The sequence below is a fragment of the Pedobacter suwonensis genome, from assembly GCF_044762335.1.
Classification (GTDB): domain Bacteria; phylum Bacteroidota; class Bacteroidia; order Sphingobacteriales; family Sphingobacteriaceae; genus Pedobacter.
This window is the reverse complement of the sequence record NZ_JBIWEB010000001.1, coordinates 688,932-746,602: the sequence shown is the minus strand read 5'-3', so window position 1 is coordinate 746,602 and position 57,671 is coordinate 688,932. Positions and strand designations below refer to the sequence as shown.

The 57,671-nt window shown below is 37.9% G+C and carries 52 protein-coding genes and 5 tRNA genes (2 of these 57 cut by a window edge); 39 read left to right on the top strand and 18 right to left on the bottom strand.

The genetic code is table 11. The annotated features are described in order from the left end of the window. The 8 genes from purH to purN all read right to left on the bottom strand — a co-directional run. A protein-coding gene (purH, locus tag ACIQXP_RS03185; RefSeq protein ID WP_387504068.1) for a bifunctional phosphoribosylaminoimidazolecarboxamide formyltransferase/IMP cyclohydrolase crosses the window boundary here: on the bottom strand, positions 1 to 722 show its 5' end (the start). Its footprint begins 805 nt before the window's first position; 722 of the gene's 1,527 nt are visible here — the first part of the coding sequence; it begins with the start codon at positions 720 to 722; the stop codon falls past the left edge of the window. 257 nt (positions 723 to 979) lie between these two features. Then, positions 980 to 2,284 carry an HlyD family secretion protein gene (locus tag ACIQXP_RS03180; RefSeq protein ID WP_293741761.1) on the bottom strand — a complete coding sequence of 435 codons (1,305 nt, stop codon included), beginning with the start codon at positions 2,282 to 2,284 and terminating at the stop codon, positions 980 to 982. After that, on the bottom strand, positions 2,274 to 4,469 hold the full coding sequence (locus ACIQXP_RS03175) for a peptidase domain-containing ABC transporter (RefSeq protein WP_387504069.1): 2,196 nt from the start codon (positions 4,467 to 4,469) through the stop codon (positions 2,274 to 2,276). Before ACIQXP_RS03175 ends, ACIQXP_RS03180 begins: the two co-directional genes overlap by 11 nt. Then, a complete protein-coding gene (gwsS, locus tag ACIQXP_RS03170; protein ID WP_387504070.1) occupies positions 4,462 to 5,550 on the bottom strand; it encodes a grasp-with-spasm system SPASM domain peptide maturase in 1,089 nt (362 codons plus the stop codon). The genes ACIQXP_RS03175 and gwsS overlap by 8 nt, the downstream gene beginning before the upstream one ends. A gap of 172 nt (positions 5,551 to 5,722) precedes the next feature. Continuing rightward, entirely contained in the window at positions 5,723 to 6,625 is a 903-nt protein-coding gene (gwsG, locus tag ACIQXP_RS03165; RefSeq protein WP_387504071.1) for a grasp-with-spasm system ATP-grasp peptide maturase, read from the bottom strand. Between the two features lie 130 nt (positions 6,626 to 6,755). Next, positions 6,756 to 6,995: a TIGR04139 family peptide modification target gene (locus ACIQXP_RS03160; protein WP_145856209.1), complete on the bottom strand. Its 240-nt coding sequence runs from the start codon at positions 6,993 to 6,995 to the stop codon at positions 6,756 to 6,758. Positions 6,996 to 7,112: 117 nt separating this feature from the next. Continuing rightward, on the bottom strand, positions 7,113 to 7,343 hold the full coding sequence (locus tag ACIQXP_RS03155) for a hypothetical protein (RefSeq protein ID WP_387504072.1): 231 nt from the start codon (positions 7,341 to 7,343) through the stop codon (positions 7,113 to 7,115). 721 nt (positions 7,344 to 8,064) lie between these two features. Continuing rightward, the gene (gene purN / locus ACIQXP_RS03150; protein WP_387504073.1) at positions 8,065 to 8,643 is read right to left on the bottom strand and encodes a phosphoribosylglycinamide formyltransferase; all 579 of its coding nucleotides are present in this window, start codon (positions 8,641 to 8,643) and stop codon (positions 8,065 to 8,067) included. Positions 8,644 to 8,884: 241 nt separating this feature from the next. Between purN and rpsT the strand changes: the two genes are divergently transcribed. The 13 genes from rpsT (at position 8,885) to ACIQXP_RS03085 (ending at position 23,570) form a co-directional block, all read left to right on the top strand. Beyond that, positions 8,885 to 9,139 (top strand): 30S ribosomal protein S20, encoded by a 255-nt coding sequence (rpsT, locus tag ACIQXP_RS03145; protein WP_029277289.1) that lies wholly within the window; start codon positions 8,885 to 8,887, stop codon positions 9,137 to 9,139. A 68-nt stretch (positions 9,140 to 9,207) separates the two neighbouring features. Beyond that, complete coding sequence (gene radC / locus ACIQXP_RS03140) at positions 9,208 to 9,906, top strand: RadC family protein (protein ID WP_090982731.1); 699 nt, start codon at positions 9,208 to 9,210, stop codon at positions 9,904 to 9,906. 106 nt (positions 9,907 to 10,012) lie between these two features. After that, positions 10,013 to 10,849, top strand: coding sequence for an endonuclease/exonuclease/phosphatase family protein (locus tag ACIQXP_RS03135; protein WP_387504074.1), 837 nt, complete (start codon positions 10,013 to 10,015; stop codon positions 10,847 to 10,849). A gap of 3 nt (positions 10,850 to 10,852) precedes the next feature. Beyond that, positions 10,853 to 11,617 (top strand): prolipoprotein diacylglyceryl transferase, encoded by a 765-nt coding sequence (locus ACIQXP_RS03130; RefSeq protein ID WP_387504075.1) that lies wholly within the window; start codon positions 10,853 to 10,855, stop codon positions 11,615 to 11,617. Position 11,618: 1 nt separating this feature from the next. Further along, on the top strand, positions 11,619 to 13,016 hold the full coding sequence (locus tag ACIQXP_RS03125) for a radical SAM protein (protein ID WP_387504076.1): 1,398 nt from the start codon (positions 11,619 to 11,621) through the stop codon (positions 13,014 to 13,016). A gap of 1 nt (position 13,017) precedes the next feature. Further along, positions 13,018 to 13,212 (top strand): hypothetical protein, encoded by a 195-nt coding sequence (locus ACIQXP_RS03120; RefSeq protein WP_293741753.1) that lies wholly within the window; start codon positions 13,018 to 13,020, stop codon positions 13,210 to 13,212. A gap of 387 nt (positions 13,213 to 13,599) precedes the next feature. Continuing rightward, a complete protein-coding gene (pheT, locus tag ACIQXP_RS03115) occupies positions 13,600 to 15,999 on the top strand; it encodes a phenylalanine--tRNA ligase subunit beta (protein ID WP_387504077.1) in 2,400 nt (799 codons plus the stop codon). Positions 16,000 to 16,030: 31 nt separating this feature from the next. After that, positions 16,031 to 16,321 carry a hypothetical protein gene (locus ACIQXP_RS03110; protein ID WP_090982743.1) on the top strand — a complete coding sequence of 97 codons (291 nt, stop codon included), beginning with the start codon at positions 16,031 to 16,033 and terminating at the stop codon, positions 16,319 to 16,321. Positions 16,322 to 16,353: 32 nt separating this feature from the next. Continuing rightward, positions 16,354 to 16,644, top strand: a complete 291-nt coding sequence (locus tag ACIQXP_RS03105) for a cell division protein ZapA (protein WP_090982746.1) — start codon at positions 16,354 to 16,356, stop codon at positions 16,642 to 16,644. A gap of 263 nt (positions 16,645 to 16,907) precedes the next feature. Beyond that, positions 16,908 to 18,479, top strand: coding sequence for a ribonuclease Y (gene rny / locus ACIQXP_RS03100; protein ID WP_090982748.1), 1,572 nt, complete (start codon positions 16,908 to 16,910; stop codon positions 18,477 to 18,479). A gap of 100 nt (positions 18,480 to 18,579) precedes the next feature. Further along, the gene (locus tag ACIQXP_RS03095; protein WP_387504080.1) at positions 18,580 to 19,095 is read left to right on the top strand and encodes an Mpo1 family 2-hydroxy fatty acid dioxygenase; all 516 of its coding nucleotides are present in this window, start codon (positions 18,580 to 18,582) and stop codon (positions 19,093 to 19,095) included. A gap of 112 nt (positions 19,096 to 19,207) precedes the next feature. Further along, on the top strand, positions 19,208 to 22,012 hold the full coding sequence (locus tag ACIQXP_RS03090) for a TonB-dependent receptor (protein ID WP_387504081.1): 2,805 nt from the start codon (positions 19,208 to 19,210) through the stop codon (positions 22,010 to 22,012). A gap of 34 nt (positions 22,013 to 22,046) precedes the next feature. Next, the gene (locus ACIQXP_RS03085) at positions 22,047 to 23,570 is read left to right on the top strand and encodes a hypothetical protein (protein WP_391527731.1); all 1,524 of its coding nucleotides are present in this window, start codon (positions 22,047 to 22,049) and stop codon (positions 23,568 to 23,570) included. 62 nt (positions 23,571 to 23,632) lie between these two features. Here the strand turns inward: ACIQXP_RS03085 and ACIQXP_RS03080 are convergent, their stop codons facing one another. Next, a complete protein-coding gene (locus ACIQXP_RS03080; RefSeq protein ID WP_387504083.1) occupies positions 23,633 to 23,959 on the bottom strand; it encodes a hypothetical protein in 327 nt (108 codons plus the stop codon). A 145-nt stretch (positions 23,960 to 24,104) separates the two neighbouring features. On the opposite strand from ACIQXP_RS03080, the gene ACIQXP_RS03075 reads away from it, so the two are divergent. Further along, the gene (locus ACIQXP_RS03075) at positions 24,105 to 24,257 is read left to right on the top strand and encodes a hypothetical protein (protein ID WP_387504084.1); all 153 of its coding nucleotides are present in this window, start codon (positions 24,105 to 24,107) and stop codon (positions 24,255 to 24,257) included. Here ACIQXP_RS03075 and ACIQXP_RS03070 read toward each other — a convergent pair. The 3 genes from ACIQXP_RS03070 to ACIQXP_RS03060 all read right to left on the bottom strand — a co-directional run bounded on the left by ACIQXP_RS03070 (position 24,254) and on the right by ACIQXP_RS03060 (position 27,928). Beyond that, the gene (locus tag ACIQXP_RS03070; RefSeq protein ID WP_387504085.1) at positions 24,254 to 24,529 is read right to left on the bottom strand and encodes a hypothetical protein; all 276 of its coding nucleotides are present in this window, start codon (positions 24,527 to 24,529) and stop codon (positions 24,254 to 24,256) included. The genes ACIQXP_RS03075 and ACIQXP_RS03070 overlap by 4 nt on opposite strands. A gap of 116 nt (positions 24,530 to 24,645) precedes the next feature. Continuing rightward, positions 24,646 to 25,854, bottom strand: coding sequence for a hypothetical protein (locus ACIQXP_RS03065; RefSeq protein WP_367117462.1), 1,209 nt, complete (start codon positions 25,852 to 25,854; stop codon positions 24,646 to 24,648). A 322-nt stretch (positions 25,855 to 26,176) separates the two neighbouring features. Then, complete coding sequence (locus tag ACIQXP_RS03060) at positions 26,177 to 27,928, bottom strand: lysophospholipid acyltransferase family protein (protein ID WP_387504086.1); 1,752 nt, start codon at positions 27,926 to 27,928, stop codon at positions 26,177 to 26,179. Positions 27,929 to 28,021: 93 nt separating this feature from the next. On the opposite strand from ACIQXP_RS03060, the gene ACIQXP_RS03055 reads away from it, so the two are divergent. The 3 genes from ACIQXP_RS03055 to ACIQXP_RS03045 all read left to right on the top strand — a co-directional run bounded on the left by ACIQXP_RS03055 (position 28,022) and on the right by ACIQXP_RS03045 (position 31,363). Then, the gene (locus ACIQXP_RS03055; RefSeq protein ID WP_293741742.1) at positions 28,022 to 28,930 is read left to right on the top strand and encodes a ComEA family DNA-binding protein; all 909 of its coding nucleotides are present in this window, start codon (positions 28,022 to 28,024) and stop codon (positions 28,928 to 28,930) included. Between the two features lie 857 nt (positions 28,931 to 29,787). Next, on the top strand, positions 29,788 to 30,942 hold the full coding sequence (locus ACIQXP_RS03050) for an acyl-CoA dehydrogenase family protein (RefSeq protein WP_387504088.1): 1,155 nt from the start codon (positions 29,788 to 29,790) through the stop codon (positions 30,940 to 30,942). 247 nt (positions 30,943 to 31,189) lie between these two features. Then, positions 31,190 to 31,363 carry a DUF6496 domain-containing protein gene (locus ACIQXP_RS03045; protein WP_293741739.1) on the top strand — a complete coding sequence of 58 codons (174 nt, stop codon included), beginning with the start codon at positions 31,190 to 31,192 and terminating at the stop codon, positions 31,361 to 31,363. Positions 31,364 to 31,491: 128 nt separating this feature from the next. Here ACIQXP_RS03045 and ACIQXP_RS03040 read toward each other — a convergent pair whose 3' ends face one another. Continuing rightward, on the bottom strand, positions 31,492 to 31,878 hold the full coding sequence (locus ACIQXP_RS03040) for a hypothetical protein (protein WP_293741738.1): 387 nt from the start codon (positions 31,876 to 31,878) through the stop codon (positions 31,492 to 31,494). A gap of 169 nt (positions 31,879 to 32,047) precedes the next feature. On the opposite strand from ACIQXP_RS03040, the gene rpsU reads away from it, so the two are divergent. From rpsU to ACIQXP_RS02940, 20 genes are all read left to right on the top strand, one after another. Continuing rightward, positions 32,048 to 32,242 carry a 30S ribosomal protein S21 gene (gene rpsU, locus ACIQXP_RS03035; RefSeq protein ID WP_086549247.1) on the top strand — a complete coding sequence of 65 codons (195 nt, stop codon included), beginning with the start codon at positions 32,048 to 32,050 and terminating at the stop codon, positions 32,240 to 32,242. Between the two features lie 158 nt (positions 32,243 to 32,400). Next, positions 32,401 to 33,282 carry a tyrosine-type recombinase/integrase gene (locus tag ACIQXP_RS03030; protein ID WP_387504089.1) on the top strand — a complete coding sequence of 294 codons (882 nt, stop codon included), beginning with the start codon at positions 32,401 to 32,403 and terminating at the stop codon, positions 33,280 to 33,282. Between the two features lie 14 nt (positions 33,283 to 33,296). Next, positions 33,297 to 33,644 (top strand): ribosome hibernation-promoting factor, HPF/YfiA family, encoded by a 348-nt coding sequence (gene hpf, locus ACIQXP_RS03025; RefSeq protein ID WP_090982779.1) that lies wholly within the window; start codon positions 33,297 to 33,299, stop codon positions 33,642 to 33,644. Positions 33,645 to 34,451: 807 nt separating this feature from the next. After that, a tRNA-Thr gene (locus ACIQXP_RS03020) sits at positions 34,452 to 34,524 on the top strand. A gap of 39 nt (positions 34,525 to 34,563) precedes the next feature. Then, positions 34,564 to 34,646, top strand: a tRNA-Tyr gene (locus ACIQXP_RS03015). An 80-nt stretch (positions 34,647 to 34,726) separates the two neighbouring features. Next, positions 34,727 to 34,799, top strand: a tRNA-Gly gene (locus ACIQXP_RS03010). A gap of 79 nt (positions 34,800 to 34,878) precedes the next feature. Further along, a tRNA-Thr gene (locus ACIQXP_RS03005) sits at positions 34,879 to 34,950 on the top strand. Positions 34,951 to 35,076: 126 nt separating this feature from the next. Further along, positions 35,077 to 36,264 carry an elongation factor Tu gene (gene tuf, locus ACIQXP_RS03000; RefSeq protein ID WP_010601091.1) on the top strand — a complete coding sequence of 396 codons (1,188 nt, stop codon included), beginning with the start codon at positions 35,077 to 35,079 and terminating at the stop codon, positions 36,262 to 36,264. A gap of 57 nt (positions 36,265 to 36,321) precedes the next feature. Next, positions 36,322 to 36,392 (top strand) — tRNA-Trp (locus ACIQXP_RS02995). Positions 36,393 to 36,497: 105 nt separating this feature from the next. Next, positions 36,498 to 36,695 (top strand): preprotein translocase subunit SecE, encoded by a 198-nt coding sequence (secE, locus tag ACIQXP_RS02990; RefSeq protein WP_029279332.1) that lies wholly within the window; start codon positions 36,498 to 36,500, stop codon positions 36,693 to 36,695. Between the two features lie 9 nt (positions 36,696 to 36,704). Further along, positions 36,705 to 37,244, top strand: coding sequence for a transcription termination/antitermination protein NusG (gene nusG, locus ACIQXP_RS02985; protein ID WP_025143263.1), 540 nt, complete (start codon positions 36,705 to 36,707; stop codon positions 37,242 to 37,244). Between the two features lie 306 nt (positions 37,245 to 37,550). Continuing rightward, entirely contained in the window at positions 37,551 to 37,994 is a 444-nt protein-coding gene (gene rplK, locus ACIQXP_RS02980; protein WP_010601094.1) for a 50S ribosomal protein L11, read from the top strand. A gap of 20 nt (positions 37,995 to 38,014) precedes the next feature. Continuing rightward, the gene (gene rplA / locus ACIQXP_RS02975; RefSeq protein ID WP_025143259.1) at positions 38,015 to 38,713 is read left to right on the top strand and encodes a 50S ribosomal protein L1; all 699 of its coding nucleotides are present in this window, start codon (positions 38,015 to 38,017) and stop codon (positions 38,711 to 38,713) included. 2 nt (positions 38,714 to 38,715) lie between these two features. After that, on the top strand, positions 38,716 to 39,237 hold the full coding sequence (rplJ, locus tag ACIQXP_RS02970) for a 50S ribosomal protein L10 (RefSeq protein WP_090502367.1): 522 nt from the start codon (positions 38,716 to 38,718) through the stop codon (positions 39,235 to 39,237). 66 nt (positions 39,238 to 39,303) lie between these two features. Next, positions 39,304 to 39,681, top strand: coding sequence for a 50S ribosomal protein L7/L12 (gene rplL / locus ACIQXP_RS02965; RefSeq protein WP_010601097.1), 378 nt, complete (start codon positions 39,304 to 39,306; stop codon positions 39,679 to 39,681). A 157-nt stretch (positions 39,682 to 39,838) separates the two neighbouring features. Beyond that, complete coding sequence (gene rpoB, locus ACIQXP_RS02960; RefSeq protein ID WP_090982781.1) at positions 39,839 to 43,642, top strand: DNA-directed RNA polymerase subunit beta; 3,804 nt, start codon at positions 39,839 to 39,841, stop codon at positions 43,640 to 43,642. Between the two features lie 88 nt (positions 43,643 to 43,730). Next, a complete protein-coding gene (gene rpoC, locus ACIQXP_RS02955; protein ID WP_293741733.1) occupies positions 43,731 to 48,017 on the top strand; it encodes a DNA-directed RNA polymerase subunit beta' in 4,287 nt (1,428 codons plus the stop codon). 437 nt (positions 48,018 to 48,454) lie between these two features. Further along, entirely contained in the window at positions 48,455 to 48,766 is a 312-nt protein-coding gene (locus tag ACIQXP_RS02950) for a DUF3467 domain-containing protein (protein WP_029279713.1), read from the top strand. Between the two features lie 76 nt (positions 48,767 to 48,842). Beyond that, a complete protein-coding gene (locus ACIQXP_RS02945) occupies positions 48,843 to 50,066 on the top strand; it encodes an OmpP1/FadL family transporter (RefSeq protein ID WP_387504092.1) in 1,224 nt (407 codons plus the stop codon). An 11-nt stretch (positions 50,067 to 50,077) separates the two neighbouring features. Beyond that, positions 50,078 to 51,373, top strand: coding sequence for an SGNH/GDSL hydrolase family protein (locus tag ACIQXP_RS02940; RefSeq protein WP_293741731.1), 1,296 nt, complete (start codon positions 50,078 to 50,080; stop codon positions 51,371 to 51,373). A 49-nt stretch (positions 51,374 to 51,422) separates the two neighbouring features. Here the strand turns inward: ACIQXP_RS02940 and miaA are convergent, their stop codons facing one another. The 4 genes from miaA to ACIQXP_RS02920 form a co-directional block, all read right to left on the bottom strand. Beyond that, positions 51,423 to 52,346, bottom strand: coding sequence for a tRNA (adenosine(37)-N6)-dimethylallyltransferase MiaA (miaA, locus tag ACIQXP_RS02935; protein WP_293741730.1), 924 nt, complete (start codon positions 52,344 to 52,346; stop codon positions 51,423 to 51,425). A gap of 74 nt (positions 52,347 to 52,420) precedes the next feature. Next, positions 52,421 to 53,068, bottom strand: a complete 648-nt coding sequence (locus ACIQXP_RS02930) for an IS1096 element passenger TnpR family protein (protein WP_090982789.1) — start codon at positions 53,066 to 53,068, stop codon at positions 52,421 to 52,423. A 99-nt stretch (positions 53,069 to 53,167) separates the two neighbouring features. Next, the gene (locus ACIQXP_RS02925; protein WP_387504093.1) at positions 53,168 to 54,574 is read right to left on the bottom strand and encodes a CCA tRNA nucleotidyltransferase; all 1,407 of its coding nucleotides are present in this window, start codon (positions 54,572 to 54,574) and stop codon (positions 53,168 to 53,170) included. A gap of 119 nt (positions 54,575 to 54,693) precedes the next feature. After that, complete coding sequence (locus ACIQXP_RS02920; RefSeq protein ID WP_293741728.1) at positions 54,694 to 55,260, bottom strand: L-threonylcarbamoyladenylate synthase; 567 nt, start codon at positions 55,258 to 55,260, stop codon at positions 54,694 to 54,696. Positions 55,261 to 55,594: 334 nt separating this feature from the next. Between ACIQXP_RS02920 and ACIQXP_RS02915 the strand changes: the two genes are divergently transcribed. Further along, the gene (locus ACIQXP_RS02915; protein WP_387504094.1) at positions 55,595 to 56,146 is read left to right on the top strand and encodes a DUF4136 domain-containing protein; all 552 of its coding nucleotides are present in this window, start codon (positions 55,595 to 55,597) and stop codon (positions 56,144 to 56,146) included. A gap of 178 nt (positions 56,147 to 56,324) precedes the next feature. Next, entirely contained in the window at positions 56,325 to 56,879 is a 555-nt protein-coding gene (locus ACIQXP_RS02910; RefSeq protein ID WP_293741726.1) for a DUF4136 domain-containing protein, read from the top strand. Positions 56,880 to 57,152: 273 nt separating this feature from the next. Here ACIQXP_RS02910 and ACIQXP_RS02905 read toward each other — a convergent pair whose 3' ends face one another. Next, positions 57,153 to 57,671, bottom strand: the 3' end of a protein-coding gene (locus ACIQXP_RS02905; protein ID WP_387504095.1) for a glycosyltransferase family 4 protein. Its footprint extends 591 nt past the window's final position; 519 of the gene's 1,110 nt are visible here — the last part of the coding sequence; its start codon lies off the right edge, out of view; its stop codon occupies positions 57,153 to 57,155.

Below are 57,671 nucleotides of genomic sequence, written 5' to 3'. Positions count from 1 at the left end.
TCTTTACCATTAAGCTTGGTGAACATGGCATTTAAATCGCCATAGAATACACCACCTTGATGAGGGTTTTCGCCATAACGTAAAGTTTTGGCTTCCGTAACACTCTGTTTAAAAACATCAAGTGGCTCTTCGGTATTAAAATAATTGAAAATGGCAGTATCGTAATGAGAAGAAGTATGGAATGCTTTTTTAGCATATGCCTTACGCTGTGCTAAAGTGGTTTCTCCATTCTGTTCTGCCAATTGAGCTTCTAAAGTAGGATAGTCATTTTTTGATGCGATAATCACCACATCATTGAAATTTTTTGCTGCGGCACGGATCAGTGAAATGCCACCTATGTCTATTTTCTCGATAATTTCTTCAGGTGTTCCACCTGCTTTTACAGTTTCTTCAAATGGATATAAGTCAACAATAACCAGGTCAATTTCAGGAATTTCATATTCGGCAATCTGCTCCTGGTCGCCAGTTAACGCCCTACGGTTTAAGATTCCGCCAAATACTTTTGGGTGTAAGGTTTTAACACGTCCGCCTAAAATAGATGGATAACCGGTTAAATCTTCAACCGCCGTAACAGGAAGGTTTAAATCTTTGATGAATTGTTCTGTTCCGCCCGTAGAAAATAATTGTACCCCTTGTGCGGCCAACAATTTTACCAATGGCTCTAAACCATCTTTATAATATACTGAGATTAAAGCGTTTTTGATTTTAATGGATTGACTCATTCTACTGAAAATTTTGAGCCGCAAAGGTAGTAAAATCGGATGGTTTTTTTATTATGTTGGATAGGCAAAAAAACAATAAGATTTGCGTTGGCTGTCTCGCTTTTGTTTAAAGTTATTTAAGCTCTTCAGACAGTATTTAAAATTGAGTTCTTTGAACCATTTTAGCGAAGATATTTATTAAATGAATACCCTATTCACTGGTAAAGTTAAACTCCAATTGGCCGGATAATGTTTTTTATCTCATCACAACTTTGCAGCTAACTCTGGTATCCCAATAACTTTCTGATTTGATATAAAAACCGTTCTATTAACCTTAAATCCTGGGTTACAATTTCTGCATTGCCCTTTAATTCTTTGTCAAAAGTAAGGGTTTTATGATACGAGGTGGTTAAACCTTTTGGTAAGTTCACGTCTACATAATAGTTTCCCTTTTCATCTGGGGTGAAAGAAATGTTCTGCACACTACCTTCTAAAATCCCATATTCCTGAAAACGGTAATTATCCAGTTTGATCAGCACTTTTTCGCCCCGTGCTATTTTACCTGAGTTGGTGGCTGGTACAAGTAGCCTGCCAATGAGCGCCTTTTTATTATCGGGAAGAATGGTTAATATGGCATCGCCCCGTTTTAAAAACTGATTTTCGCCCCAGAACTGTTGGAAACTTGCGATACCATCTGTTGATGACGTGATTAAATAATTTTGCTGCCATTGCCTCAACGATTTTTTTAACTGTTCAAATAACTGCAAGGTTTGTAAAGCAAAATTACTTTTGTCCTTCTCATGATTGATGTTTATTCCACTTCTGGTTTTATTAAGGTTTGCAATGGCCTCTTGTGTTTGCGACAGGGAAATTTCTATATTTTGTATGCTTTGCTCGGCCTGTATAAATTTAATTTTTTCATTTTCGAATTCGGCGGTAGAGATTACTTTTTGATTAACAAGCTGTAACGTTCGCTGATAATTTTTTTTAATCAGTTCAAATTTGGCCAGCTCCAGTTTTTTTTGATTTTTTAGCGCAAGTTCCCTGCTTCTGTTGGCTGTAATATTTTGCTCGGTTGCTTTGTTTTCTGGTTCGTAGGGTTTAAGTGATGCAAATAACTTCTCGTCCTGGAATGCCTTTTCGAAACTGTTATAATCGCTCTGGAGCTCGCCCAATTTAAATTTTGATACCTTATTTACCGGAAAAGAAGCCATCCGGGCTGGAGTTGTCGAATCAATGATGTTGATGAGTTGTAAAATGTCTTCATAGTTTGCTGTGGACTGTAGCACCATCAAGATCTGATTTTTATGAACCCGTTCGTGATCTTTTATCAAGATTTTTTCCAGCTTAGAGTCTATTCTGGCTTCAAGCTTTTCTGGCGGATTTTGTGAGGTTATTACAATGGTAGCAGGTACAAATTCCGGGTATTTGATGAAATAACTCATCAGCAAAATCATAAACAGAATACCCAGTATGACCGCATTGCCCCAGCGGAACATCCAATGTGGAGGGTCTGATAACACATCCTGAACAGCTTCAGAACGTAGCTGTATCTCATCTAGTTTATCTTTTTTAGTTTCCAAGTTCGAGCTGATTTTTGATTAATCGATAATATTCACCTTTTTTTGCCACCAGTTGATGATGGTTGCCTTCCTCTACCACAATTCCCTTGTCCAGTACTATAATCTTATCGGCATGTTTCACCGTTGATAGCCGGTGTGCAATAACAACCGCAGTTTTTCCCTTAAAGAACTGCGCTAAATTTTCGATAATGATTTTTTCGTTGTTGGCATCTAATGCACTCGTCGCTTCATCAAAAAAGATATAATCGGGGCTTTTGTAAACTGCCCGGGCAATAAATAATCTTTGTTTTTGGCCACCGCTCATGCCAATACCTTCGTTGCCTATTTTAGTGTTGTAGCTTAAGGGTAAATCTTCAATAAACTCCTTGATATGGGCTATCTCGACCGCTTTTCTCAGTTTTTGCTTATCGATCATATCTTCGCCAATGGCTATATTATTGGCAATGGTATCATTGAATATATAACTTTCCTGCATCACTACGCCGCAGTGCTTTCGCCAATGGCTGGGCGATATACTTTTGAGGTCTGCTCCGCCAATCTGAACATCACCTTTTTCCGGATCGTAAAATTTGGTAAGCAGTTTTAATAGCGTGGTTTTGCCGCTGCCGCTGGTACCAACAATTGCAGTGGTTTTTTGATAGGGGATAACCAGGTTTAAATCCTGGAAAATGAATGCATCTGAGCCAACATATCTAAAGGATATCTTATTTAGTGTAATGTCTTTTTGTGGGATTTCTGTAATATATTGTTCATCAGTACTTTCTTCATCTTTTTTATCATGAATTTCACCAAGTCTTTCCAAAGATATTTTGGCATCCTGAGTCTGTTTGATAAAATCGATCAATTGTAACAAGGGGCTATTCAACTGACCGATAATGTATTGCACAGAAAGCATCATACCTAGTGTGAGATTTCCATCCAGTACCAGTTTTGCTGAAAGAAAACTTACTAAAATATCTTTAATCTGGTTGATAAAACCACCGCCAACAGATTGCCACTGCTCTAAGGAAAGAGCCTTTATTCTGATTTTAAATAACTTTACCTGTAAAAATTCCCATCCCCATCTTTTTTGCTTCTCTGCATTATGCATTTTTATTTCCTGCATGCCGTTAATAAGCTCGATTACAGTGCTTTGCTCCTGCGAAACCTGTGAGAACATTTTGTAGTCCAGTTCTTTCCTTTTTTTGAGGAAGAAGGTAATCCATGCCACATATAGGATAGCGCCGATTAAATAAACTGCAAAGAGGCGGTAATCATACATGAGCAATACAATGCTGAAAATGATCAGGTTAACCATGGAGAACAGTGTATTTAACGAAGAGCTTGTAAGCAATTGTTCTATTCTATGGTGATCGTTAATGCGCTGCATAATGTCTCCCGTCATTCTGGTATCAAAGAAACTGATTGGAAGTTTCATTAATTTGATAAAAAAATCGGAAACGATAGAGATGTTTATCCTGGTAGAGAGATGCAGCAAGATCCAGCTACGAATAATATCAATGCCCATTTTACCTATAAAGAGCATTACCTGTGCCAGCAAAACCAGGTAAATAAAATTGATATCCTGATTTTGTATCCCCACATCTACCACACTTTGGGTAAGAAAAGGAAAAATCAGCGATAGCAAACTTCCGGCAAGTAAGCCAAAGGCAAGCTGTATGACGAGCGATTTATACTTTAATAGATATCTGGATAGAAAAGCGAAACTTGTCTTCTTTTCTTCATCTTCAAAGTCATCCTGATAGAATGAGGGGCTGGTTTCCAGAACAAGTGCAATGCCTTCCTCGGTCTCGTCCTTTGCATTTTCACCAATCCAATGTTTAATAAATTCCTCTTTTTTATAAGTAATTAATCCATAGCTAGGGTCTGAAATATAAACTTTTTCGGCTTTGTCAATTTTATAAACCACTACATAATGATTTTTATTCCAGTGCACAATGCAAGGTAGAGGCGCATCTGCAACCAGGGTTTTAAAATCTATCTTAACTCCTAAAGTTCTAAAACCTAAATTTTCTGCTGCATTGCTAAGCCCCTGAAGGCCGCTACCTTCTCTGGTTGTTTCGGTAAGTGTTCTCAGATGCTGAAGCGGAATACTTTTATTATAGTGTTTAGCTATAATACGTAAACAAGTAGGGCCACAGTCTTTTGCATCCGGTTGTTTATAAAAAGGGAATTTTTTAGGCATCGTAATTTAATTGCTGCATGCTGTAACTTTGTATTGCTTTTTGCTTAAGCGGATTTAGGCTCCATTCTTCCCACTGGCTGGTATAGGGGTTGTAACCACATTTTAAGGGTTTTGATATGTCTAAGCCATCATTATTTTTATGCGTTTGCTCTGTAAAAGCTCTGCAATCTGTACAGATGTTTCGAAACTCGCAGTCTTTGCAAATCTGAATTCCGGACTTGGTTAGGTCCCAGTATTTTTTAAAATCTTCATGGAGGATTGCGTCTTCTAACGTGGTCGTGTTGATGTTTCCGAAGCTATTGCACATTGCAGGACAGTTTTTAATATTGCCATTTATATCAATACCTATTTTTTTATGAAGGCAAGGATTATGGTTAACGGCTTCTAAAACCTTCAGCATGTTTGTTTCAAAGTATTTTAGATCTACTTTTCCGCAGGAATTTATTTTTAAATATTGATCGGTAAAAACCAGGTTGAATTTAAAAGTATCTGTAACCTCGAAAGCAGCATTATCACATTTATGGAATATCAAGCTGTAGATTCTTAAACATTTTTCATCCAGTTTTTTTACGAAATCATCATTTATATCCTCATGGTACAATGAAAAAATTTCTATGCTTTCTAAGCACGAGTCGTTAAATGTGTCTTCTAAGGTCAAAAAATCCATCAATGAAAGTTTGCTTTCACAATAGATTACCAAATGTCTTATTCCTAAATTTTCAATAGATTGCACCAACTGTGGCGAAAACATTAAATCAGCAGTTTCGATAAATATATTAGAGATGGTGCTGCTATCGCTAAAGTCCGTTTGTAATGGTGGAAAGTTTTCGTCCCAACTATTTTCAGTAATAAAACCGTACTCTTTTTCTACTAAAAAGTTTAGGTATTCCTGTAGTATTTCTTTTGATTCCTGATCATAAAACGCAAATACTTCTTCAATGGAATTCGATTTTAACTCTTCAATTATATTATTCAATTCTAAAGACTGCAACTCAGAATAGTTACGTTGTAAATCAGAAATTAAGATTCTGTTAACGCCTTTTGTGATCAGGATATCGCTAAATAAGTTGAAGTACCTCATAATAATCTGCTAATGGGCTTATATGGTTTTACCAGCATAAGGAAGTTGGTTTGATATCGCTTGCACGGAGCATAAAGCACATCATTACCTTTTTGACTATTTTTTTTACCCCTATATTCATCTACAAATTTGAATGTTAGCGGCAGCTTATTTTTATCTTCGATTTTATATCTCATAAATATTCGGCTATAGCTTTCTCTGCACCATAATTACACATGGAGCTGACTCCTAAAAATTGACCAACGGTGTTGACCTCCAAAAAATAAAATTTCTCTTCACTTTTTATGAAATCTATTGAGCCACAGTTTATATCCAGTAACTCCATTAATTGACGGGTTTTCCTTTCAATTTCTATAGGAAGATTGTATCTCACATTTCGATTGGGTTTTTCAAGATTGTACTTTCTGAAATCGGTTTTGGTTCGCTCATCATTTTGGGAGATTATTGCCGTGGAAAAAAACCTTCCGTTCAGGTAAAAGCTTCTGATTTCGAAATCCTTTTCAATTTTTTCCTGAAAAAAGGTAATAAAGAAGCTATCTTCTTCCTGGCGATCGATAACATGCGTATACATAATGCTTTCCCCATAATTCTGGTAAGCGTCAATCGTTATATTTCCGGTCAATGGCTTTATTATTGTTTTATCCAAAACCACATCACACGTATTCTCCGCAAGGTAATATTCGGGAACATCCAGCCCTGTTTTTTTTGCCTGCTCTAATACAAACAGCTTGTTTACAGCGCTATTGCTTTGCTTGTTAATGTGCTTTTTGGATTCAAGTGTTTTGATTACATAATCATGCAGCCAATGTTGGTGCTCCTGCATGTGAATGTTTACCGAATGATTGCCGTAGTGGAAATTTTTAAATTTTAAACCTCCTCTTCTGTACCATACACTATTGATTTCATCGAGGTAAAAACAATTTCTATCGCTTTCGATATAAATCCTTTTCTCTTTGGTTTTGATCTCAAAAATTTCGTCTTCCTGTACCCGGATAAATTTTTTACCCATTGCCAAAAGCCATTTGATTACTTCATTGGTGGTGGTCTCCTGTTTCTTGGATATAATTAAAATCATCTTTATTTAATTGGCCAGTGAATGATTTTGATAGGGCGCCCCTGTTCAGAAGGCAGCCCGTATCTTTTCATAGGATTTGATTAAGTGTAATTTCTGCAGAAGTGATGGCAGAAATTACATTTAAACAATTTTAGTAGTTGTGAACAGGTTCACCGGGTGCAAGACGACGGATTTCCCTGTAAATATATCCACCTGTACCATTTGGTCCCTCATAGTGATCATACTCTATACATCCTTCACCCACAAATACATTGGATTGAATGGAGGTGTAGCCTCCCATTGCTCTTCCGCCGTTGGTTGAAGATAAATCAGTAAGTTTTTTGTTTTCAAGTGAAGAAAAATCTTTCTTCATTCCTTTTAAGTTTTTCATTTTACTAGTTTTTATTGTGAGCAGAATCCAAAATCCTGTTCTGCAGATTTTGTACATTTTCCTGTTAAACCCTAGTCGTTTAAAAATGACACGAGTTAAGGCTCAACTTAAATTTGCCTAGTTAGCGCCGTTCCAGTTTCCTACGTCAGAACTTGGGGCTGAAACAGCAGATTGACATGTTCTTCCGATATACTTGCCGCCATTGCTTTCGTAAGCGTCATATTCCACAGTTTCACTTGGGTATTGGCCCGGACAGGCAACGTTTGATCTGATAAGGTACAAACCACCTTGTACTGTGCTTAAATCTTGGAGTCTTTTGTTTTCCAAAGAAGAAAGGCTCTTCTGCATTCCTTTTAAGTTTTTCATTTTATACAGTTTTATTGATTAGGTAAACCCGCCAACTCACCCTGGCGTTTGGGCTTTTGCTTATAGGCTTTATTACTATGATTTGTACGTCTACAAAAAATATATACCATAGCCTATTTCATTTTGTGATTTGGAAGCAAGCACGCGTTATTGCTTAACCACATTTAAACTTCCCTAAAAAGGAACACCGATACAAGGGGGAATTGATATATGGTAGAGTTGAACTTACATTCGTTAATGTTTTAAATAAAAGCGCTAAACATTAAAGAGGTGGTGTTTCCAATTTTTAATTGGATTAGTTGATCGGGGTAATTGAATCCATTATCAAAACCCCGCTTTGAAATTTTTCAGCTCTCAGCGGGATTTTTTGATTGTTTAAATAGCAGATTGCATCGTTCATGCTTATCTACTCTTTTATAGAAGGTGCGGTAGGATTTGCCGGAAAGAAAGACTTGGTTAGTTTTAAATGCGATTGGTCATTAATCGTCTTTTAAGACGACAAACAAAAAAGCAATTTTTGCCGGTTGCCGGCACTTACAAATTATAAATTTGAGTATAATTCGGTAAAAAGCGGATGATCAATATGGCTGGGTAGCTGCACGAAGGTAAGAAGCATGTTGCGGCCAATTAATGATGTATCACATTAAAAACAGTGTTAATTCGGATCTTTTACGAGTACTGTGTTAATGCTTTAACATCTTAACTATTTGCTGATTTTTTTGACAATGCTTTCCACCACGCGCGGATAATGCAGGTGCTCCAGTTGCTGTCCCTTAAATTTTATCATTTCCAGACTGTCGTTTTTGTCTATCCGGTAGCGGGCCTGGTGAATGTACTCGCCTTCATCGTAATTTTCGTTAACATAATGAATGGTTATACCGCCTTCAGTTTCGCCAGCAGCCATTACCGCCTGGTGAACATAGTCGCCGTACATGCCCTTTCCCCCAAACTTAGGAAGGATTGCAGGGTGAATATTCACAATTCTGCCTGGATAAGCATGGATCAGGTTTTTAGGAATCAGCCAAAGGAAACCTGCCAGCACGATAAAATCAATTTCAAGATTTTTCAGCAGGTCTACTACCTCATCGGTTTGGTAGAACTCATTTCGATCGAAGATATGGGTGGGAATTTCAAAATTATCAGCTCTTTGCAATACATATGCATCGGCATTGTTCGTTAACACCAAAGATATTTCTATTTCATTGCTCCGCTTAAAATGCTCCATCAGCTTTTGGGCATTAGAGCCGGAACCTGATGCAAAGATGGCTATTCTCTTTTTCACTCAAAATCGTTTTGCCCAAAAATACTATTTTTAAGACTGTTTTCTCTATGTAAAAGAATTTTTATTCAATCAGGTTAAAGTATTATTAATGAATAATTTTAACTTATTTTTGCTGTTCGAAAACAGGGTTTGGTTTTAATGAAAAAAAAGTTAAAAGTGTTTTGTGATTTAAAAACATTAATCCTATATTTGCAACCCGAATTATAGGAAACGAATAAGAAAAATAAAAGGCTAAATAGAAATGGCAAATCATAAATCTTCATTAAAAAGAATTAGAGCAAACGCAACAAAACGTTTACGTAACAGATATCAGGCAAAAACTACGCGTACTTTCATTAAAAGATTACGTGCTGCAGAAGATAAAAAATCTGCATCGGATTTATTGCCTAAAGTAATCTCTATGTTAGATCGTTTAGCTAAAAAGAACATCATCCACAAAAATAAAGCAGCAAATAACAAATCAAAATTAACGAAATTCGTTAACGGTTTAAAATAAGCCATTTTTTTACGATATTAGGAAGGCATCCCAACGATAAGTTAGGATGCCTTTTTTTATCTTCAAAAATGGAAAACTACGAACAGAAGCTAGGAATAAAGTTATGGGCTGAAGAAGATCGGCCCCGCGAAAAACTTTTGTTGCACGGCAGAAGACATTTAACGGATGCTGAACTCATCGCCATTTTAATTGGCTCTGGTAATAAAAACGAAACGGCTGTTGATTTAAGTAAAAGAATTTTATCTTTTTACGATAACAATTTAACCAAACTGGGTAAGGCTTCCATTCTGGAACTTTCGAGGTTTAAAGGAATCGGAGAAGCAAAAGCGTTAACGATTATTGCTGCTTTAGAGCTTGGCTTACGAAGGAAAGAAACCACGGAGGAAGTGATTACGCATGTAACGACTTCTAACGATGTATATAAATATTTACATCAAACCTTTGCCAATCTCAATCATGAAGAATTCTGGATATTACTGTTAAATAGGTCCAACCGCGTGATCGGTAAATTCCTGATCAGCAAAGGCGGACAGGCTGGTACGGTAGCTGATCCGAAAATTATTTTTAAAACGGCTTTAGAAAACAATGCGGCAAATATCGTGTTGGCACATAATCACCCCTCCGGAAATTTAAAGCCCAGCGAGAGTGATGATAAATTGACCAGAGATATGGTCGCCTCAGGTAATTTGTTGAGTTTGTATGTGGTCGATCACCTGATTTTTGCCAATAACCGCTATTATAGCTACAGAGATGAAGATTTAATTTAAAAGATACTTGGATGTTAAGCTACAATTAACGTTAAAATAGTATAATAGCGGCTCAGAAATAGGTGGTACAAATCACCTTATTAATTAAACAGTGAAATTACATTTTATGAATGCTTTAAAAATCATCCCTATTTTTCTTTTATTAACCATTGCGGCTTTTGCTCAGAAAAAAGGCGTTCCAATTAATCTCATTACCTATAATATCCGCTTAAATGTTGCATCAGATGGAATCAATGCCTGGCCAAACCGAAAAGATAATGTAAAAGCACTGGTTAAGTTTCACGATGCCGATATCCTTTGCGTACAGGAAGCCCTGCCTGAACAATTTGATGCCCTGCTGGAAAATTCCAATTTTGATGTAGTGGGTGTTGGGCGCGATGACGGCAAAAGAAAAGGAGAATTTTCGGCAGTTTATTTTGATAAAGATCGTTTCACTAAAAAAGATGGTGGTACATTCTGGTTATCAGAAACGCCTGATGTGCCTTCAAAAGGATGGGATGCTGCACTCAACCGCGTGTGTAGCTGGGTAAAACTTTACGATAAGCTGACTAAAAAGGAATTTATCGTTTTCAATACCCATTACGATCATATTGGGGTGAAAGCGAGAATTGAATCAGCTAAATTGTTGAAACAAAAGATACAGCAGATTGCACCAAATTTACCGGTTGTTTTTACGGGTGATTTAAATGTGACGCCAGAAACGGAGGCCATTGCAACCATCAAATCTTTTCTCATTGATGCAAAAGACGTTTCTGTAGAGCCTCCATATGGGCCAACTGGTACATTTAACGGTTTTCATTTCGATAGCGACCTGAAAGACAGGATCGATTATGTTTTCGTAAACAAAGGTTTTAAAGTGCAAAAATTTGCCGTGTTAACAGATAGTAAGGATAAAAGGTATTATTCAGATCATTTACCCGTTTTTTGCCGGTTATTCTTTTAATAGATGCTGTTAAAATCTGTATCACCATTTCCTTTTCAATTTGGGCTTTTTGGTCATCAATACCATTATCATTACATTTTTGAAACCCTCGCTTTTATCATCGGCGTGAGGTTATATTACCATTATAAAAAAGGAATTGCAGATCCGATATCTGACGAAAACAGATTATGGATTATGTTAGGGGCCATGCTTGGTGCCCTGGTTGGCTCGCGGGTAGTAGCTGTACTGGAAACGCCGGAATTAGTCAATCATCTTACGTTTTCGGTTCTTTATCAAAGTAAAACCATTGTTGGCGGTTTGCTTGGCGGCTTATTTGGTGTCGAACTTATAAAAAAGATCATCGGAGTAGATATCGCCTCGGGAGATGTTTACGTGATCCCGATTTTAGTTGCATTGATTATAGGGCGGATCGGTTGCTTTTCAATGGGGATCGATGAACCGACCTATGGTATTCCTACCCGCTTTTTTATGGGAATGGATCTTGGTGACGGTATACCCAGACATCCGATCATGCTCTATGAAATGAGCTATCTGGTACTTTTAATTTTTCTTTTTAACGTTTTGAAACATAAAGAATTGATTAACGGCGACCGTTTTAAATTATTTATGTTGCTTTATTTCTTATTTAGGTTTTTGATAGAGTTTATAAAGCCTTACCATTCGTTATTTTTAAATTTAAGCAGCATTCATTGGTCTGCATTGTTTATTTTTATTTATTATTATAGATTCATTTTTAGAATTTCTAAAAGAATCTTACCTAACCTGTAACATGATGGCCAATACCAGAGATTATATATATTACGATTATACCAAAAGCCTTTGTCCTGAATGTTTACAGCTTTGCGATGCGAAAATTGTTTTTCAAGATGGTAAGGTGTTTATGCTGAAAAATTGCAGGACACATGGTGATAGTAAAGTGATGATTGCTGATGATGTCGAATATTATAAACAGATCAGGAATTACAATAAACAGTCTGAAATGCCACTTAAGTTTAATACCAAAGTGCATTACGGTTGCCCTTACGATTGTGGTTTGTGTACCGATCATGAACAGCATTCGTGTTTAACGGTAATAGAGGTTACCGATCGTTGCAACCTGGCCTGTCCAACCTGTTATGCCATGTCGTCACCAAATTATGGCAGGCACCGAACTTTGCCGGAAATAGAGCGGATGATGGATGTAGTAGTGGCCAACGAAGGCGAACCTGATGTGGTTCAGCTCTCAGGTGGAGAACCAACCGTGCACCCTGAGTTTTTTAAGATTTTAGATCTCGCCAAAACCAAACCTATCAAACATTTAATGGTGAACACCAACGGTATCAGGATTGCCAAGGACATTAATTTTGTAGAGAAGCTGGCTACTTATATGCCCGATTTCGAAATTTACCTGCAGTTTGATAGTTTTGATGCCGATGTGTTGACCAGGCTAAGAGGCGAAGACCTTACTGAGGTAAGGAAAAAAGCCATTGATCATTTAAATCAGTTTAATGTATCGACAACCTTGGTTGTTACTTTGCAAAAAGGACTAAACGATCATGAAATTGGCGATATTTTAGATTATGCGCTCAAACAGAAATGTGTACGTGGGGTTACTTTCCAGCCGACCCAGGTTGCCGGAAGAAACGATGATTATAATGATCAGCAGGGAAGGATTACCTTGACTGAGGTGCGCAGAAAGATTTATGAGCAATATCCCACCTTCACCCCGCAGGATTTGATTCCCGTACCCTGCAATCCTGATGCATTATGTATGGCTTATGCTTTAAAAATCGGCGATGAAGTCATCCCGATGACACACCTGATCAACCCTGAAGATTTGCTCAATAATTCAAAAAATACCATCGTGTTTGAACATGATGAAAAACTGAAAGAACATATGCTCAACTTGTTTAGCACAGGTGTTTCGGTCGATTGTGCAGAAGACACTTTTGGCGAATTGATGTGCTGCCTGCCAAGAGTAAAATCAGATAGTTTGAGTTACGATAATTTATTTCGGATCATTATCATGAATTTTATGGATCCGCTTGATTTTGATGTGCGGGCTGTTAAAAAATCTTGTGTGCACATTGTAAGCGATAAATATAAAATGGTGCCTTTCGAGACCATGAATATTTTTTACCGCGATAATACAATAGATCTGATCAGGGAAAGATTAAATATGAATTAATATGGGTGGTTTATTCGGCTTATTTGTGATTTACATTCTTACTGCAATTGTACTTTTTGTAGTGGGGATCATTCAGATTATCATTAAATCTTCCAGGAACGAACCGGTGAAACCCGGATTGAAACTGCTTATTATTTCGGTAATAATGGCTGTGATCGGTTTTGGTGCTTGCGCAGTATTGCTTTTTAACAGTTAATATCAAAACGAGCGTATGGGAATTTTTATTATATATTGGGTGATTGCGGTGTTGTTGTTTATAATTGGCATCGTGCAGATTATCATGAAAGCTGTAAGAAATCAACCCGTTAAACCTGGACTTCAGTTAGTTATCGCTTCGGTTATTATGCTGGTAATAGGAGCAGGGGCATGCGCGGTCATTCTATCCAATCTGAAAATCGGTCATTAGTTACTTTTTGGTGTGTTTGAACCATTTTTAGGTTTTGTTATCTCTCACATCTCCAGTCTCAAATCTCAATAATTAACTTCCTCCTTTGACCTTTAAATAATATCTTTGCGTTTTAATAAAATTGATCATCATCCGGGCTTGTCCCGATACTTGATACTCATTACTTGATTCTCTAAAATGAAAATATCATATAACTGGTTAAAGCAATTCGTACAAATTGAAAAAACACCTCAGGAGCTTTCTTTAATTCTTACCAATGTAGGTTTGGAGGTAGAAAGTGTAGAAAAAGTGCAGCCTGTTGTGGGCGGTTTAGAGGGCTTGATTATTGGCGAGGTATTAACCTGTGTTCAGCATCCCAATGCCGATCGGTTACGTATTACCACTGTAAATGTTGGTGGTAAAGAAAATCTTCAGATTGTTTGCGGTGCGCCAAATGTAGGCGCCGGCCAAAAAGTGGTGGTAGCTACCGTGGGTACTACGGTATATCCCTTAGAGGGAGAACCTTTTAAGATAAAAGAATCAAAAATCAGAGGAGAACTTTCGCAGGGAATGATCTGTGCCGAAGATGAAATCGGTTTGGGTAAATCACATGATGGGATTATGATCCTTGCTGAAGATACCGAAGTTGGAATCCGTGCAAAAGATCATTTTAAAATGGATGACGATTTTGTTTTCGAAATCGGATTAACACCTAACCGTGCCGATGCGGCTTCACATTTGGGCGTGGCGAGAGATGTTGCTGCTTATTTCAGGAGTGAGTATGAAATGCCCGATATTTCCGCATTCAAAACGGACAACGAAAATCTGGTTATTCCGGTTGAAGTAGAAGATTTGGCCGCTTGTCCGCGTTATAGTAGCGTTACCATTTCGGGCGTTACCGTGGCAGAATCGCCTGACTGGTTAAAAGATAAACTAAAGGTAATTGGTGTACGTCCGATTAATAATGTGGTAGATGTTACCAATTATGTGCTTCATGGTTTAGGGCAACCATTACATGCATTTGATGCTGATAAAATTACCGGCGGAAAAGTAATCGTTAAAAAAGCGGTAGAAGGGACTCCTTTTGTAACGCTTGATGATGTGGAGCGTAAGTTGAGTGCAGATGATCTGATGATCTGCAATGCTGAAGCACCAATGTGCATTGCAGGGGTGTTTGGTGGCAAATCTTCTGGTGTAGATACGAGTACCAAAAATATTTTCCTCGAAAGTGCTTACTTCAATTCTGTTTCTGTGCGTAAAACGTCAAAAAGACATGGTTTAAAGACCGATGCCTCTTTCCGGTACGAGCGTGGTACTGATCCTGAGATTACGGTTACCGCATTAAAATATGCAGCCATGTTGATTAAAGAACTGGCTGGCGGCGAAATTTCCTCTCCGGTTGCTGATATCTATCCAAACCACATCAAGCCCTTTGAGTTTGAGGTAAGTTATACCAATATCAATAAATTGATCGGTGCAAATATCCCTTCTGCCGAAATCAAACACATCATAACCGCGTTAGGTATTTCCGCTACCAATACCGCTGAGGATACTTTGGCTTTGAGGGTACCATCATTTAAAGTAGACGTAACCCGCGAATGCGACATTACAGAAGAAGTGCTGCGTATTTACGGTTATAACAATGTTGAAATTCCTTCAAAGGTAAACGCATCACTTTCTTACAGTGTTAAGCCTGAAAAGGAAAATACACATAACGTAATTGCAGATATGCTTACCGCGAATGGTTATGCCGAGATTATGTGCAACTCGTTAACCAAATCGGCCTATTCGAAAAATTTAGACGAAGCCGTATTTATTTTAAATCCGTTAAGCAGTGATTTAAATGTAATGCGCCAGAATTTACTGATGCCTGCGCTGGAAAGTGTAGCATACAATCAAAACCGGAAGAACTCGGATGTGAAATTTTATGAATTTGGTAAAACCTATCATTTGATTAACGAAAAGTATGTTGAGCGGCCAAGGTTGTTATTGTTGATTGCTGGTGCCAAGCAAAGTGAGCAATGGAACCACCAGGCTAAACCGGCAACTTTTTATAATTTAAAATCAGCCGTTGATGCAGTTGTATCACGTTTGGGGATTGTCAGTTATCAGTCGGATGTTTTAAACGATGAAAACTTTGCTTATGGAATTAAATACTTCCGTGGAGATAAAACTTTGGTAAGTTTCGGTGCTGTTTCAAAAGCTGACCGTAAAGTAGCTGATGTGAATACTGAAGTATTTTATGCGGATTTTGATTGGGCTGTTTTGTTGGATATTGTAAGGAAAAATAAAATCGTGCACAAAGATGTTGCAAAATATCCGCAGGTACGTCGTGATCTTTCCTTATTAATTGACCAAAATGTAACTTTCGATACCTTAAAGGGGATTGCCTTTAAAACGGATAAAAAGCTGATAAAGGAAGTTGGAGTATTTGATGTATATGTTGGTGATAAATTACCCGAAGGAAAAAAATCTTATGCGCTGAATTTCATCTTGCAGGATGAGGAACAAACCCTGACCGATAAGCAGATTGAGCATACCATGCAGAAGCTTATCACGAATTTAACGGCACAAGCTGGCGCAGAAATTAGGAAATAAAATATAAATTCGTATTTTTAGAAATAAATTCATGGCTTCTGTTGCAGATCAATTAGATAAAGTATTACAAAAAACGGCTCGGGTGATTGAGTTATGTAATGCGCTACAGGAAGAAAATGATTTATTAAAGCTTGAAAACCAATCGTTAAAGGTAGCACTTGATACAGCGAAAGAAAAAAATGTAGAACTTGATGAAAAATTGAGGGTTACAAAATTGGCTAAAAGTATCGAGGGGACAAGTGAAAAATCGCTTGACATTAAACAAAAAATTAACGATTTTGTGCGGGAGATTGATAAAAGTATTGCATTATTAAAAAAATAGTGATGCAAGGAAATCAGAAACTAAGCTAACAAATGGGAGAAATCTCGATTAAAATAACCATTTCCGACCGTATTTACCCATTAAAGGTGAACATGGAAGAGGAAGAAATTGTGAGACGGGCAGCGAAAATGATCAATGAGCGCATAAAAGATTACCAGGATAATTATGCGGTTAGAGATAAGCAAGACCTTCTTTCTATGGCCGTATTGCATTATGCAACAGCCGTGTTAAGAACAGAAAACAAAGTACAGAGCCAGGATACTGCTGTTGCCGATAAAGTTGAAGAATTGGATGTTTTACTCAGTAATTTCTTTGCAAAATAAGGTTCGTTCTTTCGGCATTTCATTACGCTGACCTGTTCAGCGCTTAGATAATGCCAACATTTAGCATAAAAACATAGCCGCGGCTGGTTTTTGAGTTTCAAATTTTATAAAACTTAACACTTCAATATCTATAGGGTTAAGAGGGCGTATTTCATTTGCTATTGCACCTGAAAATGGCTTAAACCCTAATTATGCTTAGTTGAGGTTTAAAATGTATGAGACTTTAAAAATTAGTTGCGGTTTTTTTTTACATAAAAAACAAAATGGAAATAGTTGAAATATTAGGATATGTATTTGCCGTGATAGCGGGTATAGCTATCGGAGTAGTAATAGGAAGATTTCTCCTGCGTAACTTGCTTAAACAGCAGGAAATTGCCGCACAGAACAAAGTGAAAAAGATTTTAAAAGATGCAGAAAACAATGCAGAAATTTTAAAAAAGAATAAACTTTTAGAAGCAAAAGAGAAATTTTTACAGTTAAAAGCCGAGCACGAACAAGAAGTTAGTGCCAGAAACAATACCATTAACCAGCGCGAAAATACCATTAAGCAAAAAGAGCAATCGGTAAATCAGCGCATGGAAAATTTTAATAGAAAAGAGCAGGAACTCGAAAAGCATAAAATTAACCTCGAAAAACAGACTGAACTTGCGGTTAAAAAGCAAGAAGAAGTAGAGGTACTCAAAAACCAGCATCTAAAGCAATTGGAAACCATTGCCGGCCTTTCTGCTGAAGAAGCCAAAGAACAATTGGTAGAAAATCTGAAACAAGAAGCCCGCACCCAGGCCATGATGCAGGTGAAGGATATTGTGGATGAAGCCAAATTAACGGCGAGTAAAGAAGCTAAAAAAGTAGTTATTCAAACCATCCAGCGTACTGCTACAGAGGCGGCAATTGAAAATTCTGTATCTATTTTCCACATCGAAAGTGACGAGATCAAAGGTCGCGTTATTGGTAGAGAAGGTAGAAATATACGTGCTTTGGAAGCAGCAACCGGTATCGAAATTATTGTAGACGATACGCCGGAAGCCATCATTCTATCAGGTTTCGACCCGGTAAGAAGAGAGATAGCCCGTTTGGCTTTACACCGTTTGGTAACAGATGGTCGTATCCACCCGGCACGTATTGAAGAAATTGTAGCCAAAACCAAAAAACAGATCGAAGATGAGATTGTAGAGATCGGCGAGCGTACCGTAATCGATTTGGGTATTCACGGCTTGCATCCTGAACTGATCCGCATGGTTGGACGTATGCGTTACCGTTCATCTTATGGACAAAACTTATTACATCACTCACGTGAGGTAGCTAATTTCTGTGCTACCATGGCTGCAGAATTAGGCTTAAATGCTAAAATGGCTAAACGTGCAGGTCTATTACATGATATTGGTAAAGTGCCTGATGACAATCCTGAGTTGCCACACGCTATTTTAGGTATGCAGCTGGCCGAAAAATATAAAGAACACCCTGAAATTTGTAATGCCATTGGTGCCCACCACGATGAAATTGAGATGACTTCAATGATCTCACCAATTGTACAGGCTTGTGATGCTATTTCTGGCGCTCGTCCGGGTGCACGCCGTGAGGTAGTGGAAAGTTATATTAAACGCCTTAAAGATTTAGAAGAGTTGGCTCTTTCTTATCCGGGTGTTGAGAAAACTTTCGCCATTCAGGCCGGTAGAGAACTGCGTGTAATTGTAGAAAGCGAGCGCATCACCGATGCACAGGCTGAATTGTTAGCTGCTGATATTTCTACCCGTATCCAAACAGAAATGACCTATCCGGGACAAATTAAAGTGACCGTAATCAGGGAAACCCGTTCGGTAGCCTTTGCGAAGTAATGATTAAACGACCTTAGAGGTTTTCAAAACCTATAAGGTCTCTAAGATTAAACAAAATATAAAGCGATGGATATTCCATCGCTTTTTTTATTTTTACATAATGAGCAAGCAAACCATTAAAATTGACCCTGAGCGACCTGTTGATGTACTTTTTGATAAGTATGCCGAAAGTCACCAAAACCCAACCAATAAACTGGTTCATTGGATCTGTGTTCCTTTAATCGTATTTAGTCTGTTGGGTTTAGTATGGCAGATTCCATTTCCGCATCTAAATTTTTTAGGCAGTTATAATGGGTTCTTTAACTGGGCTTCCTTTCTACTGGCCTTTAGCCTGTATTATTATTTTACATTGTCTCCGGTATTGTTTTTCATGATGATCTGGGTGGTGGGAATAATGAGTTATGTTATCGTCAAAATTGAACAGGCGGTAGGTTTAGGGAGCGGAACCGCTTATGTCATTTATGCTGCAATATTTGTAGCGGCCTGGGTTGGTCAGTTTATCGGCCATAAAATAGAGGGGAAAAAACCATCATTCTTAGATGATGTTAAATTCTTGTTAATTGGCCCGATCTGGTTACTGCACTTTATTTGCAAAAAGGCGGGCATCCGTTACTGATCAAAAATACTTGTTAATATTTAATTAACTTTAAAGTAAAGCAATCTTAATTAACATCTAACTTACAGTTAATACTGTGGTAATAATTTTGCCCTTATCAAATAAAGGCAAATTGGACTTACTAAACTCTTTTAAAAGGGCGGCACTTACTGTGTTCGCGCTAACGATCAGCATACTTTCGTATGCCCAAACCGGAAAAATTTCTGGTAAAATAACGGATAAATCTACGGGGCAAACGTTGGTGGGCCTATCTGTATTGATAGAAGGAACATCCATTGGTACCACCAGTGATGCTGATGGTAATTATATTTTAAATACTGTAAAACCAGGAACTTACCGTGTAAGTTTTTCTTTTATTTCCTTTAAAAAACAGGTAATTCCTAATGTAAAAGTTACTCCAGGAAAAACAACTGTGATAGATGTTGTGATGGAAGATGATCAATCTACCCTTAACGATGTTGTAATTACAGGCGCCAGGAAATCAGGTACTGAAGTGTCTCTTTTGGCAGAGCTGAAAAAATCTCAGTCAATTGCAAACGGGGTTTCCGCTCAAACCATTCAGCGATCCGGTGATACAGATGCTGCGCAAGTAGTAAAACGTGTTCCCGGTATTACGATTGTTGACAATCGTTTTATTAATATCCGTGGTCTGGCAGAACGTTATAATAATGTTCAGTTAAATAATGTAACCGCACCCAGCTTAGAAACGGATGTTCGGTCTTTTTCATTTGATTTAATACCAAGCAATCAAATTGATCGTGTATTGGTTTATAAAAGTCCTTCGGCTGATATTCCCGCAGATTTTGCAGGAGGTGTTGTTAAGGTTTTTCTTAAAAGCATACCTGATGATGATCGATTAACAATCGATTATGGAACTGGTTACCGTCAAAATGCTACTTTTAAAGATTTCAAAAGGACTAATACCGGAAGCTTATATTTTACTGGCTTTAATACAGGTGAAAATGATTTACCTGTTAATTTCCCTTCAAATTTAAACCAGGTTAATGCCAGTAAATTGAATGCCGCAGGGCACGCACTAAGAAATAACTGGGTGCCAGAAGTTAATATGGCTAATCTGGATCAAAAGTTAAATATCTACGGTAGCAAACGTTTTAACATCAACAATAAATTATTGGGAAATATTACGGCGATTACCTACAGCAACAGCAAAACAAATAATGCCGTGTTTAGAGGAAATTACGAGGTTTATGATCCAATTTCGAAAATCGCTGAAGAAAATTACAGATATAATGACGATCAGTATACCTACAATGTTCGTTTAGGGCTTGTACATAACTGGGCCTTTAAATTAGATAACAACAATACTTTCGAGTTTAAAAACCTGTATAACCAGTTAAGTACATCACAATATGTGAGTCGCTTGGGGTCTGAAAAACAACAAGAGTATGCCAATTATGCTTCGAATGTTTTATATCGTGGCATCTATTCAGGGCAATTATCTGGTGTTCATAAATTCAATGAAGAGCATACCATGTTTGACTGGGTATTAGGTTATAGTAAATCATTCAGAGACCAGCCTGATTATTCACGTTACAGAACACTTGCTAACGGAGACGGTACATATAATCTTTTCGTGCCAACTGGTGGTGCCCAACCCGAGTTTTTGGGTAGGTTTTATTCCAAAATGAATGAAGACATTAAAACCGGTGCATTTAATGTTGAACAGGCACTTGCTCCAAAATCTGAGGGTTTTAAGCCTTCAATAAAAGTTGGTGGTTATTATGAAGATAAGCAAAGAACATTTTCTTCGAGAAACATCGGTTACGTGCGGGCAAATTCATTACAATTTGATCAGTCGTTGTTAAAGGGAACTATAGAAGAACTTTTCGACTGGAAAAACATTAATACAACAACGGGAATCAGATTGGACGAAAAATCTAATCCATATGACAACTATGATGCTTCAAATAAACTATTAGCTGGATTTGCCAATTTTGTTCTGCCGTATAAAGATAAATTAACCGTAGTTGCAGGTGCAAGAGTAGAAAATAACGTTCAGAAACTGAACAGTTTTGATACCGGAGGCCCTGTTAACGTTAATAATGATATTACGAGGGTACTTCCTTCGGCAAACATCCAGTTTAATATAAACGAAAAATCTTTATTCAGACTGGCTTATGGTAAAACATTAAACAGACCAGAATTTAGAGAAATCGCACCCTTTTCATTTTATGATTTTGATCAGAATTTCAATGTTGCCGGAAATCCAAATTTAAAAACAGCAAAGATTGATAATTACGATTTAAAATATGAATTCTATCCATCAACAAGCGAATTGATCAGTATTTCAGGTTTCTACAAAAAATTTAAAGACGCCATTGAGATGACTGCTATACCAGGTTCTAATGCGCAGTCTTTTAATTTCAATAACGCTCAGAACGTTAGAAATATAGGGGTAGAATTAGAAATGCGTAAATCGCTTGCAGGGTTAAGTGAAAGTAAGTTTTTAAACGATATCACCATTTTGCTAAATGCTTCATACATTAATAGTAAAGTGATGTTTGATGGCGCCAGCGCAATTGGACAATCCAATGATCGCCCCATGCAAGGACAATCACCATATATTTTAAACGCAGCGATATTCTATAATAACATTAAATCTAAATTCCAGGTTAACCTGCTTTATAATGTTGCTGGAAAACGTATTGCATTTGTTGGCACAGATCTGATCAGGGATATTTATGAGATGCCAAGAAACGTGGTTGATTTAGTTGTGACGAAAAATTTCACCAATAAACTATCCCTAAAAGCCAACTTCAACGACTTGCTCAACCAAAACTTTACATTGATGCAGGACGGAAATCAAGATGGAAAATTCGATCAGTCAGATCAGGTTACGGCCCAATTTAGGAGTGGCCGTCAGATCGGATTAACACTTTCTTACAAAATATTTTAAATAAAAAATAAAGACTTAAATAGGAAAAATGAATATGAAAAAGCTTTACAAGCCAAAATTTGGTACTAACGGATTCAAAACAATGGTATTTGTTTTGGCAGGAACATTAATTTTTAGTTCATGTAAAAGAACAACTATTATCGAATACAATGAAGCTGGATATAATTCTGGTAACGGATCTGGTACAGGTACAAATCCAGCTACTGGATTTACTAAACCAATAGTAGAAGTTGCAAACGGAAGTATTACGACCAACACTAAGTGGACTAAAGACAAAATTTACAGACTTAATGGTTTTGTTAGAGTGGGTAGAGATGCAAAAAATAAAGCAGGTTTAGCAGCAATTGAAGGAGTTACCTTAGAGATCGAAGCGGGTACGGTGATTATCGGCGACAGAGAGACAAAAGGTACCTTAGTTGTACAAAGAGGAAATAAATTAATTGCTGAAGGTACTGCATCTCAACCAATTATTTTTACTTCAGAACGTGCTCCGGGATTACGTGAGCCAGGAGATTGGGGTGGCGTTGTATTATGTGGAAAAGCAACTAACAATCAATCAGGCGGTGAGGCCGAATTAGAAGGCGCTTACGAAGGCTGGCACGGTGGCACGGTTGATACAGATAATTCTGGTATTTTAAAATATGTAAGAATTGATTATGCTGGTACGCCGATTAATCCTAATCAGGAGGTTAACTCATTAACCATGGGTTCAGTGGGTTCTGGAACTGTAATTGATTACGTGCAATGTTCTTATGGTCTGGATGATGCTTTCGAATGGTTTGGTGGAACTGTAAATGCGAAACACTTGATCGCTTACCGTGGGCTTGATGATGATTTTGACGTTGATTTTGGTTTCCGTGGTACCGTACAGTTTGCTATTGGCATCCGTGATGCAAATTCCGCCGACCAATCTGGCTCTAATGGTTTTGAAGTTGATAATGATGGAACTGGATCCAGTGTTACACCTTACACATCACCTCAGTTTTCGAATGTAACTATTATTGGCCCAAAGAAAGACAGAACCAAAACCATTTCAACTCAATTTCAAAATGCAATGCATTTGAGAAGAAATAATAAAATAAAAATCTACAATTCTGTATTTACAGCATACCCTAATGGATTGTTTATTGATGGGGCAACCACTTTGGCAAATGCGGCAAATGGCGAATTAGTATTAAAAAATAATGTTTTAGCAGGTGTTGATGGTTGGGGAGCAAACGGTTATGGTACAGGAGGTACAACAACATTTCCTAATCCGGTAGGTGTTGAAACGAAATCAACTGGCAATGTAGGCACGCAGACAATTGATGTCTGGTTTAAAACAGCATCGTTCGGAAACGAAACTTATGGGAAATGGCAGGATTTAGGAATCGATGAAACTATTTTTGATTTAGGTGCTACTCCTAAATTCACCTTAAATACTGGGTCAATTTTATTAGCAGGTGCTAGTTTTACGGGCTTAACTGGTTTTGATGTCGTAACTCATCGTGGTGCATTCGGTACTTCAGACTGGACATCAGGTTGGGCTAACTTTACGCCTCAAACTAATGTCTATTAAGATTTTTAGAATATAATTTAAAAGAGGCTGTCTCATTTATTTTGAGACAGCCTCTTTTAAATCTATTTTAACTCCGCCTCTTCTTTTTCTGTCACTTTTGCTTTTTTGATAACGGTTTTTACTGCTGAGGATTTTGTTGGCTTTTCTTTAACGGCTGGTGCAGCTTGTTCTTCTTCCTTAATAAACGGCACAATAGAATCATCTACAGCAGGAATATTTACCTTTTTAGCAAGTTGTTTGGCAAACTTCTCAATTACTTTGTCGGTTTTTTTTGCTTTGCCATATTGATTAACTAATTCATTAAATGCAAAGGTTAATTTCGACTCTAATTCTTTACGTAGCTTTTTATTGGTCGAATGATTTTTCGACTTGGATTTATTCTTTTTCATCTACTAATGGGTTTTTACAAAAATAGAAAAACAGAAAGTTAAGTTAATATTATGATTATGTTAACAGTCAGATAACTGCTTAACATACAAGATATTTGTCATAACTTAGGTTAAATTGCATAGACTGGCATTTAATCGAACAAATATGAATTATCCAATAGTAATAGGCGTTGCAGTTCTGGTCATTATTTTAATTGCTTATCTGATCATCAGAAACCAAAAAGACAAAAAGGAGTTTGAGGAGGAGGTAATCCAATCAGAACTTCCCGCGGAGAAAGACGATAAAGAAAATAATTAAAAAGCATTTCCTGGTGCTACTTCACCACCTAAATCCAATGTATTTTGAAAGGCCTCCAGGTAGCCCAACAAATGGCGTTCCGCATTGGCATAAGAGGTAAATGTGGAGGCCGGTACATTAGCTTCCCGTCCGCTTGTATTTTTAAAGTGCGAACTGACCTGAAATGTAAAGGTTTTATCGTCATTAAGTGGGGATAGAATCCTGGCCTTTACCGGATAGCCGTGAATTTCGACAAAGAATTCCTTAATAACAGTATAGATGATGGCCGCCATGTGTTTTTTCAGATTAACCCTTAAAAGTACGGTAAATAAAGTGTTAATATACTTCTTATTGATAAGATAACATCATCTTAACTTATGGTTAACCCTGGCTTAACCTGTCCGGTCTTTTATTTGTTGCCAGGCTCATAAGCATATACCACCTCATACTTCAGGTTTTTCAGCTTGTTGGCAATTTGCCCTATTTTTAAGTTTTGTTTCTGAGGGGTAGGTTCACAATAAGAATATTTTTTGCCCTTATAAGTAACTGCTTCACCAACTGGTTTGTCAAACTGTACCGCAATGGTTAAATGTTTGGGGTATAGTAATGCAATCATTGGCAGGTTATATATTTCCTTTACTAGGTAAAAGAATAATGCGGCCCGGTCGTCGCAGTCGCTATATGTACTCAATAAGGTTTGTTCCGGAGAAAAGCGTTTTTCCTTACCATAGTTTTCATTGTCATCTTCATATAGAAAGCCATAACGTGTAAATCTCATCAGGTAATCCACACCTTTTTTCTGATCCATGTTTTTCAGATTTTCTTTCAGTGTGGGAATAAGAGAACTGTACGTTTCTCTACTTAGCGGGATATTGAAATAACTCTCAAAATCAACTACCGGATAATTTTTAAAAATGGTCTGTACATCCTGATTAACTTTAAGTTTAAAATGATGCATTTTTTGTCGGTAGCTAAATTCAATGTCTTTTTCCTCGTAACTTTCAGGCTTAAAATCGGGCATTCTGGTTACCTTATAGGAAAATGGATTTTTGGCTTCTGATATTGATATCTTTATCGGTTTGTAAGCATCGGCCTGTTTAAATAGTTTTCCGTAATCATGGTAGTTCAGGCATGTAAACTTTTGCCCGTCAATCATAAAAAACGGAATATCGCTGATGTCCTCTTCGTTTCTTACATAAAAAATGACCTGCTCGTTGCCTACCGCCAACCTTGCATCGTAGCCGCATTTACTTAGTAAAAACCATTTATATAATGTATATCCAAAATAGTTGTTGGCTTTGGGACTAATCTGTTCTGCTGTTTTGCGGATCAGTTGATAATAAATCCAGTCGTTTAAATTAAATTTTTTCTGGTACGTTTCTAAAGATGAGATAAGGGAAGCGTATCGTCCGGAAGAGATCTGATGATAAAAGTTTGAAACAGCTGATGTTGATGCGGTTTGAGGTATGGGAAAAACGATTGTGGAATCGACAGTGAAATTGAAGGTGCCATCATAAAAATCGAAAGCGTATTGTTGTCCCTTTGAACTGATGGCATTTGTCATCAGGCCAGCGAACAAAATAGTTCTCAAAATGTAGATGTAAATTCCTCTTTTCAAACCGCGCCATATTGGTTACATTAAATTTACTTATTATTAATATAAAATCAACAATTTCTTTATGTGAACCATTTATAGGGTATGTAATATTGTGTTAACATAGTGGCCGGCCTGCTAAAGCCTGAGTTTTTTCATATCAATTACTGATGTAAGCAAATTTCGTCAGTCATTAATAAATTTCTATAAATAACATTTCATTAATACCAATTTAACATGGTCAGCCTACTTTTGTGGCATAAATATTTGGTTAGTATTTATAAAGTTTAGGTTAGTTGATAATAAAAAAACCCAGATGGATGTCTGGGTTTTTTTATTGCCTTAATTATAGGTTCTTGCCGAGTTTTTCCAGGATTTCTGCTGGAATACTATGGGTATCAACCACTAAGAAACCATCTAAACAATCAGAAAACTTAGGGTCGATATTGAATGAGATAATCTTTGCATTCAGGTTCATGTACTGCCTCAACAATACCGGGATTTTAATGTGCGTGTTTTCGATGTCTCCGATAATGCTGTCCAGATCTTTAAAAGATTCGCTGCTGTCAACGAGGGTATCGGTAGAAATAGGCAATAAATCGGCTTTAAATTTGTTTCGCGGTTTAACGTATTTGGCCATTTCGTAATCGAAATGGTTCTTGGTGATGTAATCTACAATTAAAGCCTTGCTGAATTTTGAGAAATTATTACTGATACTTACAGGACCGAACATATAGCGGTACTGTGGATTATCGATCAGGTATTTTAAAATCCCTTTCCATAACAGGAATAGCGGAAGTGGTTTACCCTGGTATTCTTTTCTGATCCATGATCTGCCTAATTCAATACCCTGTCTCAACATCGGGTAGAACTGATCTTTCATTTTAAAGAGTTCAGAAAGGTAAAAACCACGGCGTCCCATGCTTTCTAAAATCTCATCACCTTTTCCAATCCGGTAAGCACCTACAATATTTTCTAAATCTTTATCCCATATAAATAAATGGTTATAGTAAATATCGTAATTATCCAGGTCGATTTTTTTATTGGTCCCCTCGCCAACCTCACGGAAAGTGATTTCGCGTAAACGGCCGATTTCCCTTAAAATATTTGGTATTTTTAAAGTTGGGACAATGTATACCTCATAATTTTTCTCCGTCCAGACCCTGAAATCTTCCAGAGTTGCTACCTCATTTTTAATTAGGAGCCTCGAGGTTTCTTCAATTACCTCCGCAGGTTTCTTTTTAATTTTAAACAGGTTTAACGGGTTAAAGAGTTTTTTCTCAGTATCTAAACCAATACCAAGCGCATAGGTACGGGCCCTTAAAAAGTCCATCAGCTTATTGCTGCTGTTCATGTGCGAAATTTCAGAAACGGCTATTGGCTTACCAATCCGGACCTTGATGGTTCGTCCATGTTTGTTTAAAAATTCTGAAGGTAGTTTTGCCGTGCGCAGGGTAGGGTGTATAAAGCTCAAAATATTAAAGAAAACGCCATTATTGCCATGGAAATAAATCGGTACAACGGGTACTTTAGCCTTAGCAATCAGTTTTCCAACAACAGGGTGCCACATCCTGTCGGTTACCTGCTGAGCATCTAATTTAAAAGTAGATACTTCTCCGGCCGGGAAAATGCCAATCGGTGTTCCGTTTCTGAGCAGGTCAAAAGTAGTTTTTAATCCGCTGATGCTGGAAGAATGCTGCACATTTTCGAAAGGATTAACCGCCACAAAAAACTCATCCAGGTTTGGTATTTTTTTCAGAATAAAATTGACCATTACCTTGGCATCTGGCCTAACCGTACACAATAGTTTAACCAGGGCCAAACCTTCTACACCGCCATAGGGGTGATTTGCAATAGCGATAAAAGGTCCTGTTTTTGGGATACTATTTAAGTCATCATCGTCGAATTCTATAGAAACACCAATGGTTTCCAATATCTTGTCTACAAATTCTAAGCCTTTAAAGTGTTGATTTTGAGCAAATACATCATTAATGTCGTTCAGTTTCATGATCTCCATCATCAAACCTGCTAAACCTGGTACACCTAGCTTATCTATCTTTGTTGCTTTCGCAAACTCAGATGTAGTTATGATTTTCATATAATTCTTAGATTGTTGATAGGCAAAACCTATGCAGTTTTGCAATTCCAAAAATAAGATTTATATTTATAATCCACATGTCATATCGCATCAATGAGAATTTGGTTCAACAAAAATTTTGGTGTTAGCAAAAGTGAATTCAACGGGCTATTGTTCCTGGTCTTTATTATTATTGTGATTAAGGCTATCCCGATTTTGTATACCCGTTTCCAGCCGGTTTCGAAGGATGATCCAGATCTTTTGGCGCAGATTCAACAGATTAGTATAACAGATCAGGCACGTGAACAGGCTGTTCGCGATCGGATTGAAGCTTCCAGCTATAAAAAAACAGGCAGACTTTTTAAATTTAACCCCAACACTTTAAATAAGGAAGGTTGGGAAACTTTAGGCTTATCGGCAAAACAGGCCCAATCGGTTGTAAACTATACGGCTAAGGGTGGCAGATTTTATAAACCCGAAGATCTTCAGAAAATGTATACCATTTCGCCGGAAATGTACAAAAAGATATTCCCTTATGCCCATATACCCGAGTCAACTAAGGTGTATAAAAATGATCCGCTTTCCGAAAGAAAAGGATATGCTAAAAAAGCTCTTGTAATTGTTGATATTAATACGGCAGATTCTACACAATTGGATGAGATTAAAGGTATTGGCGAAACTTTTGCACGTAGAATTATAAAATATAGGGAACGTTTGGGTGGTTTTTACAAAAAAGAGCAGCTTCTTGAGGTTTATGGCTTAGACTCAAATAAGTATGCGGAGATTAAAGACCAGATTAAAATTGGCAATACACCGCTAAAAACAATCAATATCAATACGGCAGGTTTTAATGATTTAAAGCGTAGTCCATATCTGAGTTTCAAACAGATCAATGCCATTATTCAATATCGCAGGCAGCATGGCCATTATACAGGTGTAGCTGATTTAAAAAAGATTATTTTATTAAATCAGGAAGTGATCGATAAAATTACGCCTTATATTTCTTTCCAGAAAGAATACTAATTTTTGATTTTGGAAAGCAAAACCTGTATTCCATAGTCAGGTGTCTTCCTGCTCTTCGCTTTACTCCGTTGCACTCCGTGTTCGCTGCGATCAGGTTTAGTTACCCGGGGCAGTGCAGCAAGCCTTTGTACATAATTATAGGAAAGTAATTTCTGCACCCTGCAATCCCCAATCTGATTGCTGGCCGTGCCACCTAAACCCAATGGAAGCGGGCACGCAGTAAAGCGGACAGTGGGCCTGCGTGATCCTGAATGCTTCAAAACTGCTTTCCTGAAAAATTACCTTACTATTTTTTTGTTTTGGAAAGCAAAACCTGTATTCCATCGTCAAGTTTCTTCCTGCTCTTCGCTTTACTCCGTTGCACTCCGTGTTCGCTGCGATCAGGTTTAGATACGCGGGACAGTGCTGTAAAACCCGTGGAAATTTTAAAGGCATAGTAAAATTTTGCGTTTTGCAACCCCCAATCTGATTACTGGCCGTGCCACCTAAACCCAATGGAAGCGGGCACGCAGTAAAGCGGACAGTGGGACTACATGATCCTAAAGTGCTTCCAAACCTGCTTTCCTAAAAAACTACCCAGATTAAAGACTTATCTGTTTTTGGAAAGCAAAGCCTGTATTTCATAGGCACATTGTTTCTGCGCTTTGTGCTATTAGTTTTTCCCGTGAGCCATCATGTCGTTTAAAGTTGTAAAAAATCATAAAAAAATCTTCCTTAATTTTCAACGTTTAAAATTAACCGGGAAACTTATTGAACCGAATACCATTTCATTCTGTAATGGCACAAATATTTAATGGTAACTAACTATCAAATAATTGTTTATAATTGCCTCAACTAACTATAAAAATATATATTTAATGAGCGTAAGCTTCGATTTTTCAGAAACAGAAACTCAGCAAAGTGTAAAGGCCATGGTCCGCGATTTTGCAGAGAAAAACATCCGTCCACATATTATGGATTGGGATGAAGCACAGCATTTTCCTATAGAATTGTTTAAGCAGCTCGGAGAATTGGGGTTGATGGGTGTTTTGGTTCCCGAAGAATATGGCGGCTCAGGATTAGGCTATCAGGAATATGTTGACATCATTGTAGAAGTAGCCCGGGTTTGTGGTTCAATCGGTTTGTCGTTAGCAGCACATAACTCTTTATGTACGGGGCATATCCTCGCATTTGCCAGTGAAGAACAGAAACAGAAATGGCTTCCTAAACTGGCTACAGCCGAGTGGATTGGTGCCTGGGGATTAACAGAGGCCAATACTGGTTCAGATGCCTTAAGAATGATGACTACGGCCGTTGAAGATGGTGATGATTACATTATAAACGGTGCCAAAAATTGGATTACCCATGGTAAAAGCGGCGATATTGCAGTAGTGATGGTCAGGACAGGTGAGCAGGGAAGTTCAAAAGGAATTTCGGCCATTGTGGTAGAGCGTGGTACGCCGGGTTTCTCCGCTGGAAAAAAAGAAAACAAACTCGGCATGCGGGCATCAGAAACTACAGAAATGATTTTTGATAATTGCCGTGTACCCAAAGCCAACCTGTTGGGTAATGTTGGCGAAGGTTTTAAACAAGCCATGAAAGTGTTGGACGGCGGAAGAATTTCTATTGCCGCCTTGGCTTTAGGCATTGCAAAGGGTGCTTTTGATGCAGCGGTAGCTTACTCTAAACAAAGGCACCAGTTTGGTCAACCTATTTCCAGTTTCCAGGCCATTAGTTTCAAGCTTGCTGATATGGCTACAGAGATTGAAGCTGCAGAGCTATTGATCCGCCAGGCAGCTGATTTAAAGAACAGGCACTTACCTATGACAAAAGAATCGGCTATGGCAAAATATTTTGCCTCGGAGGTTTCAGTGAAAGTTGCTACAGATGCCGTTCAGATTTTTGGCGGATATGGTTATACAAAAGATTTTCCGGTAGAGAAATTTTATCGTGATAGTAAATTATGTACAATAGGAGAGGGCACCTCAGAAATACAAAAGATTGTGATTGCCCGCGAAGTATTATCGAGGTAGTGGGTAAAAGGTATACGGTTTAAGGCTAATATCAATCACGCTAAACCCTATGCCCTAAACCTTACGCCTTAAACCTTATTAAAAACCAGTATATTATGAGTAATCCGGACGGTTTAGCCACCTCCGGATTTTTTATTTAAAATTTTAAAACTGCTGATCCTGATATACTGTTTTGAATAAAGACTTTAACAGTTGGCGGTTGGCAGTTACCAATGAACAATGATCACTGAATTAATGAACGATAAAAATGGCAAAATATTCAGAAAAAGCTGGTGAGAAAGTAGAAAAAAACATGCACGAAATGAAAGAAGGTAAGCTTAAGAGCGGGACCGGTAAAAAAGTAACTTCCAAAAAGCAGGCAATTGCTATCGGATTATCGGAAGCCAGAAAAGCAGGAGCCAAGGTACCTAAAAAAGGTTAGGAGGTGGAAGGTTTATGGTGTAAGGTTAAAACTAAACGTCAAAATAATAATTTGCCCTAAACCCTAAACCCTAAACCCTAAACCCTAAACCCTAAACCCTAAACCCTAAACCCTAAACCCTAAACCGCTTATTGCGGTATCTCCTTCGAAGTTAAAATGCTATCAACTACGTAAACACTAAATCCGCGCCATGGCAGGGAGTGCTTATATTCTTTGTAGTGTAATTCGAAAAACCTGCCACTATTGGCCATCATTTTTTCAGCAATTTCCTTGTTGGCAATAGAAAATTCGAATTCGTTGTTCTGCAGTGTTCCTGTTTGTCGCGATTTTATGCCACTCTGGATTAATTTGCCTTCATAGGTTTTAAAAACGTAGCCTTTTTTCACCACATAGTTTAATTCGCCTGCCTTAACACCTTCACCAAAGACAAAGAAATACCGATAGTAACAAGTTGCTATTAATATAATAACCACGATAACGGCGATAATGGAGCCTACTTTTTTACCTGTCGTCATAAAGTATAATGTATATATAAATGTAGGTAAACAATAGTTTAGTTTAATCAATGATATTAAATAATATTTCTTTTTATAAAATCTTTCTCATTTTCAATATTTTCCTTACATTTGCAGCCCCGATAATACGGGAAAATTTAAAAACCACGAGAGGAGGTATTTCAGCGTTATGATCATTATCAACATTAAAGACGGCGAATCATTAGATAAAGCCCTTAAACGTTTCAAGAAAAAGTTTGAAAAAACTGGTGTATTGAGAGAATTACGTAGCCGCCAGGCATACGAGAAAAAATCCGTTGCACGCCGTACTGAAATTAAACATGCTGTTTACATTCAGAATATGAATCAAGATACAACTGCATAGTTGTTTAAGATATAATATATAAAAGTCTTCCGATTAACATCGGGAGACTTTTTTGTTTTTGGGGGGCATTCAAAACTTTACAATAAACAATTAATTAATGATTTCTTTATATCAAAACAATTTGTAACTTCATATCAAGGCCCCATAAAAGATATTGAATGTTGCTAAAAAGTTTTATTACCTATTTAACTCACGAGAAGCGCTATTCTCAGCACACTGTCACATCTTACCAGACCGACTTAGGTCAGTTTGAAGAATTTGTTAAAGCATTGGAACTTGACTTTTCTGAAGTAAAACATATTCACCTGCGCAGTTACCTGGTGGAGCTGATGGAAAAGGAAAATTCAGAAAATACCATCAACAGAAAAATTTCTGCTTTAAGAAGTTTTTACAAGTTTTTGCACCGCTCAGGAAAAATCGATCAAAATCCCAGCCTTTTAATTAAAGCACCTAAAATACCGAAAAGACTACCTGTGTTTGTGGACGCCCAGAAAATGGACCAACTGTTGGATTCTGAGCGTTATTTCGATGAAAGTTTCCCTTCTGTCCGCGATCATTTGGTTATCGAACTGCTTTTCGGAACGGGTATACGTTTAACCGAACTATTGCAGTTAAAAGATACTGATATTGATCTTTATTCAGGAACGATAAAGGTATTGGGTAAAAGAAACAAGGAAAGAATAGTGCCTATAAATAAACAGCTTATCAATCAGGTAAATACCTATATTGACTTAAAAAAGTTGCAAAACTTTAATAACAATTCACTAATATTAATCGTTACCAATACAGGTGCTGCGGCATATCCGAAATTAATATACCGCATTGTTACCTCATACCTAAACCATGTATCAACCAATGAAAAGAAAAGCCCCCACGTGTTGCGGCATAGTTATGCAACCATCCTGTTAAATGCAGGTGCAGATTTAAATGCTATTAAGGAACTCCTGGGTCATTCCAGTTTAGCGGCTACCCAGGTTTACACCCACAATTCGATCGAAAGATTAAAAACAATTTATAAACAAGCCCATCCAAAGGCATAAAAAAAGGAGGAAAAATGAAAATCGGAGTTCAATCAATCCACTTCAATGCAGATAGTAAGTTGTTAGATTTTATACAGAAAAAAGCAAATAAGCTTGATCAGTTTTTTGACCAGATCATTAGCGGAGAAGTGTATTTAAAGTTAGAGAACGTAGAGGACGAGGCGAATAAGATCAGTGAGATAAAACTGATTGTACCCGGAGGCACCCTCTTCGCGAAGGAACAATGTAAATCATTTGAAGAAGCCACCGATCTGGCCATCGAGTCGTTAAGAAAGCAGATTACTAAACATAAAGATAAAACACGGGCAAAATTAAGTGAGCATAAGGCAATTTTAAGTGAGATTGAAGCTACTGATTATTAGTGAAAATCTCTCCAATATAATTTAAAGGAGCGGCACAATTGGTGTCGCTCTTTTTTTTAGTTTTTATAGTTTTCCTTATGCGAACTTTCGCCCGGGTGTTTCAGCATATTTCTTCCAGATAGGCCCTGAAAATAAATTACCTTCGGCAAGCTCGCTTAAGGCTCGGTTTACTTCTCGTAGTTTTCCGCTTTTTTACAAGTCAGGGTGGCAATATGAATTATGGTATTAAAGGGCAGCCTTCAAAGGGATATTATCAATCGAACTTAGGGTTTTGTGAAGATATTAATATTTGATAAAAGCAACGTCACGAAGATAGCGCTCAAAGGAAAACTTTTTTAAGGGTAGTTTCTTTAAATAATTTAAAAAATAATACGCTATCCATAGAATTTATATAACTGCATTTTAATTTTCTAAGCTGCTCGCCATAGAAAAATAGTCTTCGCTGCATCAATTTTAACTTTCATCTGGCTTAATTTTATTTTTTATTTTGCGTTTATCATTGTGATTATCGTTTGTAAACCTTTAAAGGTTGAAAATGGCTGTAAAAAAATGAAAAAAATATTCAATTTTAAGAGATTGATTATGAAGCTTCTTCAGGTAGATGACGTGCTTTGACCTGAATAACTTCATTATTTTTTTTCAAAATTATTTTGAAGTGAAATATAAGTGTGTATATTTGCATTCCCTTTCGGAAACGGTGTTAGGCCAAGAAGAAAAGGATAGTTCTGTGAAAAGATAAAAGTTTTAAAAAAACACGTTAATAGTATGAAAAATGAAGATTTTTCGTATCATTGCAGAAAATTTAAAGCCTCCTTAGCTCAGCTGGTAGAGCAACTGACTTGTAATCAGTAGGTCATTGGTTCGATTCCGATAGGAGGCTCTTTTTATGTTAAAGTGTTAGCATTTTAAAGTAAAAAACGGGGAGATACCAGAGCGGCCAAATGGGACAGACTGTAACTCTGTTGTCGTAAGACTTCGAAGGTTCGAATCCTTCTCTCCCCACACTTTAAATGAATGACCAAATGTTTTAATGGCAGAATAAATCTCTCATTCTTTCATTCAATCAATCACTAGTTTTAAAAGCGGAAGTAGCTCAGTTGGTAGAGCGATAGCCTTCCAAGCTATAGGTCGCGAGTTCGAACCTCGTCTTCCGCTCTAAAAATAAAGTGAGCAGTTAATGGTTGTCAGTTTGGTGGTTTTGCTAAAACTGAATGTTGAAACTAGAAACTAAAAAGCCGAAGTAGCTCAGCGGTAGAGCACTTCCTTGGTAAGGAAGAGGTCGTGGGTTCAAGTCCCATCTTTGGCTCAAGGATAATAAAGCTTTGTTAAATCTGTTTAGTATGCAGGGTAGACAAGGTTTTTTGTGTTGCATTGCATCAAAACAATTAATAAAAATAATAAAAAGTTAACCTACTAATTAGTTATAAATAAAATGGCAAAAGAAAAATTTGACCGCAGTAAACCGCACTTAAACATCGGTACAATCGGTCACGTGGATCACGGTAAAACAACTTTAACAGCGGCTATTACAAAAGTTTTAGCTGATGCTGGTTTAACTGAGGCACGTTCATTCGATTCAATTGACTCTGCTCCAGAGGAAAAAGAAAGAGGTATTACAATCAATACAGCTCACGTTGAGTATTCAACAGCTAACCGTCACTATGCACACGTTGACTGTCCAGGTCACGCGGATTACGTGAAAAACATGGTTACTGGTGCTGCTCAGATGGACGGTGCAATTATCGTTGTTGCTGCTACTGATGGTCCAATGCCACAAACTCGCGAGCACATCCTATTAGCTCGTCAGGTTGGTGTTCCTTCATTGGTTGTATTCATGAATAAAGTGGATATGGTTGATGATCCTGAATTATTAGAATTAGTAGAAATGGAAGTTCGTGAATTATTATCATTCTACGAATTCCCAGGTGATGATATTCCTGTAATCCAAGGTTCTGCACTAGGTGGATTAAATGGAGATGCTAAATGGGTTGGTAAAATCATGGAATTAATGGATGCTGTAGATAGCTACATTCCAATTCCTCCACGTTTAACTGATCTTCCTTTCTTAATGCCTGTTGAAGACGTATTCTCAATCACTGGTCGTGGTACTGTTGCTACTGGTCGTATTGAGCGTGGTGTAATCAACTCTGGAGATCCGGTTGAGATCTTAGGTATGGGTGCTGAGAACTTAAAATCTACAGTAACTGGTGTTGAGATGTTCCGTAAAATCTTAGATTACGGTGAAGCTGGTGATAACGTAGGTTTATTGTTACGTGGTATTGAGAAAACTGATATCCGTCGTGGTATGGTAATCTGTAAACCAGGTTCAGTAACTCCTCACACTGATTTCAAAGCTGAGATCTATGTATTATCAAAAGCTGAAGGTGGTCGTCACACTCCATTCTTCAACAAATATCGTCCTCAATTCTATTTCCGTACTACAGACGTAACTGGTGAGATCTCACTAGCTGAAGGAACTGAAATGGTTATGCCAGGTGATAACGTTACAATCACTGTTAAGTTAATTAACGCGATTGCAATGGAAAAAGGTCTGCGTTTCGCTATCCGTGAAGGTGGTAGAACAGTAGGTGCTGGTCAGGTAACTGAAATCTTAGCTTAATTTTAAGCTACAACAATACAAAAGAGAGCTGGTTAAGGCTAGCTCTCTTTTAAATACACGGGAATAGTTCAACGGTAGAATAGAGGTCTCCAAAACCTTTGATCAGGGTTCGAATCCTTGTTCCCGTGCTTAATATTGATTGAGTACAAGAATGAGTGAATGATTGAATTTGAAGCTTCGTTTCAAGTAATATCATCCACTCATTTACTCATTCATTCATTCAATAATTTGATATGGCTAAAGTAGTTGAGTTTATAAAAGAATCGTACGATGAAATGACCCAAAAGGTTACCTGGCCTACCTGGGGCGAACTGCAAAGTTCTGCAATTCTCGTATTAGTGGCTTCTTTAATTATTGCATTGGTTATTTTTGCAATGGATAAAGGATCGACATTTGTGTTAGATACTTTTTATAAATCACTTTCTAATTAATATTTACTAATGAGCGATCTAAAGTGGTACGTTGTAAGGGCGGTTAGCGGTAAGGAAAAGAAAGTAAAACAGTACATTGATGCTGAGATCAGTCGTTTAGGTTTCTCTCATTTGGTTCCACAGGTTTTAATACCGATGGAAAAATATTACCAGATGAAAGATGGTAAAAAAATTGCCAAAGAACGTAACTTTTATCCCGGTTATGTTTTAATCGAAGCGACATTGGATGGAGAATTAGAACATATCATTAAAGGTATAAACAGTGTAATCGGTTTCTTAGGCGATAAAGCTGGTAATCCAATCCCAATGCGCCAGGCAGAAGTTAACCGTATTTTAGGTGTGGTTGATGAGATGAGCGAGCAGGGTGAAACGATGAATGTTCCTTACTACGTTGGCGAGGGCATTAAGGTAATGGACGGACCTTTCAATGGTTTCTCCGGTATTATTGAAGAGGTAAACGAAGAGAAGAAAAAGCTAAAAGTAATGGTTAAAATCTTCGGTCGTAAAACACCACTGGAACTTAACTACATGCAGGTAGAAAAAGAATAACAGCCACATTAAAATATTAAAAAGCTCCGAATACTCCGGGGCTTTTTTTATGATCATGAAGTTGTTGAGATTGCAAGCGTAACAGGTAATAAATTTTAGTATCTGTTCGTTAAATACGTAGCGGGTAAATTTCGGATCTTGGTCCTGCATTAAATTACAATAAAATTAATTTTATCAATGCTATTGTTTTACTGTAAGTTAATCCATATCTTTGCAGTCCTTTAAGTTTTATAGGAACTCTAAGGAATTAAATGTTACATGCTTCCAATATTTAACATTGAGTTTTAAATAAACAAAAAACACAAAATGGCAAAAGAAGTCAGTGCAATGATCAAATTACAGATCAAAGGCGGAGCGGCAAATCCATCGCCACCGGTAGGGCCTGCGTTAGGTGCTAAAGGGGTGAACATTATGGAGTTTTGCAAACAGTACAACGCTCGTACCCAAGATAAAGCAGGTAAAGTATTGCCAGTTGTAATTACTGTTTATGCTGATAAGTCATTCGATTTCATCATCAAAACCCCTCCGGTAGCTATTCAGTTAAAAGATGCTACTAAATTACAGAGTGGTTCTGCTGAGCCTAACCGTAAGAAAGTTGGGTCGGTGACCTGGGACCAGATTAAAGTTATTGCTGAGGATAAAATGCCTGATTTAAATGCATTTACAATCGAATCAGCAATGAGTATGGTTGCTGGAACAGCACGCAGTATGGGAATCACCGTTTCTGGTGACGCACCCTGGAACAATTAATTAAAAAACAGTTTACAACAGTGGCGAAATTAACTAAAAATCAAAAAAAGGCACATGCTAAAATAGAAGCTGGTAAAGCTTATACTTTGAAGGATGCTGCTGCTTTGGTAAAAGAAATCACTACTACTAAATTCGATGCTTCAGTTGATATTGATGTATCTTTAGGTGTAGATCCGCGTAAAGCCAATCAAATGGTACGTGGTATTGCTACTTTACCACACGGAACAGGTAAAACTGTACGTGTTTTAGCTTTGGTAACTCCTGATAAGGAAGAAGAAGCAAAAGCAGCTGGCGCAGACTTCGTAGGTTTGGACGAGTATGTAGCTAAAATTGAAGGTGGTTGGACCGATGTAGACATTATTATCACTACACCAGCTTGTATGGCTAAGGTAGGTAAATTGGGCCGTGTTTTAGGTCCAAGGAACTTAATGCCTAATCCAAAATCAGGAACAGTAACCAACGAAGTTGGTAAAGCTGTAACAGAGGTTAAAGCAGGTAAAATTGATTTTAAAGTAGACAAAACGGGTATCATACACGCCTCGATAGGAAAAGTATCATTCCCAGCAGACAAAATTTATGAGAATGCACTTGAGATTATTCAAGTAATTTCTAAATTAAAACCATCTGCTGCAAAAGGAACTTATTTTAAGAGCATTCACGTGTCTTCAACAATGAGTCCTGGGATTGCAATTGAAACAAAATCAGTAGCGGGGATCTAATCATGAACAGAGAAGAAAAAAACGAAGTAGTTTTAGAACTACAAGGACAAATGCAGGAATTTGGCAATTTTTATATTGCTGATACTTCCAGCCTTTCTGTTGAGCAGATCAATAACATCCGTCGCAAATGTTTTGAAGGCGATATCGTGATGAAGGTTGCTAAAAACTCTTTAATCCGCAAAGCGATTGAAGGTTTGGATGGCGATGCTTCTGAGATATACGAAGCACTTAAAGGTTCATCATCATTATTATTCTCAAAAACAGCTAATGCTCCGGCTAAGCTGATCAAAGCTTTGAGAAAAACATCTGATAAACCAGTGCTTAAAGCAGCGTTCATAGATTCATCAGTATATGTTGGCGATGACCAATTAAATAACTTAGTAAGCTTGAAATCAAGAGAAGAGCTTATCGGAGATATCGTTGGATTATTACAATCACCAGCTAAAAATGTTCTATCTGCACTTCAATCAGGCGGTAGCAAAATTGCAGGAATTGTTAAAACTCTTCAGGAAAGAGAAGGTTAACGAACACCTTAAGTTCGCAAATTAAACAAAATTATTACACACGTAAATTTTTAAAATCTTAATAAAATGGCAGATTTAAAAGCGTTTGCTGAGCAATTAGTAAACTTAACAGTAAAAGAAGTTAATGAATTAGCTCAAATCTTAAAAGATGAGTATGGTATTGAGCCTGCAGCTGCTGCTGTAGTTGCTGGTCCTGCTGCTGGTGGTGATGCACCTGCTGCTGCTGCAGAAAAAACATCTTTTGATGTAATCTTAAAAGAAGCTGGTGGTCAGAAATTAGCAGTTGTAAAACTGGTTAAAGACTTAACTGGTTTAGGTTTGAAAGAAGCTAAAGACTTAGTAGACGGTGCACCAAAAGAATTGAAAGCTGGTGTTGCTAAAGACGAAGCAGAAGCTCTTAAAAAACAATTAGAAGAAGCTGGAGCAGTAGTTGAGATTAAGTAATCACTTAACTTAGCTAAGCTAAAAATGTATTAGACACCGACTGAAAATGTCGGTGTCTTTACCTGTTTATAAACACCTCATTTTGTTTGGTTAATGAGCCTGTTTGAAATTCGAACCAAACAAATAGTTTATTCTTAAACTAAAATCTTTTAGTCCATTGGCAAAGACAGTCGAACAAAGAGTAAATTTTGCAACAAGTAAGCACATTATAGACTATCCGGATTTTCTGGATGTGCAATTGCAATCATTCAGAGAATTTTTCCAGATAGATACCACATCAGACGATCGCTCTAGCGAGGGTTTGTTCAAAGTGTTTGCTGAAAACTTTCCAATAACAGATTCAAGAAATATCTTCGTATTGGAGTTTCTTGATTATTTTGTTGATCCGCCACGTTATGATATACACGAGTGTATTGAGCGTGGATTAACCTACAATGTCCCATTAAAAGCAAAGCTTAAGCTTTCTTGTAATGATGTAGAACATGAAGATTTTGAAACCATTATCCAGGATGTGTACTTAGGTACAATCCCGTATATGACACCAAAAGGTACATTTGTAATCAACGGTGCAGAACGTGTTATCGTTTCGCAGTTACACCGTTCTCCAGGCGTGTTCTTCGGCCAAAGCCGTCACACTAATGGAACCAAATTGTACTCTGCACGTGTAATCCCTTTCAAAGGTTCATGGATCGAGTTCGCTACAGACGTTAATAACGTGATGTATGCTTATATCGATCGTAAGAAAAAATTTCCGGTTACCACTTTATTACGTGCTATCGGTTACGATTCTGATAAAGATATCTTGGAACTTTTTGATCTTGCTGACGAGGTAAAAGTTAGTAAATCAGGTTTAAAGAAATACATCGGTCGTAAACTGGCGGCAAGGGTATTGAAAAAATGGGTAGAAGATTTTGTTGATGAAGATACTGGTGAGGTAGTTTCTATCGACCGTAATGAAGTGATTCTCGAAAGAGAAACCGTTTTAGAAGACGAACACATTGATATGGTTATCGAAGCTGGCGTAAAAAGCATCATCTTATCAAAAGAAGATGGCGCAAGTCAGGCTGATTATACCATTATATATAATACCTTACAAAAGGATACCTCAAACTCAGAAAAAGAGGCTGTAGAAAACATCTATCGTGCTTTGCGTAACGCAGAACCACCTGATGAGGAAACAGCCCGTGGTATCATTGATCGTTTATTCTTTTCAGATAAACGTTACGATTTAGGAGATGTTGGTCGTTACCGCATTAACCGTAAATTGAAAATGAATACCCCTGATGAGGTTAAAGTATTAACAAAAGCAGATATTATTGCGATTGTGAAATACCTGATCAAGTTGATCAACTCTAAAGAAGAGGTGGATGATATCGATCACTTATCCAACCGTCGTGTACGTACGGTAGGTGAGCAGTTGTACGCACAATTTGGTGTGGGTTTAGCCCGTATGGCCAGAACCATCCGTGAGCGTATGAACATCCGCGATAACGAGGTGTTTACACCAACTGATTTGATTAACGCACGTACGTTATCATCAGTAATCAACTCTTTTTTTGGTACCAATCAGTTATCTCAGTTCATGGATCAAACCAATCCATTGGCAGAGATTACGCACAAACGCCGTTTATCGGCTTTAGGTCCAGGTGGTTTATCGCGTGAGCGTGCCGGTTTCGAGGTACGTGACGTTCACTATACGCACTATGGCCGTTTATGTACGATTGAAACACCAGAGGGACCGAATATTGGTTTGATTTCATCACTTTGTGTGCATGCAAAAATCAATAATTTAGGTTTCATTGAAACACCATACAAACGTGTTGAAGATGGTAAAGTAGTGGTAGATTCAGACGTTATTTATTTATCTGCAGAAGATGAAGATGGTAAAACCATTGCACAGGCTAATGCAGAGTATGATGATAATGGTAACTTTACTACACCACGTGTTAAAGCGCGTTACGAGGGTGACTTCCCGATTATTGAGCCTGAGAAATTAGACTTAATGGACGTTGCACCTAACCAGATTACTTCAATTGCTGCTTCGTTAATCCCGTTCCTGGAACATGATGATGCGAACAGGGCTTTGATGGGATCAAACATGCAACGTCAGGCCGTACCATTGTTACGTCCTGAAGCACCGATTGTAGGTACAGGTTTGGAAGGTCGCGTTGCACGTGACTCAAGAACTTTGATCAATGCAGAAGGTGACGGTGTTGTAGAGTACGTTGATGCTAACGAAATTACCATTAAATATGAGCGTAACGAAGATGATCGTTTAGTTTCATTTGAAGGTGATAGCAAAACTTACCGTTTAATTAAATTCAAAAAAACCAACCAAAATACTTGTATCAACTTAAAACCAATCGTTAAGAAAGGTCAGAAAGTAACTAAGGGACAAGTACTTTGTGAAGGTTATGCTACTGAAAATGGTGAATTGGCCTTAGGAAGAAACTTAAAAGTGGCGTTCATGCCATGGCAGGGTTTCAACTTTGAGGATGCGATTGTAATCAACGAGCGTATTGTTCGTGATGACGTTTTCACTTCATTGCATATTGAAGAGTTTGAATTGGAAGTACGTGATACTAAACGTGGAGAAGAGGAACTGACACCTGATATCCCGAACGTTTCTGAAGAGGCTACTAAAGACCTTGATGAAAACGGTATTATCCGTATTGGTGCTGATGTAAAAGAAGGTGATATTTTAATTGGTAAAATCACACCAAAAGGAGAGTCTGATCCTTCACCGGAAGAGAAATTACTACGCGCAATTTTTGGTGATAAAGCAGGTGATGTTAAAGATGCGTCTTTAAAAACTCCTCCTTCTATCCAGGGTGTGGTAATTGATACCAAATTATTCAGCCGTGCTAAGAAAACTACAAAAGCTGAAGAAAAATCAGCAATTGAGAAATTAGACAAGGCGTATAACAATATCACTGAGAAATTAAAGGCAGAATTAGTAGACAAATTATTCGCTATCGTAAATGGAAAAACATCACAAGGTGTATACAACATTTACAAGGAATTGTTAGTGGCTAAAGGTGCTAAGTTTACGCAGAAAATTTTAGCCGAGCTTAACTACGAGCACATTAGCCCTAACAAGTGGACTACTGATGATGATAAAAATGAGCTAATTAAGATGTTGCTTCACAACTACGGTATCCGTGTTAACGAAGAGCTGGGTGCTTACAAACGTGATAAATTCGCGATCAGTGTAGGTGATGAGCTTCCTTCAGGAATCGTACAGATGGCAAAAGTTTATGTGGCTAAAAAACGTAAATTAAAAGTAGGTGATAAAATGGCAGGTCGCCACGGTAACAAAGGTATTGTTGCACGTATTGTACGTGATGAAGATATGCCTTTCTTAGCTGATGGTAGCCCGGTTGATATCGTGTTGAACCCGCTGGGTGTACCTTCACGTATGAACCTTGGCCAGATCTATGAAACCGTATTGGCATGGGCCGGTAAAGAATTGGGTGTTAAATTTGCCACTCCGATTTTTGATGGTGCTACGCACGATGAGGTGGAAGAGTGGATTGCTAAAGCGGGTGTTCCTGCTTCAGGAAAAACCTACTTGTACAATGGTTTAACAGGTGAGCGTTTCGATCAGACTACAACTGTAGGTATTATCTACATGTTGAAATTAGGTCACATGGTTGATGATAAGATGCACGCCCGTTCAATCGGACCATACTCATTGATTACACAACAGCCATTGGGTGGTAAAGCCCAGTTCGGTGGTCAGCGTTTTGGTGAGATGGAGGTTTGGGCATTAGAGGCATTCGGTGCAGCTAACATTCTTCAGGAGATATTAACCGTTAAATCGGATGATGTAATCGGAAGAGCCAAAACTTACGAAGCCATTGTTAAAGGTGAAAACCTACCAACGCCGGGTGTACCAGAATCGTTTAACGTATTGGTACATGAGTTACGTGGATTAGGTTTAGATATTACATTAGATTAATTAAGGTAGAAGGTTTAAGGTATAAGGTGAAAGGTTTTAAACCCTACGCCCTAAACCTTAAACCCTACGCCTTTAACCTTACATAAGTATGTCTTACAAAAAGGATAATAAATTAAAAAGCAATTTCACATCCATCACAATTAGCTTATCGTCTCCGGAAATTATTTTGGAACGTTCAAGCGGTGAGGTGTTGAAACCAGAAACCATTAACTACCGTACTTACAAACCTGAGCGTGATGGTTTGTTCTGTGAGCGTATTTTTGGTCCGGTAAAAGATTACGAATGTCATTGCGGTAAATACAAACGAATTCGTTACAAAGGGATAGTTTGTGATCGTTGTGGTGTTGAAGTAACAGAAAAGAAAGTACGTCGTGAGCGTATGGGACACATCGCTTTGGTGGTTCCTGTTGCACACATCTGGTATTTCCGTTCTTTACCAAATAAAATCGGTTATTTATTAGGTTTACCTACTAAAAAATTAGATTTAATTATCTATTACGAGCGTTACGTAGTTATCCAATCAGGCTTAATGGCTGAAGAAGGTATCAACTATATGGACTTCTTAACTGAAGAAGAATATTTAGATATCTTAGATAAATTACCTAAAGAAAACCAATATTTAGACGATAAAGATCCTAATAAATTCATCGCCAAAATGGGTGCTGAAGCGTTAGAAGATTTATTAAAACGTATTGATTTAGATACTTTATCTTATGACTTACGTCACCAGGCTGCTAACGAAACTTCTCAGCAACGTAAAAATGAGGCTTTAAAACGTCTTCAGGTTGTTGAAGCTTTCCGTGGTGCCAATACACGTATCGAGAATCGCCCTGAATGGATGATTGTTAAAATCGTTCCGGTTATTCCACCAGAATTACGTCCATTGGTTCCATTAGAAGGTGGCCGTTTCGCTACTTCAGATTTAAATGATTTATACCGTCGTGTAATTATCCGTAACAACCGTTTAAAACGTTTGATCGAGATTAAAGCACCAGAGGTAATTTTACGTAACGAAAAACGGATGTTACAGGAAGCTGTAGATTCGTTATTTGATAACTCACGTAAAGTTAACGCGGTAAAAACTGAAGGTAACCGTGCTTTGAAATCACTTTCTGATATTTTGAAAGGTAAACAAGGTCGTTTCCGTCAGAACTTATTAGGTAAACGTGTGGATTATTCAGCTCGTTCGGTAATTGTTGTAGGGCCTAGCCTTAAATTACACGAGTGCGGTATTCCTAAAGATATGGCTGCTGAGCTTTACAAACCGTTCATTATCCGTAAGATGATTGAGCGTGGTGTGGTAAAAACAGTTAAATCTGCTAAAAAAATCGTTGACAGAAAAGATCCATTGGTTTGGGATATCTTGGAAAATGTATTAAAAGGTCACCCGGTATTATTAAACCGTGCACCTACGCTACACAGACTGGGTATTCAGGCTTTCCAGCCAAAATTAATCGAAGGAAAAGCGATCCAGTTACACCCATTAGTTTGTACCGCATTCAACGCCGATTTTGACGGTGACCAGATGGCTGTGCACTTACCATTAGGTAACGCAGCAATTTTGGAAGCCCAGGTGTTAATGTTAGCCGCTCACAACATCTTAAACCCTGCAAACGGTACGCCTATTACAGTACCATCACAGGATATGGTTTTAGGTCTTTATTATATTACTAAAGGCCGTAGAACAGATGAAACCAGAGTGGTTAAAGGACAGGATTCTGCTTTCTATTCTCCAGAAGAGGTTATTATTGCTTATAACGAGAAAGAATTAGACTTGCATGCATTTATCAAAGTAAGGGTAAATGTTAAACAAGCCGATGGTTCTATCGTTAATAAATTAACTGAAACTACTGTAGGTAGGGTATTGTTCAACCAGATGGTTCCTGAAGAGGTTGGTTATATCAATGAGTTATTAACCAAAAAATCTTTAAGAGATATTATTGGTGAAGTAGTGAAAATGACTGGTATGGCCCGTGCTTCACAATTCCTGGATGATATAAAAGAATTAGGTTTCAAAATGGCATTCCAGGGAGGTTTATCGTTCAACTTACAAGACGTAAACATTCCGGTTGAAAAACATACTTTATTAGAACAGGCAGCAGCTGAAGTTGAAGAGGTAAGAAACAACTATAACATGGGTTTCATTACCAACAACGAGCGTTACAACCAGATTATCGATATCTGGACCCGTATCAACAACAGGTTAACTACTTTCGTTATGACTCAGTTATCTTCAGATAACCAGGGTTTTAACTCTGTTTACATGATGCTTGATTCAGGTGCACGTGGATCTAAAGAGCAGATTCGTCAGCTTTGCGGAATGCGTGGTTTGATGGCTAAACCTCAAAAATCAGGTTCAGGTGGCGATATCATCGAAAACCCGATCTTATCAAACTTTAAAGAAGGTCTATCAGTATTAGAGTACTTTATCTCTACTCACGGTGCACGTAAAGGTTTGGCGGATACGGCGTTAAAAACTGCGGATGCGGGTTACTTAACCCGTCGTTTGCATGATGTGGCGCAAGATATGATCGTTAATGACGATGACTGTGGTACTTTAAGAGGTATGTACACCACAGCATTGAAAGACAATGAAGATATCGTTGAACCTTTATATGACAGAATTTTAGGTCGTACTTCATTACATGATGTATACAATCCACTGGATGGCACATTGTTGGTAGGCGCGGGCGAAGACATTAATGAAGATATTGCTAAAGCAATTGAAGAATCGCCGCTTGAAGGCATCGAAATTCGTTCGGTATTAACCTGCGAATCTAAACGTGGCGTTTGTGCGTTATGTTATGGCCGTAACCTGGCATCTGGTAAACGCGTTCAAAGAGGTGAAGCAGTTGGTGTAATTGCAGCACAATCAATCGGTGAGCCGGGTACACAGTTAACACTTCGTACTTTCCACGTGGGTGGTACTGCATCAAACATTGCTGCAGAATCAAATATCGTAGCTAAGTTTGATGGTGTAATAGAATTCGAAAACATCCGTACTGTCGATACACAAACAGAAGATGGTACCGTACAGGTAGTATTGGGCCGTTCAGGTGAGTTTAGAATTGTTGAGCCAGGAAGCGGTCGTGTGATCGTAACCAACAACATTCCTTACGGCGCTTTCTTATTCGTTAAAGAAGGTGATAAAGTAACCAAAGGCGATAAAATTTGTTCATGGGATCCGTACAACGCGGTTATCCTTTCAGAATTTGCCGGTAAAGCACAATTCGATGCCATTATCGACGGTGTAACTTACCGTGAAGAATCTGATGAGCAAACCGGTCACCGCGAAAAAGTAATTATCGATACCCGTGATAAAACGAAAAACCCTTCCATTCAAATCGTTGACAAGAAAGGTGAGTTTATCAAAGGTTATAACATTCCGGTAGGCGCGCACGTTTCAGTTGATGAAGGCGAAGCGATCCAAACTGGTCAGATTATTGCTAAAATCCCACGTGCAACTGGTAAAACCCGTGATATTACCGGTGGTTTACCTCGTGTAACGGAATTATTTGAAGCCCGTAACCCATCTAACCCAGCTGTAGTAACTGAGATTGATGGTGTGGTAACTTTAGGTGGCGTTAAACGTGGTAACCGCGAGATTACAATTGAATCTAAAGATGGTGAAGTTAAAAAATACCTTGTTCCATTGTCGAAACACATCCTTGTACAGGATAACGACTTTGTGAAAGCAGGTATGCCATTATCAGATGGTTCAATTTCTCCTGCTGATATCCTTGCTATTAAAGGGCCTGCTGCCGTTCAGGAATACTTAGTGAATGGTATCCAGGAGGTTTACCGTTTACAAGGTGTGAAAATTAACGATAAACACTTCGAGGTGATTGTTCACCAGATGATGCAGAAAGTTCACATCGAAGATCCTGGAGATACCATTTTCTTAGAAAATAATGCGGTAGACCGTTGGGATTTCTCAGAAGAAAACGATGCCATGTACGACAAGAAAGTTGTTGAAGATGCAGGTGATTCGACTGAATTCAAACCAGGTCAGATTGTATCGTTACGTAAATTAAGAGACGAAAACTCTCAATTGAAACGTAAAGATTTGAGACAGATCACAGTTAGAGATGCAAGACCAGCAACTGCAAGTTCTATCTTACAAGGTATTACCCGTGCATCATTAGGTACTAAATCGTTCATTTCTGCGGCTTCGTTCCAGGAAACTACGAAAGTATTAAATGAGGCAGCGATTGCGGGTAAACGCGATAATATGTTAGGCTTGAAAGAAAACGTGATCGTTGGTCACTTAATCCCTTCAGGTACTGGTGTACGTGGTTACGAGCGTATCATTGTAGGTTCACAAGAAGAATACGATAAGCTATTAGCTTCGAAACAAGAAGAAGTAGAAGCGTAATATTTTTAATATTTTGTTTTAAAACTCCCTCAACATTGAGGGAGTTTTTTGTTTGGAACAGGTTTTGTAACTTTGATAATTAATTCAAGAGTGTTACAGAAATCCAACTCTTTCCAGATATTAAAAGTTAAGCTTGGGAAAACAGCGAGCAGCGCATTTGGTTTCTTTTGTAAAGGAAGAAGTAAGAGTTGAATTAGATCATAAGAAAGAGATTTGAGCAACAAAAGAAAACAATAGTAATGCTATGGATTACTGGCTAATGCAAAAGCCGAAATAATTAAGTGGATGTTTATTTTTGGATTGGTCAGATTGCAGTTACCGTAGGCATCATATTAACTTACCTTAAAAAATAAAGGTTAAGAGTTTCAGGGATTTTCTTTAATATTATATGCTAAATTCCGCCATTAAGCAGCGGAATTTTTTATTTTTGAACCATTATGGAAGAACAACAAAACGAGAATCAATTAAACATAGAATTATCAGAAGAAATTGCTGAAGGGATTTTTTCTAACCTGGCTATTATTACCCATTCTAATACCGAATTTGTATTGGATTTTATCCGTGTAATGCCCGGTATTCCTAAAGCTAAGGTAAAATCAAGAATTATCTTGACTCCAGAACATGCAAAACGTTTGCTATCAGCATTGGAAGATAATATACAAAAATTCGAAGCCGTTAACGGACGAATTAAGACCCAGGAAGAACCACCTTTCCCGATGGGTTTTGGTGGACCGACTGCCCAAGCCTAGAACCCTCAAAATTCTTACACACAAATATTTGCTTACTATGTTAGCATAGTATATATTTGTATATAACCATTTATAAATGAAAAAAATTTTATTGAGCGTATTACTTTCTGCTCCACTATGGGTTTTGGGGCAGGGTTTCCAGGTTAATTTACAAGGTCAGAAGCAAATAGGTATGGCGGGTGCAGGTTCTGCATTGGCTTTGGATGAAGCTTCTGTATTTTATAATCCGGGTGCGGTATCTTTCTTAGAGAAAAACTCAGTTTCAGCAGGAGTAAACCCATTATTATTTAAATCAGCGTTTCAACAAACAGGCTCAAACGTTACGGAGAATGTTAAAAATAAAATTGCGCCTCCATTCGAATTTTACGCAGTTTGGGGTCCAAAATCAAATAAATGGAAACTAGGTTTAGGCGTTTATACGCCATTCGGGGGGTTGGTTGACTGGGGAAATGACTGGTCTGGCAGATATGCACTAACGTCATTAAATTTAAAAGCCATTTATTTCCAACCGACTTTAAGTATCAAAATTACTGACCGTATTGGTATTGGTGCAGGTTTTGTATATAATCATGGTGATGTGAATCTTCAAAGAGCGCTTCCGGTAAATTTTCCTGATGGGCACTCCGGACATGCTACTTTAGAGGGAACCGGAAAAGGTTATGGTTGGAATGCAGGTTTATATATTAAGACCCTAAGCAATATTTCATTTGCGCTTGTTCACAAATCAAAAGTAGTTACGAAATTAGATAATGGTACTGCTGAATTTGATGTGCCAAGTTCATTGAGGTCATCTTTCCCTGCAGGAAATACATTCAATGCTGAATTACCTTTACCGTCAACCACAAGCCTGGGTATAGGCATTCCATTATCACAAAGTACTACATTGGCATTTGATGCCAGTTGGGTGCAATGGCATATTTATCAGGATTTATCATTTGATTATGCGACCAATACTCCAGCACTTGCGGATACGAAATCGGCTCGTAATTATCGGGATGGTTCTTCTTTCAAACTGGGTATTAATCACCAGGCGTCAGAAAAATTAGCTTTACGAGCTGGTGTGGGTTATGCGCTTTCACCTGTACAGGATGGCTATGTAACACCTGAAGCACCAGATGCTGATCGTTATATTTTAAGTGCTGGTTTAGGTTATACGCCTACCCGCCATTTTGAAGTTAATGCATCGTTCTTTTTTGAAGATGTTAAATCACGTAAGCAAAAGAATATAGAAACAGGCCTGGATGGTACTTTTAAAACATTGGTTTATGCGCCAGGTATTTCATTAACTTATAAATGGTAGGAGAATTTAAGATGAAAAAATATATATTAAATAGTTTCATTGCTGCTGCCATTCTTTTCACAGCAGCCTGCAAACCTGAGATTGAAACACCTGCGGGCACAACGGCAGGACAAGCGAATTTCAGCAAATACATTGCTGTTGGTAATTCATTAACTTCAGGTTATGCTGATGGTGGATTATACTTAGAAGGTCAGAAAGTGGCATACCCGAATTTAATCGCAGCGAAAATGTCTTCAGTAGGGGGAGGAGCTTTTACTTCTCCATTTTTCAATGAAGATCGTTTAAATGGCTCGGGTTATATCTCTTTAACAGCTTTGGTAAATGGAACTCCAACTTTAACTCCTGTAACAGATAAATTAGCAATAAGGGATGCTGCAAAACATTTGGATAAATACAGTGGTGAAATCCAAAATTTAGGTATTCCCGGTATGCGTGTCGATTTATCTTTCGATCCAACACTTACTTTTAGCGCTGCCAATCCTTTTTTTGAGCGTTTATTAACGGATGCCCAAGTTGGTAAAACCAATTATTTTCAATATATCCAGGGAAGAAACCATACCTTTTTCTCTATCTGGTTGGGAAATAACGATGTATTGGGTTATGCTTTAAATGGTGCGGTAACCGTTGCTGGTGATCCGACTACCGTGTTAACAGATAAAGTAACCTTCTCCTCATTATATGCTAACTTATTAAATGCCTTAACCGCTGGTGGTCAGAAAGGAATAGTAGCCACTATTCCTGATGTAACAGCTATTCCTTACTTCAATACTGTTAAGCCTTCTCTGCTGCTCGCTGCAGCAAAGGCTTCTAATCCCGCTGCTCAGGCCGTATTTATTCAAACGGGTACTGGCGCGGTAAGGGTAGCAACGGATGAAGATTTAATTCGTTTACCGTTTCAATCGGCTGGTTTATTTGGTCAGGGTACTATTCCTTATGGTTTGCACCCGTTAAATCCTATCGCAAGCAACTGGGTATTGGATAAAGATGAGGTAACTAAGGTAAAAGATTATGTGAACAGCTATAACAGCAGCATAAAATCTATCGCAACAAGCAAAGGTTTAGCTATAGCAGATACCTATGCTTATTTTAATCAGGTAAAAGCTGGTGTATTAGTACAAGGTATTGGGATCAATGCTGCATTTATTTCAGGTGGTGCTTTCTCTTTAGATGGAATTCATTTAACCCCTCGTGGAAATGCAGTAATTGCGAATGTATTTATCGATGCCATTAATGCAAAATATGGCTCTACTATTCCGACGGTTGATGTTACACAATATAGAGGAGTAAAATTTCCTGATACAAAGTAAGGTTTAAGGATTTAGAAAAAGGGGAGCATAGTTTTGTATGCTCCCCTTTTTATTTGCAGGTTATTTTGTTCTCTACAAAGTCGATAATTTGTTTACTTTGGTCAGGTTCAAACCAATTAACTTCTTCGTCTCTTCTAAACCAGGTAAGCTGGCGTTTGGCAAAGCGCCGGGTATTTTGTTTAATGGCAGCATCGGCATCCTCAAGGGCTATTTTGCCGTCCAGGTAGTCGAAAAGCTCACTATAACCTACCGTATTTAAAGCATTGTATTTTCTAAACGGGATGAGCAATTTTACTTCCTCTACTAAGCCATCAGCCATCATCTGATCAACTCTTCTGTTAATCCGATCATAAAGAACAGCGCGATCGGTATTTAATCCAATCTTGATGATACTAAACGGTCTTTCCTTTTTGGTTGCCGAAAGCATTGAAGAAAGCTTTTGACCTGTTGATAAATATACTTCCAAACCCCTGATCATTCTTTGTGGATTTTGCTGATCTACTTTGGCAAAGTATTCAGGATCCAGTTCAGCCAGTTGATTTTGAATAACACTTAAACCTTCTTCTTCGAATTGTTTATTTAATTTTTCCCTGATCGATAAATCGATATCGGGCATGTCATCTAAACCATTTATCAATGCATTTACATATAACCCTGAGCCTCCAACCATAATCGCTACATCATGTTTCCTGAAAATTTCATCCAGCTTCTTTAGCCCATCAACTTCAAAATCGCCGGTACTGAATAATTGCGATACTGAATGTGAATCAATAAAATGATGCTTTGCCGCTGCTAATTCAGCTGCACTGGGTTTTGCGGTTCCTATTGCCATTTCCCTAAAAAACTGCCGGGAATCTGCAGAGATAATTTCTGTGCCGAAATGTTGAGCCAGTTGAATAGCCAAAGCCGTTTTGCCTATGGCAGTAGGGCCAACTACGGATACTAAAGTTTTTGTTTTCAGGGCTTGAGGCATGAAGGTTGGTATAAAATAAAAGCTGCCAAACTTAAATATTTGGCAGCTTTTTGCATTTATTATTTTGTTGCTAATTAATAGTCATCTTTATGGCTATCATCTTCGAACTGATCGTCATCAGAAAATTCATCTCCAAATTCGTCGTCTTCACTCTCTTCATCTTCTTCCCGTTCTTCCTCGTTGATACCCATATCGCCCATGGCTTCTAATTCGTCGGTATCTTCAGGTACAAAGTTCATTTCGTTTAAGAAATCAAATTCACCTGCAGTAGCAGCAGCTCCCCGGGGATCAACAGCCTGCGGACTATTCTGCTCCATAATTTTTGGGGCCTCACCAACGCTTTTGGCTAAAAATGGATATTCGATGTTCGGATCGGCGTCAAGTATGATTTTTACAAGCTCTACGTGGAAATCGTAAGGGCGGTCGAAATTATAGATATAGTAAAACTTTTGATGTGGATCTTCAATGAAACCGCTTAATTTGGAATTTTCCATTAAAACTACACGGTCTTTTTTTCGTTCGTTTGGTAAATAGGCAATTTCATCGCCTTTTAGCCAATTATCGGTACTTACGTAAAAAGATGAAGGCTTTTCGGCATTATAACCTGTCGATCTGTGGATAGCTTTATGCAGATCTTCAAATGTTTGGTTTGATTTAATGTCGATCTCTCTCACAACATCATCAAAATCTTCGAAAGTAATTCTAAATTTATAAATAGCCATTATTTTATTTTGGAATCGTAAAAATAAAGTTAATTTATAACTGCCGCAAGCATGGAGTGTCTTAAAAGACACCGTATTTAGATTGTTACGGCAATCAAATTATTTACTAACAGGATATATTCCCATTTGTTTTCCCTGATTAAGCATAAAGTTAAACGCTTCCTGATAATCATTTGTAATCTCACCTTCCAATATGGCCTCACGAATGGCATTTTTGATCAAGCCGACTTCTTTGCCTGCATCGAGGCCAAAAGTTTCCATGATATCGTTGCCGGTGATTGGCGGTTGCCAGTTTCTGATTTTATCACGTTCTTCAACATCCCTGAGCTTTTGCTTTACCAGTTCAAAGTTGTTTCGGTATTTTGTTTTCTTATATTCGTTTTTGGTGGTCACATCGGCATTGCAGAGTAACATCAGGCTTTCAATTTCTTCTCCTGCATCAAAAAGCAATCGCCTTACAGCAGAATCTGTAACCGTTTCCTGTGCCAGCACAATTGGGCGTAAATGAAGTTGCACCAGTTTTTGCACATACTTCATCTTTTCGTTTAAAGGAAGTTTAAGCTGTGCGAAAATTTTCGGAACCATGCGCGCACCCCTGTCTTCATGGCCGTGGAATGTCCAGCCGTGGCCTTCTTCAAAACGTTTGGTAGCCGGTTTGGCAATATCATGTAAAATAGCCGCCCAACGTAGCCATAAATCATCCGTATCCGCGCATATGTTATCTAATACCTCAAGTGTATGATAGAAATTGTCTTTATGCCCCTTTCCTTTAATAATTTCCACGCCATGAAGTTGTGCCATCTGGGGGAAAATGATATGCAATAATCCGGTATCGAAAAGATATTTAAAGCCTACAGATGGTTTTTTGGAAAGAATGATTTTATTCATCTCATCTGTAATCCGCTCTTTTGATACAATACTGATGCGCTGTTTTTGTGTTTTTATGGCATGAAGCGCAGTCTGATCAATATCAAAATTAAGTTGTGAAGCGAAACGTATGGCCCGCATCATGCGCAAAGGATCATCAGAAAAGGTTATTTCAGGGTCGAGTGGTGTACGGATCAGCTTATTTTCGAGATCTTTAATGCCGTCAAAGGGATCCAGTAATTCACCAAAACGATCAGCATTTAAATTAATTGCCAAAGCATTGATGGTGAAATCTCTGCGGAGCTGGTCGTCTGCTAAAGTACCATCTTCAACAATAGGTTTGCGCGAATCGGAACGATAAGATTCTTTCCGGGCGCCCACAAACTCAATTTCTAAATCCTGAAATTTGATGTTTGCCGTACCGAAATTTTTAAAAACAGCCACCTTGGTGTTCAGTTTTCTACCTACAGCTTCAGCATAAGCTATTCCGCTGCCCACAACGACCACATCAATATCTTTTGAAGGGCGATCTAGAAATAAATCGCGAACAAAGCCACCGATTACATATGCTTCGGTTTGGTGCTTATCGGCAATTTGTGATAAGGTTTTAAATATTGGATGTTGTAGGTGTTGCTGCATAAAAATGATTTCGTCATGCTGATCCGCTAGCTAACTATTGGATTTATTTCAGCATCTATTAAAAAATAACCTGGTGACGAATTACTTAATGATGCGAAATTAATAAAAACTATTGAGGCTTACTTCCTGATAAACTCAAACTGTCCACCTGGAGAAAGTTTCATGATGGTTGATGGTTTTTTGCTGGTCCGGTTTTCCTGTTCAAAATCTACTACATAATCAACAGCATTGATAATTTCAGGATCAATGTCATCGAAGAATTTAGGCGAAGGCTGCCCGCTTAAATTTGCAGAGGTAGATACTATAGGTTTTCTAAAACGCTGGATCAATGGGGTGCAAAAATCGTGTTTAACAATTCTGATGCCTACGCTGCCATCTGCATTAATTACATTTTTAGCTAAGTTTTTGGCATTCGAAAAAACGACGGTAAGTGGGTTTTCTGCATATTCGATCAGATCATACGCCACGTCGGGTATTTCGGCAACATAACTCTGCAGTTTACTGTCAGTATCCAATAAGACGATTAAGCTCTTTTCGGCCGGCCGGTTTTTTATTTTCAGTACTTTATCTACCGCTTCCGGATTGGTGGCATCGCAACCTATTCCCCAAATGGTATCGGTAGGATAGAGGATCACCCCGCCCGATTTTAATACTTCTAAAGCTTTGTTAATCTCATCTTTTAACATTCTGCAAAGTTAATCGATAAAGCTTAAGTTAAGTAACCTCCTCATAAAAGAATTTTAGCATTATATATTCTTTATGCTACTAAATGTCAGGCGCTGGCAAATAAATCAATTTTTTAATCACTGGTTATTAAATGAAGTACATTTTACAATAGGAATGTTTATCCTTAATGATTCAGCGATTTCCTGTGGCCTCATATGTTTCTATCTGGCACTCATCATTCTTATAAAGTAATTTTATGATCGTAACATATTCTTATCGTTTATTTAGCTGAATTGAGGTATTTCACGCCAATAAACCCGTATTTTAGTAATAGGTTATTAAATAAAACATAAAATGAAACACACACTTAAATGGGGTATGCTGTTTACTATTGTAATGGCATTTACCGGTTGTATTTCTGTGCTTACGGCATCAGATTACGACAAAAAGATCGATTTTTCGAAGTTGAAATCCTTTGCTTACTATGAAAAAGGCATTGAAAATTTAGAATTAAACAACCTGGACAAGCCCAGGATGTTAGATGCCATCGAAGCCACTATGGCAAAAAGAGGGTTTGGCAAAGCTGGCCGACCGGATTTTTTGGTTAATGTAGTAGTTTTAAGCAGCATTAATGCGAGGGCAGATTGGGGTTACAGCGGAGGTGGTTATCAATGGGATGTAGCCTCATTGTCGTATCAATGGAGAGATTCGCAATTCGGACCGCTTAACAGCAACAAACCATATCAAACGGGGTCTATTATCATTGATTTTTTGAACCCGGAAACCAAGGCAATTATGTGGCACGGGGTAGGGTCAGGTTTTAATTTTGATGATTATAACGATAGAGAAAACAGGATAAATCTTGCTGTTAAACAAATCTTGTCGCAATATCCTCCAATTTATTGATCTGATCCATTTAATCCAATTGTAAAATATTTAGTCTGAGTGATATAAGGTCAAAACATAATCAAATAGAAATCGTTTTATAGATAAAAATCTGATTGTAAAAAAATGTTAAATGATTTTATTTGGTTCGCAAGATCGTTATATTTATGTCAGGTTATTTATACAAGAAACGCACAAAATGAAAACAGCACAAAAATTATTAATGCTTTTTACAGTGGTATTGGCATTAGCAGGATGTACAACACTCCGCACCGCATCAGATTATGATAAAGATGTTGATTTAAGGGGTTATAAAACTTACAATTTTTACGATAAAGGTATTGCCAGGATTAAGCTCAACAATTTAGATAAGCGCAGGTTGATGGCGGCAGTTGAATCTGAAATGAATGCGAAAGGCTTTACAAAATCGGATCGTCCGGATCTGCTGGTTAATCTTGTAGTGGTTGCCCGCGAAAAAACCGATGTATATGGCCCGGGTTACTACGGTGGCTGGGGATGGGGCTGGCGCGGCGGTTGGGGAAATCCTTTCTGGGGCGGCGGTACCTATGTGAACCAGTATATTGACGGTACCATTATTATCGATTTTCTGGATCCGGCCAAAAAGATTTTATTCTGGCACGGACAAGGATCAGGTTTTAACCTTGATAACTTTAATAAAAGAGAACAACGTTTGTATACTGGCGTGAAAGAAATCTTAGCACAATATCCATCGAACGGTGTAACTGCAAAATAAGCAGTAGAATTAACTATAACAAGAGGGCTGTTGAATTTTAAATAATTCCAGCCCTTTGGCCTTTGTACAGTCAGTTCCAACTTAAACCTGACATTCGCGGAAAGCTCGGAATCCGATCCTTCATCGGATGAGGGCTTGTAGCATTGGCAGGACTAACGTTTATAGTAGCAGTATCATTGCTTTTCAAATATAAAAGACAAATTTCTGTAATTAACCTAAATTACGGCGCATTACACGCCATGCCAGGGAAATGTTGGCATAAAGGGATAACCTTTAAAGAGATAGATAACAATTCATCAATTGCTGTGTAACCACAGAACTATTGAATTTTTGAACAAATTCCAACCCCTTTTCTTTCATTTCTTTTTGAAGTTGAGGATTTTCTATAATTTGATTAATGGCTTTTGCTAATCCTGTTGCATCATTTGGCGAAACATATAAACTATCAGGCCCGCCCGCTTCTTTCAAACATGATCCAGTTGCTGCCACTACCGGAACGGCCGAATACAAAGCCTCGATGATGGGGATACCAAAACCTTCGTAGAAAGAGGGGTAAACAAAAACGTTGGCCATTTGGTAAATGCCAGGCAGGTCGGTAAAGGGAATGTTTTTTAAAAATAATACGCGGTTTTTCAGACCGAGCTTTTCTATTTCTTTCTCAACGATGTTAAAATAGGCAGTTTGTTTCCCTATCACTACCAATTTATATTCTTCATTAACTTCTTTTAAAGCCTTGACAACCAGTTTTAGATTTTTACGCTCTTCAATGGTGCCAACATTCAGCAGATATTT

Excerpts from the sequence above, each read along its gene's own strand:
- rplL (WP_010601097.1), top strand. The coding sequence starts at position 39,304 with ATGGCAGATTTAAAAGCGTTTGCTGAGCAATTAGTAAACTTAACAGTA.
- ACIQXP_RS03105 (WP_090982746.1), top strand. The coding sequence starts at position 16,354 with ATGGGAGAAATCTCGATTAAAATAACCATTTCCGACCGTATTTACCCA.
- ACIQXP_RS03080 (WP_387504083.1), bottom strand. The coding sequence starts at position 23,959 with ATGAAAAAGAATAAATCCAAGTCGAAAAATCATTCGACCAATAAAAAG.
- rpoC (WP_293741733.1), top strand. The coding sequence starts at position 43,731 with ATGTCTTACAAAAAGGATAATAAATTAAAAAGCAATTTCACATCCATC.
- rny (WP_090982748.1), top strand. The coding sequence starts at position 16,908 with ATGGAAATAGTTGAAATATTAGGATATGTATTTGCCGTGATAGCGGGT.
- rpsU (WP_086549247.1), top strand. The coding sequence starts at position 32,048 with ATGATCATTATCAACATTAAAGACGGCGAATCATTAGATAAAGCCCTT.
- gwsS (WP_387504070.1), bottom strand. The coding sequence starts at position 5,550 with ATGAGGTACTTCAACTTATTTAGCGATATCCTGATCACAAAAGGCGTT.
- ACIQXP_RS03055 (WP_293741742.1), top strand. The coding sequence starts at position 28,022 with ATGAGAATTTGGTTCAACAAAAATTTTGGTGTTAGCAAAAGTGAATTC.
- gwsG (WP_387504071.1), bottom strand. The coding sequence starts at position 6,625 with ATGATTTTAATTATATCCAAGAAACAGGAGACCACCACCAATGAAGTA.
- ACIQXP_RS03060 (WP_387504086.1), bottom strand. The coding sequence starts at position 27,928 with ATGAAAATCATAACTACATCTGAGTTTGCGAAAGCAACAAAGATAGAT.
- ACIQXP_RS02945 (WP_387504092.1), top strand. The coding sequence starts at position 48,843 with ATGAAAAAAATTTTATTGAGCGTATTACTTTCTGCTCCACTATGGGTT.
- ACIQXP_RS03095 (WP_387504080.1), top strand. The coding sequence starts at position 18,580 with ATGAGCAAGCAAACCATTAAAATTGACCCTGAGCGACCTGTTGATGTA.
- nusG (WP_025143263.1), top strand. The coding sequence starts at position 36,705 with ATGAGCGATCTAAAGTGGTACGTTGTAAGGGCGGTTAGCGGTAAGGAA.
- ACIQXP_RS02950 (WP_029279713.1), top strand. The coding sequence starts at position 48,455 with ATGGAAGAACAACAAAACGAGAATCAATTAAACATAGAATTATCAGAA.
- ACIQXP_RS03110 (WP_090982743.1), top strand. The coding sequence starts at position 16,031 with ATGGCTTCTGTTGCAGATCAATTAGATAAAGTATTACAAAAAACGGCT.
- hpf (WP_090982779.1), top strand. The coding sequence starts at position 33,297 with ATGAAAATCGGAGTTCAATCAATCCACTTCAATGCAGATAGTAAGTTG.
- ACIQXP_RS03120 (WP_293741753.1), top strand. The coding sequence starts at position 13,018 with ATGGGTGGTTTATTCGGCTTATTTGTGATTTACATTCTTACTGCAATT.
- ACIQXP_RS02915 (WP_387504094.1), top strand. The coding sequence starts at position 55,595 with ATGAAACACACACTTAAATGGGGTATGCTGTTTACTATTGTAATGGCA.
- miaA (WP_293741730.1), bottom strand. The coding sequence starts at position 52,346 with ATGCCTCAAGCCCTGAAAACAAAAACTTTAGTATCCGTAGTTGGCCCT.
- ACIQXP_RS03085 (WP_391527731.1), top strand. The coding sequence starts at position 22,047 with ATGAAAAAGCTTTACAAGCCAAAATTTGGTACTAACGGATTCAAAACA.
- rpsT (WP_029277289.1), top strand. The coding sequence starts at position 8,885 with ATGGCAAATCATAAATCTTCATTAAAAAGAATTAGAGCAAACGCAACA.
- ACIQXP_RS02940 (WP_293741731.1), top strand. The coding sequence starts at position 50,078 with ATGAAAAAATATATATTAAATAGTTTCATTGCTGCTGCCATTCTTTTC.
- ACIQXP_RS03125 (WP_387504076.1), top strand. The coding sequence starts at position 11,619 with ATGATGGCCAATACCAGAGATTATATATATTACGATTATACCAAAAGC.
- ACIQXP_RS02920 (WP_293741728.1), bottom strand. The coding sequence starts at position 55,260 with ATGTTAAAAGATGAGATTAACAAAGCTTTAGAAGTATTAAAATCGGGC.
- ACIQXP_RS03155 (WP_387504072.1), bottom strand. The coding sequence starts at position 7,343 with ATGCAGAAGAGCCTTTCTTCTTTGGAAAACAAAAGACTCCAAGATTTA.
- tuf (WP_010601091.1), top strand. The coding sequence starts at position 35,077 with ATGGCAAAAGAAAAATTTGACCGCAGTAAACCGCACTTAAACATCGGT.
- pheT (WP_387504077.1), top strand. The coding sequence starts at position 13,600 with ATGAAAATATCATATAACTGGTTAAAGCAATTCGTACAAATTGAAAAA.
- ACIQXP_RS03050 (WP_387504088.1), top strand. The coding sequence starts at position 29,788 with ATGAGCGTAAGCTTCGATTTTTCAGAAACAGAAACTCAGCAAAGTGTA.
- ACIQXP_RS03045 (WP_293741739.1), top strand. The coding sequence starts at position 31,190 with ATGGCAAAATATTCAGAAAAAGCTGGTGAGAAAGTAGAAAAAAACATG.
- rplJ (WP_090502367.1), top strand. The coding sequence starts at position 38,716 with ATGAACAGAGAAGAAAAAAACGAAGTAGTTTTAGAACTACAAGGACAA.
- radC (WP_090982731.1), top strand. The coding sequence starts at position 9,208 with ATGGAAAACTACGAACAGAAGCTAGGAATAAAGTTATGGGCTGAAGAA.
- ACIQXP_RS03160 (WP_145856209.1), bottom strand. The coding sequence starts at position 6,995 with ATGAAAAACTTAAAAGGAATGAAGAAAGATTTTTCTTCACTTGAAAAC.
- ACIQXP_RS03135 (WP_387504074.1), top strand. The coding sequence starts at position 10,013 with ATGAATGCTTTAAAAATCATCCCTATTTTTCTTTTATTAACCATTGCG.
- ACIQXP_RS03070 (WP_387504085.1), bottom strand. The coding sequence starts at position 24,529 with ATGGCGGCCATCATCTATACTGTTATTAAGGAATTCTTTGTCGAAATT.
- ACIQXP_RS03030 (WP_387504089.1), top strand. The coding sequence starts at position 32,401 with ATGTTGCTAAAAAGTTTTATTACCTATTTAACTCACGAGAAGCGCTAT.
- ACIQXP_RS03130 (WP_387504075.1), top strand. The coding sequence starts at position 10,853 with ATGCTGTTAAAATCTGTATCACCATTTCCTTTTCAATTTGGGCTTTTT.
- ACIQXP_RS03175 (WP_387504069.1), bottom strand. The coding sequence starts at position 4,469 with ATGCCTAAAAAATTCCCTTTTTATAAACAACCGGATGCAAAAGACTGT.
- ACIQXP_RS03040 (WP_293741738.1), bottom strand. The coding sequence starts at position 31,878 with ATGACGACAGGTAAAAAAGTAGGCTCCATTATCGCCGTTATCGTGGTT.
- secE (WP_029279332.1), top strand. The coding sequence starts at position 36,498 with ATGGCTAAAGTAGTTGAGTTTATAAAAGAATCGTACGATGAAATGACC.
- ACIQXP_RS02925 (WP_387504093.1), bottom strand. The coding sequence starts at position 54,574 with ATGCAGCAACACCTACAACATCCAATATTTAAAACCTTATCACAAATT.
- ACIQXP_RS02910 (WP_293741726.1), top strand. The coding sequence starts at position 56,325 with ATGAAAACAGCACAAAAATTATTAATGCTTTTTACAGTGGTATTGGCA.
- ACIQXP_RS02930 (WP_090982789.1), bottom strand. The coding sequence starts at position 53,068 with ATGGCTATTTATAAATTTAGAATTACTTTCGAAGATTTTGATGATGTT.
- ACIQXP_RS03075 (WP_387504084.1), top strand. The coding sequence starts at position 24,105 with ATGAATTATCCAATAGTAATAGGCGTTGCAGTTCTGGTCATTATTTTA.
- rplK (WP_010601094.1), top strand. The coding sequence starts at position 37,551 with ATGGCAAAAGAAGTCAGTGCAATGATCAAATTACAGATCAAAGGCGGA.